This is a genomic window from Streptomyces sp. NPDC060049 (assembly GCF_042736715.1).
Lineage (GTDB): Bacteria > Actinomycetota > Actinomycetes > Streptomycetales > Streptomycetaceae > Streptomyces.
The window spans coordinates 350,424-406,891 of record NZ_JBHWVV010000003.1; the positions used below are offsets into that span (position 1 = coordinate 350,424).

A 56,468-nucleotide genomic window follows, 5' to 3' on the forward strand; every position below is an offset into this window, starting at 1 on the left:
CCTGCGCTCCGGCGACGTCCTGATGCTCTTCACCGACGGCCTCGTCGAGACCGCCGAACGCGACATCAGCGAAGGCATGGACCGCCTCACCGGCGAAGCCGACCGCTACGTCGCCGCCGGCTGGGACGGCGCGGCCTGGCACCTGATCGAGAAGGTCGCCAAGGACGTCAACGACGACCGCGCCCTGCTGCTCATCCGCCGGTCGGGCTGACCCACCGGACAGCCCCACCGGCCGGAGCCGCAGGTCCGGCGGGGTAGGGGAAACCCCACCAACCATCCGCCGGGTCACGTCATGGTCCCGGCCGCCCCGCCCTCCGTAGCGTCGGGACCGTCACCACACAGTCAACGGCGCACAACAGAAGGCGGCACACCATGGGGTTCCGGCGGACCAGACGACAGGCCGAGCAGCAGCCCGAGCAGCAGAGCGGGCAGTGGGCGGGGCAGGCCGCGCGGTCCTACGGGTCCACCCCCGCCCCCGCCGTCGAACTGCGCGGGGTCCGCCGGCAGTACGGGCGCGGCTCCGCGGCCGTCCACGCCCTGCGCGGCATCGACCTCAGCCTCCCCCGCGGCACCTTCACGGCCGTGATGGGCCCCTCCGGCTCCGGCAAGTCCACCTTCCTCCAGTGCGCCGCCGGACTCGACCGCCCCACCGAGGGCTCCGTCCGCCTCGGCGGCACCGAGATCACCGGCATGAACGAGAACCAGCTCACCGAGCTCCGCCGCAGCCGCCTGGGCTTCGTCTTCCAGGCCTTCAACCTGCTGCCCTCCCTCACCGTCGAGCAGAACGTCCTGCTCCCCATGCGCCTCGCCGGCGGCCGGGCATCCGCCCGGGGCCAGGGACGCGCCGCCGACCTGCTCGCCCGCGTCGGTCTGGAGGGCAAGGGCAAGCGGCGCCCCGCCGAGCTCTCCGGCGGCCAGCAGCAGCGCGTCGCCATCGCCCGGGCGCTGGTCACCCGGCCCGACGTGGTCTTCGCCGACGAGCCCACCGGCGCCCTCGACACCACCACCGCGGCCGAGGTCCTCGACCTGCTGCGCAGCGCCGTCGACTCCCTCGGAGCCACGGTCGTCATGGTCACCCACGACCCGGGCGCCGCCGCCCACGCCGACCAGGTGCTCTTCCTCGCCGACGGCCTCATCGCCGACCGGCTCCCGCGCAGCTCCACCGAGACCATCGCCGCCCGGATGACCACCCTCACCGCCCCCGCCCCGGCCTACGCGGGAGCGGCCGCCTGATGCGCGCCCGCACCAACGGCCTGGCCCGCGCCGCGCTGCGCTTCCGCCCGGCCGCCTTCGCCGGCACCTTCATCGCCGTCCTGATGACCGTCGCCATCGTCTCCGCCTGCGGGATCCTGCTGGAGACCGGACTGCGGGCGAGCGCCCCGCCGACCCGGTACGCCGAAGTCCCCGTCGTCGTCGCCGCGGACCAGAAGGTCCGCCTCCAGGTCGGCAGCGGGGAAGGCGCCTACGAAGCCTCCGCGCAGGTCCCGGAACACGCCCGGGTGGACGCCGAGCTGCTGGCCCGGCTGGCGCCGGTGGGCCGGGCCGTGCCCGACGTGGTGTTCCCCGTACGGGACGACGCGGGCCGCACGGTCGAGGCCTCCGGCTGGGGCGCCACCGCCTTCAGCCCCGCGAAGCTGAGCTCCGGCCGCGCCCCCGCCGGCCCGGGCGAAGTCGTGCTCGGGAGCGCCGGCCCCGACCGGGTCGCGCTCGACACCCCCGCCGGCGAGCGGCAGTTCCGGGTCGTCGGGCGCACCGACCGGCCCGGAGCCTGGTTCGCCGACGCCGAGGCGCGCACCCTGTCCGGACACCCCGACGCGCTCGACGCCATCGCCGTCTTCGGGGCCGACGCCGAACGGGTCCGCGCCGCCGTGGACGGCCGCGCCCAGGTCCTGACCGGCGAGGACCGGGCCCTGGACCCGCGCCTGGCGAGCGCCAAGGAACTCCTCACCGGCATCGGCGGCTCCTTCGGCGGAACCGCCACCCTCGTCGCGATCTTCACCGCCGCCGCCACCGTCGCGCTCTCCGTCGGCCAGCGCTCCCGCCAGTTCGCCCTGCTGCGCGCCGTCGGAGCCACCCCGCGCCAGATCCGCCGCACGGTCGCCGCCGAAGCCGTCCTCATCGCGCCCGCCGCGGGCACGCTGGGCCTCGTACCCGGCATCGCGCTCGCCTCCTGGTGGATCGGCCAGCTCAAGGACAAGGGCGCCGTCCCGGCCGCCGTCGAGCTGACCATCGGCTGGATCCCCCTGCTCGGCGCCGTCGTCGCCGGCCTCGCCACCGCCCTGCTCGCCGGCTGGGCCGCGTCCCGCCGCCCCGCCCGGATCCGCCCCGGCCAGGCCCTCGCGGCCGCCGCCGTGGAACGCCTGCGCCCCGGGTGGATCCGCACCCCGCTGGGGATCGCCGCACTCGCCGGCGGCACCGCCTGCGCGTCCCTGGCCGCCACCAGCAGCGGCCCGGACGCCGCCAACGCCGCGCTCGGCGTCGTCATGCTCTTCATGGTCGCCGTCGCCCTGCTCGGCCCTCTGATCGCCCGCGCCTGCGCCGCCCTCTTCGGACTCCCGCTGCGCGCCGCCGGCGCACCCGGCTCCCTTGCCGCCGCCAACTCCCGTACCAACGCACGCCGCCTCGCCTCCGCGATCACCCCGATCGTGCTCGCCATGGCCTTCTCCTCCACCCTGGTCTTCCTCCACACCAGTTCGGAGCGTGCCGTGGTCCAGCAGCAGAAGGCCGGGATGCTCGCCGACCACGTCGTCACCGACCCGCACGACCCGGACCGGGCGGTCGCCGCCGGGGCGGTCGCGCTCACCCGCACCTCCGTCCTCGCCGTCGTCGGCTCCGGCCCGGAGCGCCTGATCCACAGCGCCTCCGCCCAGGGGGTGACGGGCGACATCACCACCGTCGAGGACCTGGGCGTGCTCTCGGGTGACCTCGCCCGGCTGGCCCCCGGCAAGATCGCCGTCGACCGGACCCTGGCCGACGCCGACCACGCCGCCGTCGGCGACCGCCTCGAGCTGCGCCTCCCCGACGGCACCCGGACCGACCCCGAGATCGTCGCCGTCTACTCCCGCGGCCTCGGCCTCGGCGAAGTCACCCTGCCCGCCACCGACCTGGCCGGCCACACCACCGCCGGCCGCCCCACGGAACTCCTGATCCGCGGTCCGCTCCCCGCCGGCCTCGGCCCGGCGCAGTCCGCCTCCGCCTGGACCAGCGCCCAGAGCCTGGACCGCGAGGTCAACGCCTGGGCCAACACCACCATGGCGGCCGTCCTCGGCGGCTTCGCGGCCGTCACCGCCGCCAACACCCTGGTCATGACCGTCCTCGACCGCCGCCGCGAGCTGGGGATGCTGCGCCTGGTCGGCTCCACCCGCCGCCAGGTGCTGCGGATGCTCCGCTGGGAAGCCCTCCTCGTCAGCGGCACCGGCATCACCCTCGGCTCGGCGATCGCCCTGGCCACGCTGATCCCGCTGACCAAGACCGTGACGGGCACCGGCCCCTACGTCCCGCCCCTCGTCTACGGCTCCTTCGTGGCCGCCGCCGTGGTCCTGACCCTCGCGGCCACCGCGCTCCCCGCCCGCGGCGCACTCCGGCTCAGTCGAGCCTGATGTGCCGTACGCCGACCAGCGCGCGCCGGGCCCACCCCCGGAGCGCGCTGTCGGTGTCCGCAGTCAGTTCCAGCCCGGACCGGGCGGCGACCCGCTCGGCGACCCGGGCGACGGAGATCCGGTCCGTGCGCAGGTGCTCCGCGAACTCCGGCGCGCGCAGGGCCTCCAGGCACCCGTCCAGCCGGGCCACCGCGAAGCTCTCCCGGTTCAGCCCCCGCCCCCAGCCCCGCTCGCGCAGCCGCCGCAGTACGGTCTCGCGCTCGGCCAGCAGCGCGAAGTGGCGTACGTCGTGCCCGCGTTCGCGCAACCGCCCCACCGTTTCGGCGAAGTAGTCGGCGTCGGTGACGGTCATGGGCACGATCACCGCCCCGGGGTGCTCCCGAGCTGCCAGGTCCAGCACGTCGAACACGCCCTGCCGCCACGCCGGAAGGTCCTGGAAGTCCCCGCGCAGCGCCGGCGGCAGCATCCGGTGCAAGCCGAAGCCGACGTGCTCCGGATCGCACACCACGCTGCCGGGCAGCCGCCGGTGGAGGGCGTACGCCGTCTGGGTCTTGCCGCCCCCGAAGGGCCCGTTGAGCCACACGATCACCGCGGCACCTCCTGCCACGGACCGGTCCCGAGCAGCCCGGTGTTGCCCAGGTCGACCGGCCGGGTCAGCCGCAGCCGCTGCTTGGGAGCGCCGGGCCGGGGCGTGATCTCGAGCACCCAGGCGTCCGTCGCGACCACCGTCGGGTCCGTGACGAGGTTGCGCCACACCATCGGCATGTACGCGGCCTGCCCAGGCCCCACCACCACCGGCCGCGGGGTCGCCTCCACGTTCGGAACCCCGGTGGTGATGCCCGCGGCCCCGTGCGCGACGGTCACCTCCACGGGCGCCCCGGCCTTGTCGAGCAGCCTCAGGACCGGATACCCCTCCAGCGCGTAGGGCTCCGTCCCGCAGTTGACCAGCTGCACGGACTCCGCCCGGAGCCCCATCGCGGCGCTCCCGTCCCCTTCGAGCAGCCGCACCCCGCCTTCGGGACACTCCGCCCCGGCTTCCGCCCCGGCCGAGGACCCGGAGCCGGCCGTGGACCCAGGCCCCGCCGCGGATCCCGCCGTCGCCCCCGGGCGTGAGCTCCCCGAAGGCCTTCCCGCTGCCGGCCCCGTGGGCCCCGGCGCGGCCGGCGGCGCGGGCGGAGTCCCGCACGCCGCCAACACCCCCGCCAGCGCGCCGGCACCGACCACACCCCGCACCCACCGCTTCGCGATCATCCCCCGACCCTACGGCCGGCCCATGGTGACCGCCCCGGGCGTCCGCGGGCCAATCGCCCCCGATTGGCCGGTCCACCGCCGCCCGGCGTCGCCTAGCGTGCCCCCATGGACCGCACCCTCGCCGCCGACCTCGCACGCCTCCCCGCACTCCTCGACGCCACCCGCGACGCCGCCGCCGCGACCCTCGCGGCCCTGGACGCACGTCCCGTCGTACCTCCCCGCCCGGAAGGCGCCTCGGTTCCGGAGCCGCTCCCCGCGCACGGCACCGGCACCGAAGCGGCGCTGGCCGCCTTCGCCGACCGCTGGGCCCCGCGCCTGTCCGCCTCCGCCGGCCCCCGCTACCTCGGCTTCGTCACCGGCGGCGCCACCCCCGCCGCCCTGGCGGGCGACTGGCTCACCGCGGCGCACGACCAGAACTCCAACTCCGCCCTGGACGGCGGCGGCCAGGACCTCGAGCGCGAGACCGTCGACTGGCTCCGTGACCTCTTCCACCTCTCCGACGCCCACACCGGCACCTTCGTCAGCGGCGCCACCATGTCCAACACCACGGGCCTCGCCATCGCACGCGAATGGCTCGGCGAGCGCCTCGGCGTCTCCCCGTCCGAGGACGGCGCGGCCGCGCTCGGCCCCGTCCGGGTCCTCTCCGGCGCCCCGCACTCCTCCATCGCCAAGGCCCTCTCCGTCCTCGGCCTCGGGCGCAGCGCCCTGGTCCCCGTACCGACCCTTCCGGGCCGCGAGGCCGTCGACCCCGCCGCCCTGGAACGCGCCCTCGCCGACGCGCCCGGCCGCCCCGCCGTCGTCGTCGCCAACGCGGGCACCGTCAACACGGTCGACTTCGACGACCTGCGGGCCGTCGCGGCCCTGCGCGAACGCCACGACTTCTGGCTGCACACGGACGCCGCTTTCGGCGCGTTCGCCGCGCTCTCCCCGGAACACGCCCACCTCACCGCGGGCCTCGACGCCTCCGACTCCGTCTGCGTCGACCTGCACAAGTGGCTCAACGTCCCCTACGACAGCGCCGTCCAGTTCACCCGCCGCCGCGACCTGCAGGCCCGCGTCTTCCAGAACGCCGCCGCCTACCTCGGTCCCCTCGGGGACCAGCCCGACCTCGTCCACCTCACCCCGGAGAACTCCCACCGGCTGCGCGCCCTGGCCGCCTGGTTCACGCTCCGCGCCTACGGCCGCGAGGGCCACCGGGAGATCGTCGAACGCGACATCGCCTGCGCCCGCGCGCTGGGCGCGGCGCTCGCCGAGGACCCGTACTTCATCGTCCTCGCACCGGTCCGCCTGAACGTCGTCTGCTTCACCCTCGCCGCGGAGCCCACCCCCGCCCGCCTCACGGCCCTGCGCGAGGCGGCCGCGTCCGAAGCCTTCGTCACCCCCACGACGTACGCGGGAACCCCCGCCCTGCGCGCCGCGTTCTCCAACTGGCGTACCACGCAGGCGGATGTGCGCCGGATCGCGCAGGCCCTCCACACGGCGGCAAGGGAGCTCGGATGACCGACCACCACCCCCTCACCCTCATCGAGGTCGAGGCCCTGGCCCGCGCCGCGCACGAGGGCCAGACCGACAAGGCGGGCCGGCCGTACGCGGAGCACCTCGCGGCCGTGGCCGAGGGCGTCCGCGTCCGCGGCGGCACCGCCGAACAACAGGCGGCCGCCTGGCTGCACGACGCGATCGAGGACGACGCCCTCAGCCCCGCCTGGCTGGAGTCCGCCGCCCTTCCGCCGCCCGTCAAGGCCATGGTCCTGGCGCTCACCAAACGCCCCGGCGAGCCGGTCGAGGAGTACGCGGCCCGCATCCTCGCCACGCCGGGCGCCCGCCTGGTCAAGGAAGCGGACCTCGCGCACAACGCGGATCCGGCCCGCCTCGCGGTCCTCGACGCGCCCACGCGCGACCGGCTGTCCGCGAAGTACGCGTATGTCCGTTCGCTGCTCGGTCTCGCCGCGCCCTGACACGAACGCGCCACTGCCGATTCGTCACGGGGCGGATAGCCGGGGCCCGTTGGTGGGAGGATGGTCCATGTGGGGGTGGGCGCGGCCGACCCCCGGGCCGACCAGGGGACGACCGAAGGTGTGATCAGAAGTGGCCATTTCGCTGTCAGTAGTGGTTCTGTTGGCGATCATCCTCGTGGTACTCGTTCGCGGGAACCACCTCAAGGCCGGCCCCGCGGTCGTCGCGGTCCTCTTCGGCTTCTTCCTCGCGTCCAGCTCCATCGCCCCGGACGTCAACCGCTTCCTGAACTCCCTCGCGGACACGATCGCCGGCATCAAACTCTGAGACACCGAAGCCGGAGCGAACACCGGCGGGGCCGCGCCGACCCGATCCCACCGATCGGCGCACGCCGGCCCCGCAGCCCGGGAAACGCAACAGGGCCAGGCAGAGAAAACATCCTCTGACCTGGCCCTGAGCCGTCTGGAGCGGGTGACGGGAATCGAACCCGCGTAGCTAGTTTGGAAGATCGCGTACCGGCCCCTGGCTCGACCAGCCAAGACGCTGACCAGCAACTTCCCAGCCCCCACACCGTCGTTCCCCGCGACTCCCCGCGCATCACTCCGTCATCAGACACGCAGGAGACACGGCTCCGAAGCCCGAAGGGGCCGCTTCGCTACAGAGAACCCTCGGACCGCTGTGGCCGTGGTGGTGACTGTGCCTGGCCGCTCTTTGCCTGCCACTTCACCGACTCGCGCCCGTAGCGAACCGCCCCCACCAGGATTGCGGTGGCCAGCAAGGCGCGCATGATCGGATCTTCCTCTGTGATCACGTAGATCAGCAGAGGGGCCAAGAACACCAGGTGCCAACGCGGGTGGTTCCGCCAGTCGCTCTTGCCTGCCATTCGACCTCCCAACGGGACCCTAAGGCGCGAGTAGCCCGGAGATCTAAGGTTTGCCACTCTCCGCCGGGTCGGCGAGACGCTGTCCCTCACGGAAGCCAGCAGCGTGGCTGGCGGCCTGAATGGGCGTCTGGCGGCCCGACGGGCGCCTACCCCCAGTGGGACGTCGACCGGCGGGGCTAGACGTCGCTCTGAGACCGCTCAAGGCCTTCCATGAACGCGTTATGGAAGGCGAGCTCGGCGGCCCGGCAGGGCGCGGTGATGAGCATCTGCTGAGCCTCGCCGAGGCTGCACCCGACCACCTGCCTGGTCACCATGACCGCGTCCACGCCGTCACAGCCGATCTCCTTCAGGAACTCCTGTAGAGCCCCACCGTCGTGGCTCTCGTCCCAGACAGACTGCGCCACCACGGCCAGGGCGGCTATCCGGGCCTTCCGCTCCGCGTCCACAGTGGGTTGCCCTCTCTTGCGCTCGCCAGGTACTCGGGGTGGTGCTGGGGCGGGCTAGCGACCGACAGGGATCTCGTAGACGATCTCGCACGACGCAGCAGGGATGACGATGTCCGCGGTCTCCACGGGCTGCCCCTGGTCGCTGTAGTACGTCCGCCGGATGTGCGTGACCAGAGCGGCCTTCTGAATCCCGAGGAACGATGCTTCCTCGGCGGTCGCCTGCCGCGGCTCCGGCTGCTCTACGGCGTGGCTGACCGTGATCCCAATGACGGCCATCCGGTTCACAACACCAACGCCGGCGTGCGGCCCACCCTCCGGCAGGACAACGAGCGTGCCGGCGGTGAGCTCGTACGGCTCCCAACTCGTCGACAACTGCACCGGCCTGCCATCGGCAAGGAACTCGTACACCGTGCGCACGCACAGCTCCCCAACCGGGATCCCGAGACGCGAGGCGATCTCGACCGGCGCGGGAACCTTCGCCTCGGTCCGACTCTCCCAGTTCCCCTGCCTGCCCAAGGCCTGCATGTCCGCACGGAAGGGAGAACCGCCGGGCTGCTCACGAGCCGACGAGCGGACAACCCGCACGCGCTGCCGTGGCTCCGCGACGTAGGTACCCGAGCCCGCTCGCCCCTCCAGCACACCCTGGGAGATCAAGAGCTCCTGCGCGCGACGGACGACGTTCTCGCCAACCCCGCACTCCTCGGCAATCTGTGCTCGCGAGGGGAGCCGGTCACCAACGTTCCAGTCATGCTCCGCGATCCGCTGCCGCAGTACGTCGGCGATACGGAGATAAGGCGGCTGCTCAGGCATGTAGAAAATCTAGTCCACTAGCTCTAATCTAGTTAACTAGCTTCACTCAACGTGTTCACTCGGCGACGGAGGCCCTCGGTGCCAGCTTCGGAATCAAGAGCCGAGAGCATCGCCGCCCAACTGTCCGCCCTGGGTCTGACCACGCGAGTGGAGGAGCACGCCCGATACACGTCGATCGAAGCGGAGGTACCGGAAGCGCTGCCCGCCCCCACATGGCGGGAGGTCCTGGAAGTGGTGGCGGAGGCCGACAGATTCGGGCTCCTAGCCAGCAGCTTGACCGGCCGCACCCTCTGGGCCGCCGTACGCAAAGCGGTCCCCGCGACGGGCGACGTCCGGGGACCTGGCCGTCAGCAGTAGGAGCTGATCAGCATGTCGAACCGTATGGTCCCCACAACCGCCCACACCAGGGGGCGCCCCCTCCGGCCGGCATTACCGCCCGCCGCGGACCCCACCCCCTACCGGTCGAGCTCGTGCACGATCGGCACCCACCACGAGTGCGCGCAGTCGTCCCCCACCACGGCGCCGGTAGGCGTCCCCGTGATCTACGAGGCCTGCGACTGCCCCTGCCACACCCCCAGTGACCGGCCCGAACCGCGGCAGGTGGCCCAGTGAACGGATGGACACCAAGCGGCGCCATCGCCACAAACGTCGAGATCACCTCGACCACCGTCCAACGCGGCGACGTAATCCAGATCGGCGGCCAACCATGCCGCGTGATCGACCTGATCCAACTCCCCGCCAGCGCGAAGCGACTCTGCTTCGAGTCGGGCGAACTCCTGACCATGCACGCCCGAACCCGCTTCATCGCCCTCCGGATGCGGAGGAACTGGTGACCCCACCCGCCCCGTCCCGCCGCTACGCCATCGCGGACGACCTCCGGAACCAGATCTCGAAGGGCCACCTGAAGGCCGGCGAACGCCTCCCTTCCGAAGCCCGCCTGGCCGCCCACTACGCAGTCAGCACACCCACGCTCCGGAACGCCCTCGCGCTCCTCCAGGCCGAAGGCCTAGTGGAGAAGATCCACGGCAGCGGCAACTTCGTCCGCCACCCACTCCGCAGGACCACGTACTTCGGCGGCGGGCACACACCGACCCCGGCCGATGGGGCCCTCCACACGACCATCCGCGCCACCAACCTCGGAGCGCACGGCCATCTGACCGCCCTCCTCAAGGTCTCGCCCCGCAGCCCCCTAACGGAGTTCCTCTGCGTCAGCCACGAGGGGAAGACACCGCACAGCCTGGCCCGCATCTACGTCCCCCGAGACCTGGCGCCGGCCAACGTCCCAGAAGGACTGCTAGCCGCACGAGTGTCAGACCAGCGCCCCCCACTGTCCGTGGTTCAGGAAACGGTCAGCACCCGCCTCCCGACTCCAGACGAAGCAACGACCCTGCGTATCAGCTCGACCTTGGCCCTTCTCTCCATAACACGCGTGGCGACTGATGCCACGGGCCGTGTGGTTGAAGCGGCTCTCTTGGTGCTTCCCGGCGATCGCGCCGATGCCGTCTTCACGACCCTCCACGCGACAGAAGCCAGGAGGGCGGAAGCGTGACATCCCCCAACGAACTACGACTCCTGCCATGGTCGGGCCCAGACGGCAAGCCCTGTTTCCTGAGCTCGGATGGCAATGCCAGCTACCTCTCCCGCCTCGCCGACAGCGCTGAGGCGATACAGATCGGCTTGGGGGTCGAACTCCTAAACCACGCCGTTGACGTCCTCGCCGACCAAGAAGTGGATCCGGATGAACTCCGCCTCCTGGCAACGGACCTGGCCGGATCCTTGACGGACTTGGTCCGAGTAGCAACGAGCCGCGGCCACCGCCTAGCCATACCAACACCCTCCACTCGCGAAGAGCGCACCGAAGCTCCTTGCCGGTCAGCGGCCACCGACTAGCAGTGGCATCCACATCAACGACAGTGAAGCCTCCCAGCCGATTGCTGGGGGGCTTCACCGCAGATGTCAGCGGTGGATGACATCCTGCCCGGTGAGAAGTGTATGAGCCGACTTCTGGGCACTGGTCTGCTTTCCTGACCATCTGTCGGACAGCCGCTTCATGAAATCGCAAGGCCAGGTCTCACCCGGAGCGGGGGAGACTGGCCCGGAAGAACGACAGCAGCGGGGGCGGCATCACGGCGGGGGATTCGAGAAGCTCCCATTGGCAGCCGGGCACCTTCTCGTCGAGATCGCGGAGTGCCTGCCGCACCATCAACAGGCCTACGGAAGCCGACGCTTGGTCCACCGGGGACCAGTACCGATTACTCACGTTGGCCATCAGCAGCATTCCCGGCGCGAGGGTTCTGCCCATCACCCATGCGTAGGCCGCGTCATCCAACACGTTGGCCTCGATCTCCGCCTCGACCCGTACGCACAGGTCCAGAGCCCATTCCTGAGTCGCTCCGCTCGCTTCCCAGGCGTCCCGCAGATCGCGCAGGTCCGCTGTCTCCACCAGACGTAGCAGGGTGTCGAGAACGGGGCGGTCGGGGAGAGTGCTCATACCGCCATCGGGGAGAAAAACCTCCTGAGCAAGATCCGGGACGTCCTCGACCGTGTATTCAGCCATGGACGCCCATGGGTTGTACCACCCCTCAGGCTGCATGGCCCGGAGCACATCACCGATTCCCTGCGGCGTGATGGCGGCGCCCCCACGCAACACCGTGGTCACTGCCGCAGCCGTGACCTCCCCGTCGGACAGATTCGGAGGCTCTGGATTCCGGTCCAGCTCAGCGAGCTCCGGCGGAGGCCACACCACACCCCGGCTATGCATGCACCGGGTGATCCCCTCATCGATCCGGCGGGCCCGAGCGGGAACGAGCCTGACCCGCTGCCCGGAGGCGACCACCTCGTCGGCGACACGCTCCGCCCATTCCTCCTCGTCCTCCAGGGCTCTCGGACCCTCCTCACCGAGACCGGTCCCCAGACCCCGGACGGCTTGCCCGAAGGCTCCCCGCACGGCATCCTCCGGCACCGGATGTCCCTCGCCGAACAAGGCCAGTGCCAGATGAAACGGTCGAGCACCACGCCGGGCCAACCGGGCGAGCGCCACGACCAAGCCGAATGCCTCGGCAACCGGAACCGACGCACTTCCGCGCCCCCGGCCCAGCGCCCGCGCTGTGTGCCCGGGCAACAAACCCGCCCGCCGCCAGGACGCGAGCTGCTTCACCGACACCGCATAGCCGTGCCGGTGCGCATGGTCAATGAGCTGCTGATCAGCGGATACCGGACCGTCCGTAGAAGACATGGCGCGAACCTACCGACTCCCATCTCAAGAGGGCGTGGCTTTGGAACATATAGAGCCCCCCCACCTTCACCAAGGGAGGATGCGCAGCACCTGGTGTTCTTGGGGAACCGCCGGACCACACGGCCGGCAACGAACCAGGAGAACCTATGCTGATCACCTCTATCCACCTCCTCCCGACGACCGGCCCCCTGCCCTGGGCACTGATCACGGTCCTGTACATCTGGATCACCGTGTACGTCGTCATCGTCGGCGTCGCCCTGATCCACCCCCGCCGCTTTCGCCGGAAGGAAGCTCGCGAGATCCTGGGTTGCCATCTTCTCGCCCCCTGGACCCTGTGACCTTCCCGTAGGAGTGACTAGCCTCGATCCTTCATGAGGTCCGCCGACGATGTCGGTGCACCCTTTGCCTTCCGGAGCTGATGGTGGGCGGGCCGTCGTGTCGGGTGGGGCAGGTTCCACTGTCCGGGGTAGGCGATGTTGCCGTCGGGGCGATGGACAGTCCCTGGTCAGCCAGGATTGGGCAGGAGCGCGAGCCGTTCGAGGAAGGTAGTGAGCTCGCCGGTCCAAGGCCAGTGGAGGGCGAGGTGAAGAATCCTGCGCCGCCCGATGGTGATGAGCGGGGCGGCTACGGAGAACCAGTCGGCCCTTGGCGGCGAGGTTCCCAGGAAGCCCCGACAGCTGTCGAGGGCTTCCTCTCACACGGCTCCGGAGGCCTCCTGCGTCCTACGTGTTGCTGCAGGTCCTGAGGCGGCCCGATCGCACATCGCTTAGCCCCGTCCACGAGTAGTCCACGAGAAGCGCGCCTTAGACACCATCTAGAGGCGCGTCTGTTTAGTCCTATTGATCCGCGTCTATGGCGACTTTTTGCGCGCATTCGGGTGCCTGCAAGGCCATGCGGCGGGATGGTGCGCCCCGTAAGGACGAGTCGGCCTCCCCAGGCAGTGAGCTGGAGACTACGCTGTGTTGAGCGATCGTGGAGTTGTCGGGGAGGAAAAACGTGGCACAGGGTGAGTCTCAACTGCAGGCAGCGATTGATCAGTATGGAGTATCGCTTCATGCGAAGCTCAATTCTGTAGCCGTCCAGGGGCAACCTGAAGATCAACTCCGTGCTCCGGTTGAGTCTTTGGCGACTTCCCTGGCGGCGATTTGCGGGCTAGCCCCTTCACGATTTGCTCTCATCGGCGAGTCATCTCTAAAAGACCTAAAGACGAGGCCGGACTACGCCGTCACGTATGAAAACCTCCTCTTGGGCTTTATCGAAATTAAGGCGCCGGGTAAGGGGTCCGATCCCCGCAAATTCAAGGATGCTCACGACAAGGATCAATGGAAGAAGCTCAAGGCGCTTCCGAACTTGATCTACACCGATGGCGCATCTTTCAGCTTGTGGCGTGACGGTAACCTGGTCGGTAAACTTGTGAAGTTCAGTGAGGGGATTGGTCCAGGCGCGCCAGCATCTCAAATCGACATTCCCGCTGGATTGCTTTCCCTTTTTGAGTCCTTCTTCTCTTGGGAGCCAATTGCACCCACCAGCCCGCAGGGGCTGGCTGATGTGTCAGCCCGACTGTGTCGCATTCTGCGCGATGAGGTAAGGGAGCAGGTGGAGTCTGGGGATCCCACATTGGTGGGACTCCTCAGAGACTGGCGACAGCTTCTCTTCCCGGAAGCCACACCTGCGCAGTTCGCGGATAGCTATGCGCAGGCCGTCACTTTCGGCCTCCTTCTGGCTCGCTCGCAGAATATCGGGCTTGAGCAGGGAGTTGGTTTCGCGGCTAAGAAGCTTGCTGCGAGCACTCACTCGCTGATCGGGGCGGCTTTGAGGGTTCTCACTGATGCCGTGGTAGAGACAGACGTATTGGCTACTTCCGTTTCCACCATAAGCAGGGTGTTCGCGGTTGTTGACTGGCAATTGATCGCCAAAGAGAATCCGGACGCCTGGCTCTATTTCTATGAGCACTTCCTTGAGGAATATGATAATGACTTGAGGAAGCGTACAGGTTCGTATTACACGCCAGTAGAAGTCGTAACCGCAATGACTCGAATTGTGCATGAGGCACTCCAGGGCCGGCTTGCAATGGAGAGCGGCCTCGCGGATCCCAGGGTGACGGTGGTCGATCCGGCAATGGGAACGGGCACGTTCCTGCTGGAAGTGATTCGGCGGATCTCCGCTCAGGTAACTGAGGAACAAGGAGAGGGCGCCGTTCCGGCAGCCATAGCTGACGCGATGGATCGGCTAATAGGGTTTGAATTGCAGCTAGGCCCATTTGCTGTGGCGCAACTCCGGGTTTTGGCTGAGCTCCGTGAGGCCGGTGCCCAAGTGGAGAACCCGAAGAATATTAGAATGTATGTAACCAACACGATTGACAATCCATACGTAGAGGAGCAGACACTCGGAACGTGGTACGAACCTATCGCTGAAAGCCGACGCGAGGCTAACAAGATTAAACGGGATGTTCCTGTACTAGTCGTTCTGGGAAATCCTCCCTATAAGGATAAGTCTCGCGGTAAGGGTGGGTGGATTGAGAAGGGGAGTCCCGGTGCCCTTGATGCCGCGCCCTTGAATGACTTCATTCCGCCGCGACTGTGGGGTGTGGGGGCGCACAGTAAGCACTTGTACAATCCCTACGTCTACTTCTGGCGCTGGGCCACTTGGAAGGTTTTTGATGCCCACGCGGAAGCGGATCAAGGTGTCGTGTGCTTCATTACTCCAGCGGGCTTTGTTGATGGTCTCGGATTCCAGCGAATGCGCGAATATCTGAGACAAAAAGCTGACGCCATCTGGGTGGTTGACTGTTCTCCTGAAGGCTTCCTGCCTCCTACGAGCACTCGTATCTTTGAAGACGTCAAGCATCAGGTCTGTATTACTATTGCAGTCCGTGATGGTAGTACTGGAGATGCCGTGGCCGCCCCAGTGCGCTATCGGTCTTTGGCGGCCGGAGCGCGCCAATCTAAGTTCGCGGAGCTTGCAACAATCGGACTGGCTGATGATGGCTGGAAGCTCTGCCGTCAAGGTTGGCGTGATCCTTTTATTCCGCCGAGTGATGAGAAATGGGTGGAATTTCCTCACCTTGACGATCTTCTCCGGAGATCTCGTGCGGGTACGCTAACTGGTCGTACGTGGGTCATTGATCCCGATCCTGAGACGCTACGTGATCGATGGGGTGTGCTCGTGAGCGCAAGTAGCGACGCGAAGCCGCTGCTTCTCTCCGAGCATAAAAGCGACCGCCTCGTTGACACGGTACTCACCACAGGTCTTGATGGCGCGAAGGAGAGTGCGCCGAGAGGGAGCATTGGGGAAGAGTCCGGCCCATGCCCGGAACCGATCAGAATCGGGTATAGGACGCTTGATCAACAGTGGATCATCCCTGATAAGCGTCTGATCAATCGGCCGAGTCCGGAACTTTGGGCCGCCCACTCCGAGAAGCAGGTCTATCTCACTGCCCTAGACACTGAGTCGCCGACGGCTGGACCTGCGGTGAGCTTCACCGATGGTATTCCAGACCACCATCACTACAAGGGCAGCTTTGCGGGTCGTGCTTATCCCTTGTGGCAGGATTCTGAAGCGTTGCATTCAAACACCGTGCCGAGCCTGCTCGCAAAACTAAGCGCTCTGTATGATTTCAGTGTCTCAGCGGCAGACTTGTACGCCTACATTGCCTGCGTGGCAGCTCACCCCGACTACACGGATCGCTTCCGGGAGCAATTGAAGAACCCGGGCGTACGTATTCCGCTGACAGTGAATGGTGACGTTTTCAGTCGAGCCAAGAATGTCGGAGGAAGGGTAATCTGGCTCCACACCTATGGCCGTCGGTTTATCGACCCATCTGCCAGCATGTCGGGGAAGAAGCCGAGATTGCCGGCCGAAGAGGCTCCGAAGGTGCTTGCAGGTTACCCAATTCCTGCAAGCAGTGAAGAAATGCCCGACGCCTTGAATTACAGCGCAAGTGAGCGAGTGCTAAGCGTTGGAGCAGGGAAAATCGGTAACGTTCCACCTGAGGTTGTCAGCTATGAAGCTTCGGGGATGAACGTACTATCACGCTGGTTCAGTTACCGCAAGAAATCTCGAGAACACCCAGTCATGGGGGATCGCCGCACCTCGGAGCTGCTTCGTATTCATTCAAGGAGCTGGACGGCGCGATACACGGCGGAGTTGCTTGATCTGCTGCACATTATTGGGCTGCTAGTGAAGATTGAGCCGGAGCAGCAAATGTTGCTGGATGAGATCCTGTCGGGTGAGCTCCTCAATGTTTCACAGTTGACCGATATGGGCATTCTCCCGGTTCCTGAAAACGCTCGTAAAGCGGTTAAATTTGAAACCGAGCCCAGCGAAGGTCAGCTGCCGTTCTCGTTGTGAAAAGCGTGATTGTGGCCATTCGGCTGTAAGGGGCGCGCTCAACCCTTTTGGTTCTTCTGATCCTGGGAATCGTCGCGTTGTCTCGCTTCTGCAAGAAGACATTCCTGTCATCTTGCGGGAGCGTCTGCGGCACAAGAGGTAGGGACTTAAGAGGTCGGCGGAAGCTGCTCGGCCAGCGTCTTGCCCGGGGCAGGCTGCGGCTACCTTAGCCACAGCCTGCCCCGGCTCCCATCCCGTCTGCCGTCGACCCACACGTATGTGGAGCGGGCGCGGGTCCTGGCGTCCAGGTGGAGCGCGCCACTGTACGAACGACCTGGACGCCAGGACCCGCGCCCGCTCGGCTTGCCGGGGTTGACGGCAGACGGGATGGGAGCATCCCCACGCTCACTACGACGTACCGGAACCCGCGCACGGCTCCGCCGCCATCCCGGAGTCAGAGCGCCCCTGCCGGAGGCATGAGTCCTGACAGTCAGCCGACCGAATAGGCCCGGTTCACCCCATCAAGCCCTTAGCCAATTGGCGCGTGGCCGGCGTCCCGGGCTGGAGCGGGGCGCAGACAGGAGCGCAGGCCCGGGCGACGGGCGCGCGACGCCGCCTTGGCGGCGGAAGCGCCCTTGATGAAGTAGGGAAACTCTTACCGCATGGCCTCGGGATCAGAGAGCGATCGGGCGGTAGGCCAAGGCTCGTTCGACGACCTGCTCGGCGGAAGGGTGCTGTCCGCGGCCGGGGTAGAAGATGTAGTCGCTGACGTGCGGGCACCGTAGGCCCAGTTCCAGGGCTTCGACGATCGTGCTGCCCTCGTCCTCGGTGGCTATGTCGCCATCCATGAGTTGCTGGACCAGTCGCACGGCCTCCTCGTGGGTCATGAGGTGACGAGCTGGCGGCCGTCGTGGCTGCGGACGTGGGGGCCTGCAGCGTCTAGGGCGTCCAGGAGGCGGATCGCGTAGACCTCGGACATCTGAGCAGTGACCTCTTCTGGGGTGAGCCATGCGACCGCGGTCGATTCCTCCGAGGTGCGCTCGGTGCCGCCAGATGGCTTGCAGCGGAAGACCAGGGCGACGATGCCTCGGGTGGTGTTCTTGTAGACCCCGGTGAGCTCGTCCACCTCGACCTTGATGCCCGTCTCCTCCAGGACCTCGCGGCGGACGCCGGCCTCTGGGGATTCGGTGAGTTCGAGGACTCCGCCCGGCAGTTCCCAATTCCCGTTGTCCGCTCGACGGATCGCCAAGAGTCGGCCGTCCTCGCGCAGCACTGCCCCGGCTACGGACACGGAGTGCAGTGGCGTTGACTTGGCCTGAGGGGAACCCGTACTCATGTACAGGAGCATAGGAGGAAGAGAAGGACTATGGGAACCGCAGCAGGAGGTGGCAGGGCTGCCGTGCCTCGGTACGTGCAGATCGCCGAGGACATCGTTCAGCAGATCCGGGCCGGGGTGCTGAGTGCCGGCGACATGGTGCCGAGTGAGTCGGAGCTCGTGGAGCGCTATGGCGTCGCGGGCGGGACCATTCGCAAGGCCATGGTGGAGGTTCGGGCGAGCGGGCTCGTGGAGACTCGACACGGCAAGGGCTCGCTCGTGAAGGCCCGTCCACCCGTGCGGCACCGGTCCTCCGATCGCTTCCGGCGTACGCACCGGCAGGAGGGTCGGGCGGCGTATCTCGCCGAGTCCGCGCAGTCCGGGGCTGAAGCCAAGGTGAGCGTGCTGTTCATCGGGCCCATGGAGGCGCCGGAGGAGATCGCGACGCGGCTCGGGGTCACCGCGGGGACACAGGTGCTGGCCCGGCGTCGGCTCTACTTCCGGAACGGGACGCCCGTGGAGACGGCCACCTCGTACCTGCCCTGGGACGTCGTGAAGGACATCCCCGAGCTCTTCGCCGAGAATCCGGGGCCCGGCGGCATCTACGCGCGGCTGGAGGATCACGGCCACGTCTTCGCCGAGTACGTGGAGACGCTCCAGGCCCGGCCGGCGGCCAAGGCTGAGGCGACCGAGCTGTCGCTGACTCCCGGCGCACCCGTGGTGCATCTGCTCCGCGATGCGGTCACGGAGGAAGGCCGTGTGGTCGAGGTCTGCGACACCCTCATGGCCGCTGACCAGTTCGTCTTTGAGTACCGGATCCCCGCGCGCGACTGACGCTCGCTCAACTCCCCACAGCCCGCTACGAGTTTCTCTTCGTAGCGGGTTGACTCATGTATAGGAGTCGGGCACTCTTCTTCATGTCACTCCTATACATGAGTGACGGAGTTCGGCATCTATAGAGGAGTGATCCACTGTGCGTCAGATTCCCGTCGACACCTCGGCCGCTATGGTGATGGTCGCCCAGCCCCCGGCCGTGAAGATCAAGGACCGTCGGACCGGCGAGATCGCAACCGACCCCGAGACCGGGTCCCAGATGATGACCGTGGACGTGCTGTTCGCCTCGTACGGCGAGGCGGAGGTCCTCTCGGTCGTCGTACCGGCGCCCGGCATCTCGGGCGATCTGGTCATGGGTACCCCCGTCGCACTGACCGGCCTCGTCGCCCGCCCGTGGGAGAACGAGTTCAACGGCCAGAAGCGCCACGGCATCAGCTTCCGCGCCGTCGCCGTCACCTCGCTTACGGCCAAGGCGGGCTGAGTATGAACGCCTTATGGATCACGCTGCTAGTGGCATTCGTCCTGGCGCTCGTACTGCGCTGGCAGCGGCCCACCTGGTACTGGATGACTCTCGGGGTCACCTTCGCGACGATCCGCGTCCTGATCCGCTACCGCTCGGTGATGGACGCCTGCGGGCTTACCGTCCCGCCCTCCCGCTGGCGACTAGCACTCGCTCGGGTTGCTAACAGGCCTGCTCCTGAGGCTCGTTCGCCGCGCATCCTGCGGCTGCGGCCCACCTCGACCGGCCTGGTCTTACGGCTGAAACTCCGGCCCGGACAAGACGCGTTCGACTTCTCCGCCTCGTCGGACCGGCTCCGACACTCCTTCGCCCTCCACAACGTCGTGTCGCGCGAGATCCGCTCCAGCGTCGTCGAGCTGAGGATGACGGGGTACGACGTACTCAAGCGGGTACGCATGCCGGCGGTGGTCGCGCCCGATGAACCGCTCCGCGTGCCGGTGGCCCTACGGGAGGACGGGCAGGTTCATCACCGGGACTACCGGCAGGTCCCGCACGCCCTGAACGTCGGCGCGACCAAGTCCGGGAAGTCCGTCTACCAACGCACGCTCGTCTCCGGCCTGGCCTCGCAGAACGTCGCCCTCGTCGGCATCGACTGCAAGAACGGCGTGGAACTCTCCCCGATGGCCCGGCGGTTCACCGCCCTCGCCGACAACCCGGACGATGCAGCGGAGCTGCTCGCCGCGCTCGTCCAATACATGGGCCGCGTCTACCAGGTCATCCGGGCCGAGCAGCGGATCAGCATCGACCTGCCGGATGCGGAGATCACCGCCGACATCTGGGATCTGCCCGCGCACCTTCGCCCCGTACCCGTCGTGCTGCTGGTGGATGAGGTTGCGGAGCTCGCCCTCGCCGCGGGTAAGGCAGAGGAGGCTCGACGGGACCAGATCGTCACCGACCTGGTCCGCCTCGCCCAGCTCGGCCGCGCCGCCGGCATCCACCTGGAGATCTGCGGCCAGCGCTTCGGCTCCGAACTCGGCAAGGGCATCACCATGCTCCGTGCCCAGCTCACCGGCCGTACCGCCCACCGCGTCAACGACGAGACCTCGGCGAACATGGCCTTCGGAGACATCTCCCCGGACGCCGTCCTCGCCGCCGTACAGATCGACAAGGACCGCCCCGGCACAGCCGTAGCCGGCGACTCCTCCGGCGGCTGGTGCCGCATCCGGGCCCCGCACACCACACTCCGCCAGGCCGTGAACACCTGCAACGCCCAGGCCCACCGCACTCCGAACATCCCGGAGCTGGAGCCCTTCCGGCCCGCGCTGCCGGTACGCGTCCTCGTCGGCAAGGTCCAGCCGAAGGCCGCCTCGGCACCTGCGTTCTGATCACTCGCCTCACCCGGTCGGCGCGGCCTCATCGCGCCAAGTCCCTACTCCACCCATGCCTGAAACGAGGTGGACACCATGACCCGCCTGGTCCGCCCGGATGCCGTCCTCGTCCAGGCCGTCATCGCCGGAGCCCTCTCCTTCGCCCACCTCCACGACCTCGCCGAAGCCGCCGGACAGGACGGCTGGAAGGCCTGGGCCTACCCGGTCAGCGTGGACCTGCTCCTCGTCGCCGCCTGGCACCGCCTCCGGTCCCTCCGGGATGCGGGGGAGCCCTCGCGGTCGGCCTGGTCCTGGTTCGCCGTAGCCCTCGCGGCCTCGCTCGGCGCGAACGTCGCGACAGCAGGTCTCCTCGACCTACGCGACGTCCCGGACTGGCTCCGCATTCTCGTCGCCGGATGGCCGGCACTCGCCTTCCTCGGCGGCACGCTCCTGGTCCACCGGCCTACGACGCCCAGCGCACCGGAACCCGACCCTGAGCCGACGCCCCTGCCCGTGGTCGGGCGGGAGACAGAACTCGGCGCACCGGCCGACGAGCTCCCCGCCTTGCCCGCCCCCCTCCCGGCGCCCACGACGGTCACCGCTCCGCCCGCACTCGTCGCGCACGCCCAGAAGATCGCCGCCGACCACCGCACCCGTACCGGCTCGGACATCGACACCGAGACCCTGCGCGCCCGGCTCGGCGTCCCGCCCGCGATGGCCGAAGCCATCGCCGCCCAGCTCGCCTGAGGAGATCCTATGCCCGCCCGGATCAACTTCCGATCGCTCATGAAGATCGGCCCCGTCCAGATAGGCACCTACCGCGACAACCGCGGCCGCAACAAGGACACCGCCGTCTGCACCACCGACGGCTGCGGCTGGTCCTCGGACTACAACTCCTCGACCGCCGCCCAGCTCGCCGCCCGCTCCCACCGCTGCCGCGTCGCCTGACCCGAAAGGCCAACGCCATGGACGTCCCGCTCTGGTTCGCCCTGCTGGTCGTCGGTGTCCTCGGCTACAAGCTCGTCCGCCCGCCGCTCTGGCTCGTCGCCGTGATCCTCATCGGCGGCTTCCTCCTCGCGGACAGCTTCCTCGCCCCGGCCATCGACACCGCAATCAACAAGTAACCCGCCCTGGAAGGACATCGGCCATGTTCAAGCCCAAGTACCCCAGCCCCGACACCTACACCCCGGCAACCATCCGCCCGACCCCTGCACCCGTCGAGCACTCGGAGCCCGGTCCGGCCCCCGTTCCCGTGAGGTCCCCGAGCGCCTTCGGCGGCGTGGTCCAGAGCTCGCCCGGTACCGCACTCGCCCTCGCCGCTGGCGGAGTCGCCGGAGTCCTCGCGCTGGCCTCCGTCGCCGTCTCGCTGCTCCTGGCCGTCGCGGTCACCGCCGTCGCCCTGTCCGTCAGCGCCGTCGTCATGCTCTTCCTCGTCCGCGCCCTGCGCCAGGAGTTCAAGAGCCGTTGACCGGCCCCGGTACGGCTCAACCGCCAAGTCTCCGCCGTCCCGGCGCCGCATTCCTGCCCGATCCAACGAACCGGACGGAACCACCATCATGAACCAGAACGCCCCGGGAGAGCTCTGCCCGAACTGCGACGGCCACGCCTCCGTCGCCGTCACCCTCTGCGGCCGAGACCACAACGGCCACCTCCGCACGATCACCGCCCACTGCTTCACCTGCCACGGCACCGGGACCCGCCGCTCCACCTGCCGTCCCCACCGGACGGTGACCGCGTGACCAACACCGCGACCCTCGCGGGCCTGGACCGGGCCACCCTCGGCGACATGCTGAAGGTGGCTGGGGCTCCCGGGTACGCACGCTGGGAGGACCAAGTCCGCCGTACGGGCGGCTGCTCCGACCCGATCCACATCACCGGTTGGACCGTCGCCAAGGACAAGACCTCGGGCGAGATCCTGCACCGCTACTCCACGGAGAACGAGCCCGGCGCCCGCCTCCGCATCGCGTGCGGCAACCGCCGCGCCTCCCGCTGCCCGGCCTGCGCCTGGACCTACGCCGGAGACACCTACCACCTGATCCGGGCAGGCCTGGCGGGCGACGACCGCCGCGACATCCCCGCGACGGTCCGCGAACACCCCCGTGTCTTCGCCACGCTCACTGCCCCGTCCTTCGGCCCGGTTCACAACCGCCCCACCGGCCGCCCGTGCCGCTGCGGCACGCACCACCAGGAGGACGCGCCCGAACTCGGCACCGCCCTCGACCCGACCACCTACGACTACGCCGCCGCCGTCCTCTTCAACAACCACGCGGGACAGCTCTGGCAGCGCTTCACCACTCGCCTGCGCCGTGAGATCGCCGCGTCCGCCGGCCTCACCCAACGCGAGCTAAAGGAGGAAGCCCGGATCTCCTACGGGAAGGTCGCCGAGTTCCAGAAGCGCGGCGCCATCCACTTCCACGCCGTGATCCGGATCGACGGACCCACAGGCCCGCTCAGCCCTCCGCCGTCCTGGGCCACCACGGAGCTCCTCGACCGCTCGATCCGGGCCGCCGTCGCCCACGCGTACACCTCGATCACCGTCTCGGCCGCTGCTGACCAACCCGCCCGCACCTTCCGGTGGGGAACCCAGCTCGACGTACGCCCGATCAAGGCCTTCGGGGACGGCTCCGACATCACCGAACAGGCGGTCGCCTCCTACGTCGCCAAGTACGCAACCAAGGCTGCCGAGAACACCGGCACCCTCGACCGTCGCATCGGCAACCGCGAGGCCTTGGTCCTCCTGGACGTCCCCGACCACACCGCACGCCTGGTCGAGGCCTGCCTCGACCTCGACCCGCTCTACCCGGACCGCCGCCTCGCCGCCTGGTCCCACATGCTCGGCTTCCGGGGCCACTTCTCCACCAAGTCCCGCCAGTACTCAACCACCCTCGGCGCCCTCCGCCAGACCCGCGCCGACTACCGCGCCACGCAAGAACGCGAAGCCCGCGGCCTGGACAACATCGAGCCGGACACGGTGCTCGTCCTCGCCTCCTGGCAGTACGCCGGCCACGGCCACAGCCCAGGGGAGTCGGTGCTCGCCGCCACCATCGCCCGTGACATTCAGCTCAACCGTCAGACCGCCCGCGAAGCCCTGCAAGGAGAGCAGCATGAATGAGCGTTTCCTCAGCGTCGTCCAGGTCGCCGAACTGCTCGGCACCACCGTGCGGTTCCCCCGGCGGCTCGTCGAGGAACGACGGATCACCTACGTGAAGGTGGGCCGACACGTCCGTATCCCTGAGAGCGCAGTGCGGGCCTACATCGACGCCCACACCGTCGAGCCGCGCCGGAGCCGTCTGGGGGTGGCTGCCTGATGGCTGGGAAGCGCCGCCCGTTCGGCCGGGTCCGCAAGCTGCCCTCCGGTCGGTACCAGGCTCGTTACCTCGGCCCGGACGGACAGCTCCGCCCCGCGCCCGAGACCTTCCGTACCAAGAAGGACGCGGACGACTGGCTCGCCGACACGCAGACCGAGATGCGGCGGGGTGACTGGCGCGATCCCGACGCCGGGAAGGTCGCCTTCGGGCCGTATGCCGTTGCCTGGATCAAAGAGCGCGAGCTGAGCAGCACCACGCGGCAGCTCTACGGCTCGCTCCTCAAGCACCACCTGGACCCGGTCCTAGGCGGGGTCAACCTGGGGGAGATCTCGCCACCCCTCGTACGGCGTTGGCGTGCCGACAAGTTGGCTGCCGGCACCGGGCCCACCACCGTGGCCAAGGCCTACGCGCTGCTCCGAGCCATCCTGGGGACGGCCGTGTCCGACGAGCTGATCCGGCGGAACCCCTGCCAGGTCAAGGGCGCCAGCACTGTGCACACCCCGGAGCGGCCGACGGCCACGGTCAAGGAGGTCTACGCGCTGGCTGAGGCCGTCCAGCCGCGCTTCCGAGCCCTCGTGCTCATGGCCGGATTCCTCGGGTTGCGCTGGGGTGAGCTGATCGGGCTCCACCGGCGGGACGTGGACCTGGAGCACCGCACCGTGCGCGTACGGCGGGCCGTCGCTGAGCTGAGCAACGGGCAGCGGGAGATCAAGGCGCCGAAGAGTGCTGCGGGCAAGAGGACGGTCTCCATCCCCGGCGTGATCCTCGCGGATCTCCACGAGCACTTGAAGCGGTACGCGGAGGCCGGTGCAGATGGGCGTGTCTTCATCGGGGCCAAGGGAGCCACCCCGCGCCGGAATCACTTCAACCGGCTCTGGCACAAGGCGTGTCGGGAAGCTGGGATCAAGGGGCTGCACTTCCACGATCTCCGGCACACGGGCAACACACTGGCCGCCTCAACGGGTGCCAGCACGCGGGAGTTGATGACGCGCATGGGCCACAGCACCGCCCGCGCCGCGCTCATTTATCAGCACGCCAGCGCCGACCGAGATCGATTGATCGCCGACGCGCTGAGCGGGCTCGTCAAGAAGGGCAGGAAGGCAGCCAAGGGCACGAAGGAAGATCCAAAGCGCAAGGGGCACGCAGGGGGCACGAAGACCTGATCGCAGCCCCTGGGAACGACGAAGGGCCAGGTCGAGAAAATGTCCTCTGACCTGGCCCTTTCGGTCTCTGAGCGGGTGACGGGAATCGAACCCGCGTAGCTAGTTTGGAAGACTAGTGCTCTACCATTGAGCTACACCCGCACTACGTGCTCCGCAGGTCCGGGGACCGCGGCACGGACAGCATCCTAGCGGGTCGGGGCGGCGGATCGCACACCGCATTTCGGACCCGGGTGCGCGAGTGCCGGCGCTTTCGTGAAAACTCCGCACGGCGGAGGGTCTTCGGGCATGTACCCTACGTGTCGCACCGACGGGGTGTGGCGCAGCTTGGTAGCGCGTCCGCTTTGGGAGCGGAAGGTCGTCGGTTCGAATCCGGCCACCCCGACCAGCAGGAAAGCGCCCAGAGGGAGATCCGTCTCCCGCCGGCGTCTCCATGTCTGCACCCTCTCCGCCCTCTCCGCGCGTCTGCCCGCGAACCTTCGCGGAGACCGCGTCGATGATCGCGTTGTGGGCTGATTGCCGCTTGCGGCTACTATGCAAGCTGCGTGCCCGTGTGTCTGATGTACCGGGCCCGATCCGCTGAGAACCGCTGAGTCGCGGCGACAGCAGAGCCCCCCAGCAGTCAGCCACAAGGAGACCGAACCGTGAAGAGCGCCGTGGAGACCCTGAACCCGACTCGGGTTCGGCTCACTGTTGAGGTGCCCTTCGAGGAGCTCAAGGACAGCCTCGACGCGGCCTACAAGAAGATCAACCAGCAGGTCACGGTGAAGGGCTTCCGCAAGGGCAAGATCCCGGCCCGCGTCATCGACCAGCGCTTCGGCCGCGGTGCGGTGCTGGAGGAGGCCGTCAACGACGCCCTCCCGAAGTTCTACACCGAGGCGGTCAACGAGGCCGACCTGAACCCGCTGGGCCAGCCCGAGGTCGACATCACGGAGCTGAAGGACGGCGAGCTGCTGGCCTTCACCGCCGAGGTCGACATCCGTCCCGCGATCGAGATCCCGGACTACTCCGGCATCGAGGTCACCGTGGACGCCATCGAGGTCTCCGACGAGGAGGTCGAGAAGTCGGTCGAGCAGCTGCGCGGCCGTTTCGCGTCCACCAAGGACGTCGAGCGCGCCGCCCAGGACGGCGACGTCGTCACGATCGACCTCGAGGCCAAGGTCGACGGGGAGGTGCTGGAGGACGGTGTCGCCCAGGACGTCTCCTACACCATCGGCTCGGGCGAGCTGCTCGAAGGCATCGACGAGGCCGTCAAGGGCCTGGAGGCCGGTGGCGAGGCCACCTTCACCTCCCAGCTGAAGGGCGGCTCCGCCGAGGGCAAGGACGCCGAGGTCACCGTCAAGGTCTCCAAGGTCTCCGCCCGCGAGCTCCCGGAGCTGGACGACGAGTTCGCCGGCATGGCGAGCGAGTTCGACACCCTGGAGGAGCTGAAGGCGGACAGCCGCAAGCGCCTCGAGAACATGAAGCAGTACGACCAGGCCACGCAGGCCCAGGAGCGCGTGCTGGAGAAGCTCCTCGAGCTCGTCGAGGTCCCGATCCCCGAGAAGCTCCTCGCGGACGAGGTCCAGACCCGCAAGCACAACCTCGAGCACCACCAGCTCGGCCAGATGGGTCTTTCCATCGAGAAGTACCTCGAGATCCAGGGCAAGACGGTCGAGGAGTTCGACGCCGAGACCGCCGAGCAGGCGATCAAGGGCATCAAGACCCAGTTCGTCCTCGACGAGCTGGTCAACAAGGAGAAGCTGAACGTCAACCAGGAGGAGCTCACCGAGCACCTCATGCGGCGCGCTGCCTCCTCCGGCATGTCCCCCGACCAGTTCGCCCAGGCCGTCGTCGAGGGCGGTCAGGTTCCGATGCTCGTCGGCGAGGTCGCCCGCGGCAAGGCCCTCGCGGCCGTCGTCGAGGTCGCCAAGGTGACCGACACCAACGGTGAGGTCGTCGACCTCTCCGACGACGAGGACGAGGTCGAGGCGTCCGCCGAGACCGTCGAGGCCGACGGCGAGACCGCGGCCGACGAAGCCAAGTAACACCCGGGGTCACCCCCACTGAGCAGTACCCGAGCATGGTCCGGAGGGCCCGTACGCAGTCGCGTCCGGGCCCTTCGGCTTGCCCGTCGCAGGCCCTCCGGGACCGGCTCCGGACCTTGCGCTCCGAGCGAACAGTTCGGGAAGCGGGATGGCGTTGTCCTACCTGCGCGTTAGGGTCCATGAATACGAGGGCACGGGAGTACCCGACACCGGCGGACATCGTCCGCACCGGTTGGTCCGAGCCCCAGAACGAGACGCTGAGACGGCACATGGCCGTCGGAGACGAGCAGGTGGATACGTGACGAATCTGAAGCCTTACGCCGCGGGTGAGCCGTCCATCGGTGGCGGCCTCGGCGACCATGTCTACAACCGGCTGCTCGGCGAGCGCATCATCTTCCTCGGCCAGCAGGTCGACGACGACATCGCCAACAAGATCACGGCGCAGCTCCTCCTCCTGGCCGCCGAGCCGGAGAAGGACATCTACCTGTACATCAACAGCCCCGGTGGCTCGGTGACGGCGGGCATGGCGGTCTACGACACCATGCAGTACATCCCGAACGACGTCGTCACCATCGGTATGGGCATGGCGGCCTCCATGGGCCAGTTCCTGCTCACCGGCGGCACCGCGGGCAAGCGCTTTTCGCTCCCGAACACCGACATCCTGATGCACCAGGGCTCCGCCGGCATCGGCGGCACCGCCTCGGACATCAAGATCCAGGCCCAGTACCTGCTGCGCACGAAGCAGCGCATGGCTGAGATCACCGCCCACCACTCCGGCCAGACCGTGGAGACGATCATCCGCGACGGCGACCGCGACCGCTGGTACACGGCGGAAGAGGCCAAGGCTTACGGCCTCATCGACGAGATCATCTCCGCCGCGTCGCTGGTCCCGGGTGGCGGCGGCACCGGGGCCTGATCCCGGCCCCGGCGCGCGGGCTCCCGTACGGGAGCCCCCGCGCCCGCCCGCACCAGGCAAGCCTCAGCCCGCAGAACGCCACCAGGATGGTGAACACCCAGATGCACATGAACAACCTTTCTCCCGCGAGCGGCCTCTACACCGGCGCGCCGGTGGACAACCGTTACGTCGTGCCGCGCTTCGTGGAGCGCACCTCGCAGGGCGTGCGCGAGTACGACCCGTACGCGAAGCTCTTCGAGGAGCGCATCATCTTCCTCGGCGTGCAGATCGACGACGCCTCCGCCAACGACGTCATGGCGCAGCTGCTGTGCCTGGAGTCGATGGACCCGGACCGCGACATCTACCTGTACATCAACAGCCCCGGCGGCTCCTTCACCGCGCTGACGGCCATCTACGACACGATGCAGTTCGTGAAGCCGGACATCTCGACGGTCTGCATGGGCCAGGCGGCCTCCGCCGCTGCCGTCCTGCTCGCCGCGGGCGCCCCCGGCAAGCGCATGGCGCTGCCGAACGCCCGTGTGCTCATCCACCAGCCCTCCGGTGGCACCGGCCGCGAGCAGCTCTCCGACCTGGAGATCGCGGCCAACGAGATCCTGCGCATGCGCGACCAGCTGGAGAACATGCTGGCCAAGCACTCCTCGACGCCGCTCGAGAAGATCCGCGACGACATCGAGCGCGACAAGATCCTCACTGCCGAGGACGCGCTGGCCTACGGCCTGATCGACCAGGTCGTCGCCACGCGCAAGACCTCGCACTGATCCTTGCCTCCAGTTGGCGTGGGCACGTCGCCGGATTGGGCGATGTGAACCACGTCAAGGGGGCCCCGCACGGGGCCCCCGGCAAGGTACCGTCGGATATGAGGCACCAGGAGCGCTGAACCAGGCGTCTCCCAGGCGAAGGGGAAGTACCTCGTGGCACGCATCGGTGACGGCGGCGACCTGCTCAAGTGCTCGTTCTGCGGAAAGAGCCAGAAGCAGGTGAAGAAGCTCATCGCGGGACCCGGTGTGTACATCTGCGACGAGTGCATCGACCTCTGCAACGAGATCATCGAAGAGGAACTCGCGGAGACCTCCGAGGTCCGGTGGGAGGAACTCCCCAAGCCCCGTGAGATCTACGAGTTCCTCGAGAGCTACGTCGTCGGCCAGGAGCCGGCGAAGAAGGCGCTCTCGGTCGCGGTGTACAACCACTACAAGCGCGTCCAGGCCGGTGAGAACGGCGGCGCGCAGGGCAAGGACGACGCGATCGAGCTCGCGAAGTCCAACATCCTGCTGCTGGGCCCCACGGGCTCCGGCAAGACGCTGTTGGCGCAGACGCTCGCCCGCATGCTCAACGTCCCGTTCGCCATCGCGGACGCGACGGCGCTGACGGAGGCCGGGTACGTCGGCGAGGACGTCGAGAACATCCTGCTCAAGCTGATCCAGGCGGCCGACTACGACGTCAAGAAGGCCGAGACCGGGATCATCTACATCGACGAGATCGACAAGGTCGCCCGCAAGAGCGAGAACCCGTCGATCACGCGCGACGTGAGCGGCGAGGGCGTGCAGCAGGCCCTCCTGAAGATCCTGGAAGGCACGACCGCTTCCGTACCGCCGCAGGGCGGACGCAAGCACCCGCACCAGGAGTTCATCCAGATCGACACGACGAACGTCCTGTTCATCGTGGGCGGCGCCTTCTCGGGCCTGGAGCGGATCATCGAATCGCGCGCCGGCGCGAAGGGGATCGGCTTCGGGGCGACGATCCGGTCGAAGCGCGAGATCGAGGCGAGCAACCAGTTCCAGGAGGTCATGCCGGAGGACCTGGTGAAGTTCGGGATGATTCCCGAGTTCATCGGCCGCCTGCCCGTCATCACCTCCGTGCACAACCTGGACCGGGAGGCCCTGCTCCAGATCCTCATCGAGCCGCGCAACGCCCTGGTGAAGCAGTACCAGCGGCTGTTCGAACTCGACGGTGTGGAGCTTGACTTCGAGCGCGAGGCGCTGGAAGCCATCGCGGACCAGGCGATCCTGCGCCAGACCGGCGCGCGCGGCCTGCGCGCCATCATGGAAGAGGTCCTGATGTCGGTGATGTACGAGGTCCCGTCCCGCAAGGACGTGGCCCGCGTGGTCATCACCTCGGACGTGGTCCGCTCCAACGTCAACCCGACGCTGGTCCCGCGCATCGTCCCGAAGGACCAGGGCCCGCACGAGAAGTCGGCGTAGCCGGCACGCACACATGAGGAAGGGCGCCCCCGGACCGGGGGCGCCCTTCCTCATGTCGCACGGGCGGGCGCGGTTACTTCTTCGCGCGGCCGGTGTTGTAGAGCGTCGCGCTCAGCTCGGCGTTCTGGGCCAGGGTGTAGCCCTTGGCCCCGGTCGCCATCTTGCCGATGTCGATGCTGATCGTCATGCCCATGGTGCTGTAGTCGGTCCAGATGCACATCGGCATCGTGATCTCCTTGGGCTGCAGCGGGTTGGTGGAGGGCTTCTTGGAGACGAGCTTCACCTCCTGGCACTTCATCAGGGCCCCGCTGAACCCGGCCGGCTTGAAGGTCTCGGGGGAGCCGATGAACTGGATGTCGGCGTCCTTGTCCTGCTTGCTCAGGCTGGAGGTCTTCATCAGTTGGAAGGAGGCGTCGAGGGTCTTCGCGGGGTCCGCGATCTCGCCGTAGAAGCCGGAGAAGTTGAGGGACTTGCCCTCGAGGGGCTTGGCCGCGTTCTTGATCTCGTAGCCCGCCCCGACCTTGGTCGGATTCTTGATCCCGATCGCCTCGGTCTCCTTCTTCTCCTGGGCGTCCATGGTGCTGTCGCCGTCCTTGGCGCTCTTCTTGAAGTCGTTCACCGTCGCCGGCGGCACGATCTTGTAGCCCTTGGTGGAGGCGGAGACGTCGCCGTTGCCCGCGCCCTTGGTCATGAACCAGTACCCGCCGCCCGCGATCACGGCGACCGCCAGGACCACGGCGACGATCACGCCGGCCTTCGACTTCTTCGGGGGCGTCGCGCCGTACGGAGGCTGCTGGTAGCCGCCGCCGTACGGGGGCTGCTGCGGCTGCTGCTGCGGGTAGCCGGGCTGCTGGGGGTAGCCCTGCTGCGGTACTCCCTGAGGGGCCTGCTGCGGGTACCCGTATCCGGGCTGCGCGCCGGGCTGCTGCCCGTAGGGCCCGGGCTGTCCGTAGGGCCCCGGCTGCTGCGGCTGTTGCCCGTAAGGCCCGGGCTGCTGCGGCTGCTGGCCCCCGTACGGTCCCGGCTGGTTGTAGCTCATCCCGCGTCCCCCCATGAGGTTGCTTATGCGTCCCACACATCCTGGCGGAAGCCCGGGCGGTGCTGGGCGCCGGGCCCCGCTAAAGCCGGTTTCATGACTGGACTGTTACGGCTCTAAACTGTGCCCCGTGACCGAGAACACGCAGACACCCAGCAGCCCCGACTCCGAACTGCCGACCCAGTACGCGCCGGCCGATGTAGAGGGGAAGCTCTACGAGCGCTGGGTAGAGCGTGGGTACTTCGAGGCGGACGAGAAGAGCGAGAAGCCTCCGTACGCCATCGTCATTCCGCCGCCGAACGTCACCGGAAGCCTCCACCTCGGGCACGCGTTCGAGCACACGCTCATCGACGCGCTGACCCGCCGCAAGCGCATGCAGGGCTACGAGACCCTGTGGCAGCCCGGCATGGACCACGCCGGCATCGCGACCCAGAACGTCGTCGAGCGCGAGCTCGCCAAGGAGGGCAAGTCCCGCCACGACCTGGGCCGTGAGGCGTTCGTCGAGCGCGTCTGGCAGTGGAAGGGCGAGTCCGGCGGTCAGATCTCCGGTCAGATGCGCCGTCTCGGCGACGGCGTCGACTGGTCGCGCGAGCGCTTCACCATGGACGAGGGCCTCTCCGAGGCCGTCCAGACCATCTTCAAGAAGCTGTACGACGACGAACTGATCTACCGCGCCGAGCGCATCATCAACTGGTGCCCGCGGTGCCTCACCGCGATCTCCGACATCGAGGTCGAGTACCAGGACGACGACGGTGAGCTCGTCTCCATCCGGTACGGCGACGGGGAGAACTCCATCGTCGTCGCGACCACCCGCGCCGAGACGATGCTGGGCGACACCGCCGTTGCCGTCCACCCCGAGGACGAGCGCTACAAGCACATGGTCGGCACCGAGATCGAGCTGCCGCTGACCGGCCGCCGCATCCCGATCGTCGCCGACGAGCACGTCGACCCCGAGTTCGGTACCGGCGCCGTCAAGGTGACCCCGGCGCACGACCCCAACGACTTCGAGATCGGTCAGCGCCACGGCCTGCCCAACCTCGCCGTCATGGACGAGCACGCCATCATCACCGCCCACGGCCCCTTCCAGGGCCTGGACCGGCTCGAGGCCCGCTCCGCCATCGTCGCCGCGCTGCGCGCCGACGGCCGGATCGTCGCCGAGAAGCGCCCGTACACCCACTCCGTCGGCCACTGCTCGCGCTGCAAGACCACCATCGAGCCCCGTCTGTCGCTCCAGTGGTGGGTCAAGGTCGGCCCGCTCGCCAAGGCCGCCGGTGACGCGGTCCGCGACGGCAAGGTCAAGATCCACCCGCAGGAGATGGAGAAGCGCTACTTCGACTGGGTCGACAACCTCCACGACTGGTGCATCTCGCGCCAGCTGTGGTGGGGCCACCGGATCCCCGTCTGGTACGGCCCGAACGGCGAGATCGTCTGCGTCGGCCCCGACGAGCAGCCGCCGGCCGGCGAGGGCTGGACCCAGGACACGGACGTCCTGGACACCTGGTTCTCCTCCGGCCTGTGGCCGTTCTCCACGCTCGGCTGGCCGCGGCAGACCGACAGCCTGGCGAAGTTCTACCCGAACGCCGTGCTGGTCACGGGCTACGACATCCTCTTCTTCTGGGTCGCCCGGATGATGATGTTCGGCCTGTACGCGATGGACGGCACCCCGCCGTTCCACACCATCGCCCTGCACGGCATGGTCCGCGACGAGCGCGGCAAGAAGATGTCGAAGTCCTTCGGCAACGCGGTCAACCCGCTGGACTGGATGGACAAGTACGGTTCCGACGCCGTCCGCTTCACGCTGGCCCGCGGCGCCAACCCGGGTGTCGACGTCCCGATCGGCGAGGACTGGGTCCAGGCCTCCAGCAAGTTCGCCAACAAGATCTGGAACGCCACGCGCTTCGCGCTGATGAACGGCGCCACGATCGAGGGCGAGCTGCCGACCGCCGAGCAGATGTCGGCGACCGACCGCTGGATCCTGTCGCGGCTGGGCAAGACCGTGGCCGAGGTCGACGCGTACTACGAGGACTACCAGTTCTCGAAGCTGTCGGACGCCCTCTACCACTTCGCGTGGGACGAGGTCTTCGACTGGTACGTCGAGCTGTCGAAGACGACGTTCTTCGCGGGCGGCGAGCAGGCCAAGGTCTCCGGGCGGGTCCTGGGCGAGGTCATCGACGTCATGCTGCGGCTGCTGCACCCGGTGGTCCCCTTCGTCACCGAGACGCTGTGGACCACGCTGACCGGGCGCGAGTCGCTGGTGATCGCCGACTGGCCGAAGGACAGCGGTTTCCGCGACGAGGCCGCCGAAGCCGAGATCGGGAGCGTCCGGTCGGTCGTCACCGAGGTCCGCCGGTTCCGCAAGGAGCAGGGGCTGCAGGACGGCCAGAAGGTCCCGGCCCGCCTGGACCTGGCGGGTACGCAGCTCGCCGCGCACGAGGGTGCCATCCGCCAGCTCCTGCGCCTCCAGCCGGAGGGCGAGGAGTTCCACGCCACCGCGACCCTGCCAGTGGCCGGCGCCACCGTCGCCCTCGACCTGTCGGGCACCATCGACGTCCCGGCGGAGCGCAAGCGGCTGAGCAAGGACCTGGCCGCCGCCGAGAAGGAGAAGCAGCAGGCGGAGGGCAAGCTCGGCAACGAGGCGTTCATCGCCAAGGCGCCCGACAACGTCGTGGACAAGATCAAGGGCCGCCTCGCCAAGGCCGACGCGGACATCGCGCGGCTCCAGGCCCAGCTGGCCGCCCTGCCCGACGCGTAGGGTCCGTCAGGCTCGCGGAGCCCGGGCACAGGCACAGGCGAAGGCCCCCACGCCGTCGGTCGGCGGCGTGGGGGCCTTCGCGTCATCCGTACCTGCTATGTCATGAAACATCCGACGTGCCGCATGTCACGCCCCGGGGGACGGCAGCGGACCGGATCCGCGCCGGCGACCACGGATGATGGAGGGCATGCCCCCCAAGCCCGTTGCCTCGGCGCTCCACTGGGCCGCGGCCTCCGGCCGCCGGCTCAGCGAGGGCTGGGCAGGGTCACCGCGGGCGATAGACGTGCTCACGGCCGCCGGCTGCTTCGCCCTGATGGCGCTGGACCTGCCGGGCCTGGCCGCCGCCGACAACTCCCTGAGCGGACCGCTCGCCGCCGTCGTGCTCGCCCTGGGCTGCCTCGGCCTGCTGGTGCGGCGGCGCGCGCCCTGGGTCGCGTACCTGACCGCGCTGCTCTTCATCGGCTGGCTCCACGAGCTCACGCTGATCCAGTTCGCCCTGTACTCCGTCGGCCGCTACCGGGGGCGCCGCGCCGGAATCCTCGCCACCGTCGGGTACCTGGTCTTCGCGCTGATCCTTTTCTGGGTGCCCGGGTGGCCCGAGCCGCGGGTCGAGACCCTCAGCGCCTTCCTGAGCCTCGTCGTGCCCATCGGTGTCCTCGCCTCGGCCGTCGGCATCGCCGCCTACCGCCAGGACCTCGTGCACGAGCTCGACGCCCGGCGCGCCGAGTCCGCAGTCCTGCAGGCCGTCCAGCAGGAGCGGACCTCCGTCGCCCGCGACGTCCACGATTTCGTCGGGCGCGAGCTGACCCTGCTCACGGTCCGCTCCGAGGTGCTGTCGATGCGGGCGCGCGAGACGGCGTACGCCAAGGACTTCGAAGAGCTCGCGGACACCGCCCGCCGGGCCCACCTGGTGCTCAACGAGATCATCGTGCAGCGCGGGGAGCGGGCGGCGACCCCGGGCGTGGAGGGGCTGGCGGCCCTGGCCCAGGAGAGCGGGCGCGCGGGTTCCCCCGTACGGCTCGCCCTGGATCCGGAGGTGCACGGGCTGTCGCCGCTGCGGCAGGCGGCGGTCTACCGGGTGGTCCAGGAGTGCCTGACCAATGCCGCCAAGCACGCCCGCGGCCAGACCATCGACGTGTCCATCGCGGCGGACGGCCCACAGCTGCGGATCGCCGTCAGCAACGGGCTCGCGGAGCGCGGTCCGACCCGGGCCCCGGTGTCGGCGGGGTCGGGCACCGCGAGCATGTCCGAGCGCGTGCGCAGCCTGGGCGGCACCCTGACGGCGAGGCGCACGGAGGGCTCGTACCAGGTAGTGGCCACCCTCCCGAAGGGATAGGGGGACGGCCCTGCGGGCGGCCGTACAGGTAGGCCGTCTAGGCCTTCGCCGGGGCGAGCAGGCCGCTGAGCGCGTCCATGTCCTCCACGCACCGACCCGATCCCAGGGCCACGCAGTCCAGGGGCGCGTCCGCCACGAAGACCGGGATCCCGGTCGAGGAGGCCATCCGCAGGTCGAGGCCGGGCAGCAGCGCGCCGCCGCCGGTCAGGACGATGCCGTGCTCCATGACGTCGCCGGACAGTTCGGGCGGGCATTCCTCCAGGGTGCTGCGCACCGCGGCGATGATCGCCTCGAGGGGCTCGCCGAGGGCCGTCCGCACGTCGCCGGCGCCGAGCTGGAGCGTCAGGGGCATGCCGCCGACCTTCTCCCGGCCCCGCACGGTGAACGTGCGCGTCTCCAGCTCCGGCAGGCCGGGCACCGGCCACGCGGAGCCGATGGCGATCTTGACGTTCTCGGCGGTGCGCTCGCCGATGAGCAGGCCGTGCTCCTTGCGGACGTAGTCCATGATCGCGGCGTCCAGCCGGTCACCGCCGACCCGCAGCGACCGGGAGGTGACGATGCCGCCCAGCGAGATGACGGCGACCTCCGAGGTGCCGCCGCCGATGTCGACGACCATCGAGCCGCGCGGCTCGGACACGGGCAGCCCTGCCCCGATCGCGGCGGCCATCGGTTCCTCGATGAGGTGCACGGTCTTGGCTCCGGCCCGGGTGGAGGCGTGGATGATGGCCCGCCGCTCCACCTGGGTGACTCCGGACGGTACGCAGATCACCATGCGGGTGCGCACCCGGCGTCCGGGGACGGCCTTGCGGACGAAGTGCCGGATCATCTCCTCGGCGGCCTCGTAGTCGCAGATCACGCCGTCCTTGAGCGGGCGGACGGCGGTGATGGAGCCGGGGGTGCGGCCGATGGTCTCCTTGGCCTCGATGCCGACGGCCAGGGCGGTGGTCGTGCCGGCCCTGACCGCCACCACGGACGGCTCATTGAGGACGATGCCGTGTCCGCGTGCGTAGACGAGGGTGTTGGCGGTTCCCAGGTCTATCCCTATGTCGCGGCTGGAAGCTGTCTTGTTGGTGCTGGCCTGCGGCATTTATTCCCCTATCTCCTGCTCGCAAGGCTTGCACGGGGATCCGGTCGCCTCCGCCGCCGAAGGTCTCGAAGGGACCAGGCCGAAAGTCCCCCCGGCCCTCGTCCGTAGACTGGTCCCGTGAGTGAGCAGCAGCCCGAGAGCCACGATGACAGCTTCGACGAGTTCGACCAGATCGTGGCGGAAGAGTCCGACCGCGATCCCGACCTGGCGGTGATCGCTGCGGGCAGCCGCACCCTGCGCGCGCAGGCCGGTCCACCTCAGGGCGAACCGGTACCCGACGTGCCCGCCGATCCCGAGGTGGCCGATGCGCTGCGGGAGGTGGAGCAGGAGCTGGCGGGCCGCTGGGGCGAGACCAAGCTGGAGCCGTCCGTCACGCGGATCGCCGCGCTGATGGACGTCCTGGGCGAGCCGCAGCGCGCGTACCCCACCATCCACGTCACCGGCACCAACGGCAAGACGAGCACCGCCCGCATGATCGAGGCGCTGCTGAACGCCTTCGAGCTGCGCACCGGGCGCTACACCAGCCCGCACGTGCAGTCGGTCACCGAGCGGATCAGCCTGGACGGGGCGCCGATCACGGCCGAGCGGTTCGTCGAGACGTACCACGACATCAAGCCGTACGTGGAGATGGTGGACGCGGCCGAGGAGTTCCGGCTGTCGTTCTTCGAGGTCCTCACCGGCATGGCCTACGCGGCGTTCGCGGACGCTCCGGTCGACGCGGCCGTGATCGAGGTCGGCATGGGCGGCACCTGGGACGCGACCAACGTGATCGACGCGGCGGTCGCCGTGGTCACCCCGATCAGCCTGGACCACACGGACCGGCTCGGCTCCACGCCCGGTGAGATCGCCGTGGAGAAGGGCGGGGTCATCAAGCAGGGCGCCACCGTGATCCTGGCGCAGCAGCCGGTGGACGCGGCGCAGGTGCTGCTCAAGAAGGCCGTCGAGGTCGACGCGACGGTGGCCCGAGAAGGCATGGAGTTCGGTGTCGTCACGCGCGAGGTCGCGGTGGGCGGACAGCAGCTGACGCTGCGCGGCCTGGGCGGCGAGTACGACGGGATCTTCCTGCCGCTGTACGGCGCCCACATGGCGCACAACGCGGCGGTGGCCCTGGCGGCGGTCGAAGCCTTCTTCGGGATCGGCGCGGACCACGCGCGGGTGCTGGACGCGGACACGGTGCGCAAGGCCTTCGCCTCGGTGACCTCGCCCGGCCGCATGGAGGTCGTGCGGCGCAGCCCGACGGTGGTCCTGGACGCCGCGCACAACCCGGCCGGGGCGCTGGTCACGGCCGAGGCGGTGACCGAGGCCTTCGGCTTCAGCCGGCTCATCGGCGTCGTGGGCGCGAGCGAGGGCAAGGATGTGCGGGGGCTCTTCGAGGCCTTCGAGCCGATCTTCGCCGAGGTCGTGATCACGGAGAACACCAGCCACCGGGCGATGTCCGCCGACGCCCTGGCGGCGGTGGCGGTCGAGGTCTTCGGGCCGGACCGGGTCCAGGTGGAGCCGCGGCTGGACGACGCCCTGGAGGCGGCGATCACGCTGGCGGAGGAAGAGGCGGAGTACGGAGGGGCCGGGGTCCTGGTGACCGGGTCCGTGATCACGGTGGGCGAGGCCCGCCTGCTGCTGAAGAGGGGCTGAGGGAATGCGCACGCTGTGTGCTTCGACGCTGATCGGCGAATTCTTCGTGGTCGGGTTCGCGGGCCTCGTGGCCATGAAGGACCCGGACCTGACCCAGGCCGCGGTCTGGTCGGTGTGCGGGGTCGTGATGCTGCTGTCGGTCCTGCTCTGCGGGATGCTGTCGCGGCCCGGCGCCGTGCAGATCGGCTGGGCCCTGCAGATCGGCCTGATCCTGAGCGGCTTCGTGGTCCCGACGATGTTCTTCCTGGGCGCGGTGTTCGCGGGCCTGTGGTGGTGCTCGGTCCACTACGGCCGCAAGATCGACACGATCAAGGCGGGCTGGGCGGCCCAGGCGGAGGCCCAGCCCGAGGCGTAGGCGCGGGCCGCGGGCGGGGGAGCGGCCCGGGAAGGCCCCGCACGCCGGGGTCCCGGCCCCCTGTAGCCTCGTCGGACCGCACCCGTTTGCCGCAAGGAGTTACCCACATGACCCAGCGCACGCTCGTCCTCCTCAAGCCCGACGCCGTCCGTCGCGGCCTGATCGGCGAGATCGTCGGCCGCATCGAGCGGAAGGCCGGCTGGACCATTGCCGCGCTGGAGCTGCGCACGCTGGACCAGGACACCCTGGAGGCGCACTACGGCGAGCACAAGGGCAAGGTGTTCTACGAACCGCTCATGGGCTTCATGGCGAGCGGTCCGGTCGTCGCCCTGGTCGTCGAAGGGGAACGCGTGATCGAGGGTGTCCGCCAGCTGGCCGGACCCACCGACCCGATCGCCGCGGCACCCGGTTCCATTCGCGGCGATTTCGGCACCGTCACCCGGGAGAACCTGATCCACGCCTCGGATTCCGAGGAGTCCGCCGAACGCGAGCTGAAGCTGTTCTTCCCCGCGCTCTGATCACTCCTCACTGACGCAACATCAGCCATATAGCGCTCATGACCTGGGGCGACCGAAGTAATTTCGGTCGCCCTTTGGTATTACCGGGCACTTCCGGGAACGCATGGACAGGACACGACGTCACCACTATGGGGGCGGGTATCCATTCCGGCGGGATTACCGGAGTCCCGTCGCGCGGTGTCCGTACCTGCGGCACTACGATGGGGCCTCCACCCACACACCCACCTCGCCGACCTGACAGCAGCCGCTATCAACTGGAAGGCCAGACGCTCCTCATGGGGAACAAGGGGAACAACATGTCGTTCATCGGCCGTGACATGGCGATCGACCTCGGGACCGCCAACACGCTGGTGTACGTGAGGGGCCGGGGAATCGTCCTGAACGAGCCGTCCGTGGTCGCCATCAACACGAACACCGGCGGCATCCTGGCGGTCGGCACCGAGGCGAAGAAGATGATCGGGCGCACGCCCGGCAACATCGTCGCGGTTCGGCCCCTCAAAGACGGCGTGATCGCCGACTTCGAGATCACCGAGCGAATGCTCCGGTACTTCATCCTCAAGATCCACAAGCGCCGCTACCTGGCCCGGCCGCGCGTCGTGGTCTGCGTACCCTCCGGCATCACGGGAGTGGAGCGCCGCGCCGTCATCGAGGCGTCCACGCAGGCAGGTGCTCGCCAGGTGCACATCATCGAAGAGCCCATGGCCGCCGCCATCGGCGCCGGCCTGCCCGTCCACGAGGCCACCGGCAACATGGTCGTGGACATCGGCGGCGGCACCACCGAGGTCGCCGTCATCAGCCTCGGCGGAATCGTCACGGCACAGTCCATCCGGGTGGCCGGCGACGAGCTGGACAACGCGATCATCCAGCACATCAAGAAGGAGTACTCGCTCCTCCTCGGTGAGCGCACCGCCGAACAGATCAAGATCACCATCGGGTCGGCGTACGACCTCGACAAGGACGAGCACACCGAGATCCGCGGCCGCGACCTGGTCTCCGGCCTGCCCAAGACCGTGGTCATCTCGGCCGCCGAGGTCCGCAAGGCGATCGAGGAGCCGGTCAACGCGATCGTCGACGCGGTCAAGACCACCCTCGACAAGTGCCCGCCGGAGCTCTCCGGCGACATCATGGACCGCGGCATCGTCCTCACCGGAGGCGGAGCCCTGCTGCGCGGCCTCGACGAGCGGCTGCGCCGCGAGACGGGCATGCCCATCCACATCGCCGAGGACCCGCTCGACTCCGTCGCGCTGGGATCCGGCAAGTGCGTCGAGGAGTTCGAGGCGCTCCAGCAGGTCCTGGACGCCCAGCCCCGCCGCTAGTCGGGCCGCCGCCGGCCGGTGGAACACAAATGATCCGCCGTACGGGTGCTACCGGGCCCGTGCGGCGGATCGTTGATATACAGGCAAGGTCCGGTGCGAGCCCCGGCTCCACCGGAGCGGCTTCGCCGCACGAGTATCTATGAGGAAGGCACGGCCGCCGCACGTGAGGGACACACGAGAAAGCCGGCTGCTCCTGGTGCTTCTGATCGCCATCGCGTTCGCGTTGATCACGGTGGACATCAGGACGGGCGAGGACTCGCCGGTCGACGGTGCCCGACAGGCCGCCGCAGCGGTCTTCGGGCCGGTCGAGAAGGGCGTGGCGAAGGGGGTCGACCCGGTCGCCAACGCCATAGGGGCGGTACGGGACTCCGGCGAGCGGCACAACCGGATCGCCACGCTGGAGCGCGAGAACGCGGCGCTTAAGGCAAAGCTGGGCAGCGACGACCAGACCCGCAGCCGGATCCGCGAGCTCGACGAGATGCTCAAGCGGGCCGGCGCCGGGCAGTACGGAATCAAGGGCGCCGAGGTCATCGCCATAGGAGCGGCCCAGGGCTTCTCCTGGACCGTCACCATCGACGCCGGCAGCAAGGACGGCATCGAGCGCGACATGACCGTCCTCAACGGGGACGGACTCGTCGGCCGGGTCGCGACCGTCGGCCCCGACACCGCCACCGTGGTCCTCGCCAACGACCCCGACTTCACCGTCGGCACCCGGCTGGAGAAGACCGGCGAACTCGGCTTCGCCACCGGCCAGGGAGACCGCGCGCTGTCGGTGCAGATGCTCAACGGCAAGGCCAAGATCAACCCGGGCGACCGCCTCGTCACCTTCGGCTCGCGCGGCAACAAGCCGTTCGTCCCCGGCGTCCCGATCGGCGAGGTGGTCAAGGTGGACCCCTCGCGCGGCGATCTGACCCGTACCGTCTGGATCCGGCCCTTCGTCGGCTTCTCGCGCCTGGACATCGTCGGCGTCGTCGTGATGCCCCCGCGCGAGGACCCGCGCGACGCCGTACTGCCGCCCAAGCCCGAGGCGCCCCAACCCACCCCGACGGTCACCGTCACGGTCACGCCGTCGGCCAGCGCGCCCGGCAAGCCGGCCGACGAGTAGGAGCCGACCACCATGCGCTTCAACCGGATCCTGCTCGCGGGCACGCTCGTCGTGGTCGCCCTCGTCATCCAGGTCTCCATCCTCGGCCGGCTCCAACTCCCCGGAGCCGTCCCCGACCTGGTTCTCCTCACCGTCGTCGCCCTCGCACTCGTGTACGGGTGCGTCAGCGGCGCCCTCATCGGCTTCTCCGCCGGCCTGCTCGCCGACCTGGCCCCGCCCGCCGACCACGCGGCCGGACGCTACGCGCTCGTGCTGTGCGTCATCGGCTACGTCGCCGGCCTGGTCCGCCCCGACACCGGACGCTTCCGCTCCGCCTGGGGCCCGATGCTCACCGTCGTCGGCGCGGCCTTCGCCTCCACCCTGCTCTCCGCGGGAGTCGGCGCCCTGGTCGGCGACACCGCCGCCCGCCACGTGGGCCTGACCGGACTGCTCTTCACCGCGGTCCTCTACGACCTGCTGCTCGCGCCCTTCACCGTGCCGTTCATCATGGCCCTGGCCCGCCGCGCGGAGAACGACCCGATGGCCGTCGACGCCAACGGCGGCCCCCCGGTGGGCAAGGACATCGCCTCCGGCTGGCTGGCCGGCGGCACCGGCCTGCGGATCGGCAGCCAGCGCGGCGGCCTGCGGATGAAGACCGCCCGCAGCCGCGCCAACCGGGCCGGCCGGATAAAGGGCGTCAAGGGAATCAAGGGTGTGAAGAGCGTCAAGAAGCTGTGAGGGAGGAGCAGGCGTGACCAACGTTCCGGAGACCGGCCGCACTTCCCGGGTGCAGATCAGGCTCATCATCATCCAGGTGCTCGTCTTCTCGATGTTCCTCACCCTCGGCGGGCGCCTCTGGTACCTCCAGATCCGCAACGGCGAGGAATACCACCTCGAAGCGAAGAGCAACCACGTCCAGCGCGTCGTCCGGCCCGCCGTGCGCGGCCCGGTCCTCGACGCCCGGGGCGTCCCGCTCGCCGACAACGAGACGCGCCTGGTCGTCTCCGCCAGCCGCACGGCCCTGATGAAGATGAAGGACCGGGGCAAGGCCGTCATGACCCGTCTCGCCGACGTGCTGGACATGACCCCCAAGGAGGTCATGGAGAAGGTCCGCCTCTGTGACTCCCAAACCCCCGCGCCCTGCTGGAACGGCTCCCCGTACCAGCCGATCCCGATCACCCTCGGAGCCAGCACGCAGCAGGCGCTCCAGCTCCGCGAACGCCCGGAGGACTTCCCCGGCATCACCGCGGAGCCCACCGCCGTCCGCCGCTACCCGGCGCCCGGCGGCGCCCGTACCGCCCAGGTGCTCGGCTACCTCTCGCCGGTCACCGACGAGGAGATCCAGAAGGCCAAGGACACCGACTCGCCGCACCTGCGGTCCGATCAGGTCGGGCGCTCCGGGATCGAGCGCACCTTCGACAAGCAGTTGCGCGGCAAGGCGATGGTCACCTCCTACGAGGTCGACAACCTCGGCCGGGTCATGCACCAGACCGAGTCCGACCCGGGCGTACCCGGTTCCACCCTCATCACCAGCATCGACGCCCGGGTCCAGTCGGTCGCCGAGTTCGAGCTCCAGCAGGCGATGAAGACCGTCCGTCAGGAGACCGACAAGATCACCGGCCGCAAGTACGAGGCCGACTCGGGCGCCGTCGTCGTCATGGAGGCCAAGACCGGCCGCGTCGTCGCGATGGCCTCCCAGCCCGACTACGACCCCAACGCCTGGGTCGGCGGCATCTCCGCCAAGGACTACGCCAACCTCACGAGCAAGAACTCCAACTACCCGCTGCTCAACCGGGCCATCCAGGGCCAGGCCCCCGCCGGCTCCATCTTCAAGGTGGTCTCGGCGAGCGCGGCCGTGCGGGCCGGATACGGCTTCGACGACAAGTACAACTGCAGCGCTTCCTACAGCATGGGCAACCGGAGCTTCGCGAACTTCGAGTCCAAGGGGCACGGCCCCATCACCCTCGGCGAAGCCCTCAAGTTCTCCTGCAACACCGTCTTCTACGCCCTCGGGCACAAGGAATGGCAGCGCGACGGCGGCCTCAAGCCCAAGAAGGACGCCCACGACTGGTTCTACCGGACCGCCCGCGAGTTCGGCCTCGGCTCCGAGACCGGGATCGACCTGCCGAACGAGGTCACCGGCCGCATCCCCGACCGCCGGTGGAAGAAGAGCTTCTGGGCCGCCAACAAGGACTCCTGGTGCAAGCAGGGCAAGAAGGGCGGCACCTACGTCGAGCAGATCGCCTACGAGAGCTGCCTCGAAGGCAACCAGCTGAAGGCGTTCGACAGCATCAACTTCGCCATCGGGCAGGGCGACGTCCTCGTCACGCCCATCCAGATGGCCACCGCCTACGCCGCCATCAGCAACGGGGGCACCCTCTACGACCCCACCGTCGGCAAAGCCGTGATCAGCCCCGACGGCAAGCGCGTCGAAATGATCAAGCCCAGGCCCCACGGCAGGCTGCCCATCGACGCCAAGACCGTCAGCGACCTCGACAGGGGCCTGCGCATGGTCGTCGAGCCCGGCGGCACCGCCGCGTGGCGGTTCGGCGGCTGGCCGCTCGACAAGATCCCGATGCGGGCCAAGACCGGCACCGCCCAGGTCTACGGCAAGCAGACCACCTCGTGGCTGGCGACCTACACCGACGACTTCACGATCGTCATGACGATCTCCCAGGGAGGCACCGGCTCCGGGGCCGCCGGCCCCGCCGTCCGCAACATCTACAACGCCATCTACGGCCTCGACATGGCCGGCAAGCAGGACGTGAAGAAGGCCCTGCTGCTGGAGCCCGAGACCAAACTGCCCAGGATCCGCCCCGACGGCTCCATCGACTCCCCCGAGATCCGGCCGTACGTGCCGCCGTCCCCGGAAGAGCTGGCGCCGCCCGCGCTCGCCGGCCCGCCCGCCCAGCGCCCCGCGCAGCACGACTGAGGACCGAAACCGATATGCACACCGCCAACAAGTTCTCCGTCTCCCGGTACGCACCCGAGCGCGGGGCGATGGCCAAGCTGACCGCCCGCGACTCCGTCGTGCGGCGGCTCGACTGGCCGATACTCCTCTCCTCGCTCGCCCTCTCCCTCCTCGGCTCCCTGCTGGTGTGGTCGGCGACCCGCAACCGGACCTCGCTCAACAACGGGGACCCGTACTACTTCCTCTTCCGGCACGCCATGAACACCGGCATCGGCCTCGTGCTGATGATCGGCACCATCTGGCTCGGGCACCGCACCCTGCGCGGCGCGGTCCCGGTCCTGTACGGGCTCTCCCTGGTGCTGATCCTCGCCGTGCTCACCCCGCTCGGCGCCACCATCAACGGCGCCCACGCCTGGATCGTGATCGGCGGCGGCTTCTCGCTGCAGCCCTCGGAATTCGTGAAGGTCACGATCATCCTCGGCATGGCGATGCTCCTCGCGACCCGCGTGGACGCGGGCGACCTCGCCCACCCCGACCACCGCACCGTCGTCAAGGCGCTGTGCCTGGCGGCAGCCCCGATGGGCATCGTCATGCTGATGCCCGACCTCGGCTCCGTCATGGTCATGGTCGTCATCGTGCTCGGCGTCCTCCTGGCCTCCGGCGCCTCCAACCGCTGGGTGGTGGGCCTGCTCGGCTCGGGCGCCGCCGGCGCCATCCTGATCTGGCAGCTCGGCATCCTCGACGAGTACCAGATCAACCGCTTCGCGGCCTTCGCCAACCCGGAGCTCGACCCCGCCGGCGTCGGCTACAACACCAACCAGGCGCGGATCGCGATCGGCTCCGGCGGACTGACCGGATCCGGGCTCTTCCGCGGATCGCAGACCACCGGCCAGTTCGTGCCGGAACAGCAGACCGACTTCGTCTTCACCGTGGCGGGGGAGGAGCTGGGCTTCCTCGGAGCCGGGCTCATCCTGGTACTGCTGGGCGTCATCCTGTGGCGGGCCTGCGTCATCGCCCGGGAGACCACCGAGCTGTACGGGACGATCGTGTGCGCCGGGATCATCGCCTGGTTCGCCTTCCAGTCCTTCGAGAACATCGGAATGACCCTGGGGATCATGCCGGTGGCCGGGCTCCCACTGCCGTTCGTCTCGTACGGAGGATCGTCGATGTTCGCCGTATGGGTGGCCGTCGGGCTGCTCCAGTCGATCAAGGTGCAACGGCCCCTGTCGGCCTAGGCCGCAGTCGCCCCGCCCGCCCGTCTTGTCTTCGCCTTCACACAGCACTTCGTTCAGGACTAGGTTCGGTTCATGGCGGACACGAAGCGCGAGATCGAGCGCAAATTCGAGTTCAAGAACGACAAGGCCGGACGGCGCGGGGTCCCGGACCTGACCGGCACGGCGGCCATCGCGGCCGTCACCGACCAGGGCACCGTAGACCTCGACGCCGTCTACTACGACACCGCCGACCAGCGGCTCGCCTCAGACGGCCTCACCCTGCGCCGCCGCACCGGCGGCAAGGACGCGGGATGGCACCTCAAACTGCCCGTCGCCCCCGGAGTCCGCGACGAGATCACCACCCCGCTCAGCGACACCGTGCCGCCCTCACTGACCGGGCTGCTGCGCTCCCGCCTGCGCGACGCCCCGCTGGAACCCCAGGTCAGGCTCCTGTCCTCGCGCAAGGTCAGCCACCTCCTCGACGCCGACGGCGCCCTCCTCGCGGAGCTCTCCACCGACGCCGTGCGCGCCGAGCGCCTCGGCGCCACCGCCGCCTGGACCGAGGTCGAGGTGGAACTCGCCGACGGCATCGACCCGGAGCTGCTCGACGCCGTCGAGAAGGCGTTCCACGCATCCGGACTGCGCGTCTCGGACTCGCCCTCGAAGCTCGCCCGCGCGCTGACCGAGACCGGCGCCCAGCCGCCCGCACGGCCCGCGCCCGGCCCCGACGACGGCACCACGGGCGCGCACGTCCTGTCCTACCTGCGCGAACAGCGCGACACCCTGATCGCCCAGGACCCCGCCGTACGCCGGGACCTGCCCGACTCCGTCCACCGGATGCGGGTCGCCACCCGGCGGCTGCGCAGCGCCTTCAAGACCTACCGCCGGATCCTGGACCCCGAGGAGACCGGCCCCCTCGGCGAGGAACTGCGCTGGCTCGCCGCGGAGCTCGGCGTCGACCGCGACCAGGAAGTCCTGATGGAACGGATCCGGACCCGCCTGGGGGACGTCCCGCGCACCCTGCGGCTCGGCCCGCTCGGAGCCCGCCTGAAGATCTGGAACACCACCCGCCGCACCGCGACCCGGCGGGCGGCCCTGGCCGCCCTCGACAGCCGGCGCTACGTAGCCCTGCTGAACGGCCTCGACGCCCTGCTGGCCGACCCGCCCCTGCTCGAAGCCGCCGGCCGGCCCGCCGAAACCGCCCTGCCCAAGGCGGTCCTCGCCGACTACGGACGCCTCGCCGACCGTGTGGAAACCGCGCTGGCCATGGAACCCGGACCGGACCGGGACGTGGCCCTGCACGAAGCCCGCAAGAAGGCCAAGCGCGCCCGCTACGCGGCCGAGGCGGCGGCTCCGGCCCTCGGCAAGCCCGCGCGGCGCCTGGCCAAGTCCGTGAAGGCGGTCCAGAGCCTGCTCGGCGACCACCAGGACAGCGTGGTCGCGCGCCAGGCCCTGCGCGGCCTCGCCGTCCAGGCGGCGGGCGCCGGCGAGTCGGCCTTCACGTGGGGGGTGCTCTACGCCCGCGAGGAGGAGACCGCGGCCCGCCGGGAGCGGGAGCTGCCGCAGGCGTGGGAGGCCACAGCGGCCCGGGCGGCGGCGCTGCGGGGATGACCGGCCGGACGCCCGGCCGGGAGGTCGAGCGGGCGGGAGGCCGGCGGGCACCGGGGTACGCTTGAGAGTCGCCCCCTGCCCGCTTCACGAAAGTCGCGTGATGTCCGAGTCGGTCTTCCCACAGCTCGAAGCTCTGCTCCCGCATGTGCAGAAGCCCATCCAGTACGTCGGTGGTGAGCTGAACTCCACCGTCAAGGAGTGGGACTCCGCCGATGTCCGCTGGGCGCTGATGTACCCGGACGCGTACGAGGTCGGGCTGCCCAACCAGGGCGTCATGATCCTTTACGAGGTGCTGAACGAACGCGAGGGCGTGCTCGCGGAGCGCACGTACAGCGTGTGGCCGGACCTCGAAGAGCTGATGCGCGAGCACGGCGTGCCGCAGTTCACCGTCGACTCGCACCGCCCGGTCGGGGACTTCGACGTCTTCGGGCTCTCCTTCTCCACCGAGCTCGGCTACACCAACATGCTGACGGCGCTGGACCTTGCGGGCATCCCCCTCGAGGCCAGGAACCGTACGGTCGACCACCCCATCGTCCTCGCGGGCGGCCACGCGGCCTTCAACCCCGAGCCGATCGCGGAGTTCATCGACTGCGCGATCATCGGCGACGGCGAGCAGGCCGTCCTCGACATGACCGAGATCATCCGCGCGTGGAAGGCAGAGGGCCGTCCGGGCGGGCGCGAAGAGGTCCTGCTGCGCCTCGCGAAGACCGGCGGGGTCTACGTGCCGGGCTTCTACGACGTGGAGTACCTGCCGGACGGCCGCATCGCCCGCGTGGTCCCGAACCGCTCCGGCGTGCCGTGGCGCGTGTCCAAGCACACGGTCATGGACCTCGACGAGTGGCCCTACCCCAAGCAGCCCCTGGTCCCGCTCGCCGAGACCGTCCACGAGCGCATGTCCGTGGAGATCTTCCGCGGCTGCACCCGCGGCTGCCGTTTCTGCCAGGCCGGCATGATCACGCGCCCCGTGCGGGAGCGAAGCATCACCGGCATCGGCGAGATGGTGGAGCGCGGCCTCAAGGCGACGGGCTTCGAAGAGGTCGGGCTGCTGTCCCTGTCGTCGGCGGACCACACCGAGATCGCGGACATCGCCAAGGGCCTGGCCGACCGCTACAGCGACGACAAGGTGGGCCTGTCCCTCCCGTCGACCCGCGTGGACGCCTTCAACGTCGACCTGGCCAACGAGCTGACCCGCAACGGCCGCCGCTCCGGTCTGACCTTCGCCCCCGAGGGCGGCTCGGAGCGCATGCGCAAGGTCATCAACAAGATGGTCTCGGAAGAGGACCTGATCCGGACGGTCTCCACGGCGTACGGCAACGGCTGGCGCCAGGTGAAGCTGTACTTCATGTGCGGCCTGCCGACCGAGACCGACGACGACGTCCTGCAGATCGGCGACATGGCGGTCAACGTCATCGCCAAGGGCCGCGAGGTCTCCGGCCAGAACGACATCCGCTGCACCGTGTCGATCGGCGGGTTCGTGCCGAAGCCGCACACCCCCTTCCAGTGGGCGCCGCAGCTGTCGGCCGAGGAGACGGACGCCCGTCTCGGCAAGCTCCGCGACAAGATCCGCGCCGACAAGAAGTACGGCCGCTCCATCGGTTTCCGCTACCACGACGGCAAGCCCGGCATCGTCGAGGGCCTGCTGTCGCGCGGCGACCGCCGCATCGGCGACGTCATCCGCGCCGTGTACGAGTCGGGCGGCCGCTTCGACGGCTGGCGCGAGCACTTCTCGTACGACCGCTGGATGCAGGCGGCGGAGAAGACGCTGCCGGCCTACGGCGTGGACGTGGCCTGGTACACGACGCGCGAGCGCACCTACGAGGAGGTCCTGCCCTGGGACCACCTGGACTCCGGTCTGGACAAGGACTGGCTCTGGGAGGACTGGCAGGACGCCCTCGACGAGACCGAGGTCGAAGACTGCCGCTGGACCCCGTGCTTCGATTGCGGCGTGTGTCCTCAGCTCCAGACCAGTATTCAAATCGGACCGACAGGGAAGAAGCTGCTTCCGCTGAGCGTGGTGGGTGAATCCCCGAAGTCCTGAGATTGTGTGAGTGCCCCCTTGTCGAGAGACAAGGGGGCATTCGCATTTCTAGAGGGTGGACGCGAATTCATCTCTGGTGATCACGAGCCGCCGACGTGCGTCCTCGGGTATGACGAGCTGCGTGCGAACCTGAGGGGCGCGGACCTTCCGAACCTTGGTCCTTGTGACCTTGCATGTGATGCCCGCGCGGAGAAGGTCCTTGGTCATCTCCTCGATTCCGCCGTCCGTCCAGGACTGGCGGAAGGTCTTGCCCGTCTGAGTCAGAACCCACCGGTCCCTCGCATGCTCTCGGATGCACACGGGTTCGTCTCCGAGTGCGGACAGGGCGTCATCCATGAGTCCGGCGTAAATCGTATGCGGGTTGGGGGCCCCCTGCCCACCTCCCGGGCAAGCGCGGCATCGGAGGTACTCGTAGCTCCTGGAGTTTGTCGTCGTCTTGTGCGCGAGCATGTTGGTGCCGCACTCGGCACAGACGAGGATTCCGAGGAATTTGGTCGCCCCGCCCGATTGGCGTGTGGGCTGACGTTTGGCGCGCCGATCGAGGGCTGTCTGAAGTTCTTGGAACTGCTCTGCCGTGAAGATCTCTTCAGCGACGCGGATCGGATTTCCATCCTTTCCGAGTACCGGCTTCGAACGACGAACGCCGCCCTGCTTGTCTTCTTCTACGCGGAATCCTACGAGGGCCGGATTCCGGAGCCTGCGCAGCAGCGTGGCGGTGGTGAGCCCCCGGCCGCAGACGCCGGCGCGTACCAGCACGCCGGCCAGGCGCTTGGCTGACGCGCCCTGCAGGATTCTGTCCCGACACCAGTGCAGGACGCGCCGCGCTTCCTCGTCGATGGTGAGGACGCTCCTGCCCTTTGCGTCTCGGGTCGTGGTGTAGCCGTACGCGGGCTTGCCGACCAACCACGCACTTTGTGTCTTCGTGTAGTTCCAGAGGCTCGCCACTCGAGTGCCGGTGTTGGCCGCTTCGATCTCGGCGACGCTGCTGACGAGCGCAGCAAGTGCCTTCCCGGCTTCTGTGGTCAGGTCTACGGGGTCGTGTTTGGAGATCAGGTTCTTTCCATGCTTCAAGCACCAGGTGACCATGGTGGTCAAGTCGGCCACTCGTCGTACCAGGCGGTCCATCTTCCAGAAGAGAAGTACGTCGAATTCCGGAGCCCTGTCCCTGAGCCAGGGGCCGAGTTGCGGCCGCCGCCACGGCGGCACCTTTGTCGCGGAGACGTTCAGGTCGCGTGCTACGCCGACGGCCCGGTATCCGTGCTCCCTGGCGAGCATGCGAAGGTCGAGTTCCTGGCGTACGGGCGAGGTGGTGCTTTCTGTGAGCACTGACAGCCGTACGGACAGGAGTGCCCGCGGAGCATCAGCCCGCAACGAGCTCTCGGATCTCTCCAGCTCGGCAAGGAGTTCCCTATCGGCTGCGGTCCATGAGTCGTCCGTGAGATTACTTTGGCGTGTTTTCATATCGAGAGGCTAATGGGGCGGGTGGGGTATTTTAGGCAGTTGAAAACAGTTGGTCGAATCTGGCGATCTCTGGCGGGTTTATTTGGGTGTCTTATGGCCGCCCAGTGAAATGTCAAATATAGACTCCGCACCCACGCGGTCGAGGAGACCGTGAATGCCACACCGATGGCGATCGCGGTGGTGTGGCGGCTCAAGGGGTCTGTCGACTGAAGGCAGCCCCTGTGCAACGGAGCGGGCCCGCAGTGTGTCCTTAGCCGCATGGAACTCGAGAAGGCGCGGCCACCGCGGGGCGAAGGCTGTCTGGTGGGTGTCGTCCGGCTGCCCGTGAAGATCGTCGCGATGCTGGTCGTGCTGCCCGTGCGGGTGCTGTGGGACTTGGCCGCCGCCTTCGCGCGGACGCTGCACCGGACCGTCCTCGGACCGCTGGGACAGGCGCTGGCCCGGTGCTACGAGCGGGCCGTGCTGCCGGTGCTGCGCGGGCTCGGGTGGCTGGTCGTGGCCCTGTTGAAGCTTGTCTTCTACTGGCCCTGGGCCGGTCTCCGGCGGTACGTCGTGGTCCCGGCGGGGCAGGTGATCGGCCTGCTGGGGCGGGCCGTGTTCACCTACCTGCTGAGCCCGGTGGCCCAGGGGCTGCGGTGGGCGGCCCGGGCACTGGGGACGGTCCTCGTCGTCCGGCCGGCGGCCGGACTGTGGCGGTTCCTGCTGGTCCCCGCCTGGGAGTACGTCGTGGCGCCGCTCGGGCGGGGCTTCGGGTGGCTGGTCGCGGGCGGGGCGCGGTACCTGCTGGTCCTGCCGGCGCGGGCGCTGTACCGCTACGTCCTCGTCCCCGTCGGCCACGGACTGCTCCGGCTGGCCCGGGGGTTCGGTCTCTGCGCGACCTGGCTGGCCATGGCGCTGTTCGTCTGGCCCTGGGTCGGGTTGTGGCGGTACGTGCTCGCGCCCGTCGGCCGTGGGCTGTACGCGTATCTGCTCGCCCCCTTCGGCCGGCTGCTGGCCGGGACCTGGCACCTCGCCGGGCGGGTGAGCCGCTCGCTGTGGCGGGGGTTCGTGCGGCTGTGGCGGCTGCTCGTCGTGCGGCCCGTCGCCTGGGCGTACCGGCGGATCGCCACGCCCGTCGGGCACGCCGTGCGCGCGGGGTGGACCGCCGCCCGCCGCGCCGCCCGCTCGGTACACCGCCGGGCGGTCGCTCCCGTCGGCCGTGCCGTCCGCGAGGTGTGGAACACCTCCCGCCTCGCGGTGCGCGAGGCGCGGGCCGAGGTGCGGCGGTCACTGTTCGGGGGGCCGGCCCGGGAACCGGCGAGGTCACAGGCGCGTACTCTGGGTAGTAACAGAGCCGCAGACGACGCGCCCGCCACGCCGATCCCGACGAGCCCCCTGCACAAGCCGCAGGGGTGAGCCGGGCGGGCAGACGGCGTGGCCCGCAGGCTCCATGGACCTCAGGGCGACGCGCGAGCCGCGGAGCCCCGCACAAGGAGAAGAACCACTGGGCAAGCGACAGCCCGAAGGCCCGCCTCCCGCACCGGTGGTGCAGCGCATTCGACTGCGCTACACCAAGCGCGGCCGCCTCCGGTTCACCAGCCACCGGGACTTCCAGCGCGCCTTCGAGCGGGCCCTGCGCCGCTCCGAGGTGCCCATGGCGTACTCGGCGGGCTTCACCCCGCACCCGCGCGTCTCGTACGCGAACGCCGCCCCGACCGGGACCGGCAGCGAGGCCGAGTACCTGGAGATCGCCCTCGCGGAGCGCCGCGACCCCGCGAAGCTCCGCGAACTGCTCGACGAGTCGATGCCGCTGGGCCTCGACATCATCGACGCCGTGGAGGCCCACACCTCCGGTCTCGCCGACCGGTTGACGGCCTCCGTGTGGGAGCTGCGCCTCGACGGCGTGGAGCCCTCGGACACCGAGCGGGCCGTCGGGGCCTTCCTCGCGGCCGAGACCGTGGAGGTCCAGCGCCGCACCAAGAACGGAATGCGGACATTCGACACGCGCGGCGCGGTGGTCAGTCTGGAAGTGGTTCCCGTTTCGGTTGCCGCGGCGGCTGATAGGCCCCTGGACAATGCTTGTGCGATACTGCGGCTGGTTGTTCGGCATTTGACACCTGCCGTGCGACCCGACGACGTCCTGTCCGGTCTCCGAACCGTGGCCGACCTAACGCCGCCGGTCCCCGCAGCGGTGACCAGGCTGGCGCAGGGGCTCTTCGACGAGGAGTCCGGCACGGTGACCGACCCGCTCGCGCCCGACCGCGAGGCTGCGACGACGGCCCCACCCACGGCCGCCGTAGCCGCCGACGCGAAGGCGCCGGAAGGTCCCGCCGCGTAGGGATCGTCGTCGTCGCGCAGCCCTGGCACTCGGGAGCCACCTGGGTCGGGCCGCGCAAAGACCTGAAGACTTCCGCCAGGCCGTACGGACAAACACGTACGGAACCGGCGGCCATGAACTGAGCTCCCGTGTGGCGAACGCGCCCCGGAGGCCGGCTCCCCGCTCATCGCGCGGAGCCGTGCCGGACCGGAAGTCAGCCGCGGCGCCCGGGAGCGTGACGGGAGAAACCCCGCATGCTCAACAACGAAAACGACAACAACACCGCCGGCGACACTGGTAGCCCCAGTGACAACCTGCCTCCGCGCAGGCGTCGGCGCGCCGCGTCCCGGCCCGCCGGTCCGCCCGGCGGGGCCGTGACGCCCGCCGCCGAGGCCGCTGCCCCGGTGGCTGCGGCCGTTCCCGCCGAGGAGGCCGCTCCGGCCGCCGCCCCGGCTCGTGCCCGTCGTCGTGCCACTCGCGCCGTCGCGGCTCCTGAGGCGCCCGCCGCCGAGGCCGCGCCGGTCGTGGCCGAGGCTCCGGTCGTGGAGGCGGCTCCGGTCGTCGAGGAGTCCGCCGCCCCCGCGCCGCGTGCCCGTCGCCGTGCGACCCGCGCCGTCACCGCCTCCGAGGCGCCCGCCGCCGAAGCGGTCGTGGAGGAGGCCGCCGCTCCGGCGCCCGCCGCCGCGAGCAAGGCCACCGTCACCGTCGCCGACGCCGTGGACTCCCCGAAGCGCGGCGGCCGCCGCCGCGCCACCCGTACCTCCACGGCTCCGGCCGCCGCCGCGCCGCAGCCCGCGCCCGCCGCCGAGGCCGAGGCGCCCGCACGTGGCCGTCGCGCCGCGCGTCCCGCCGTCGCCGTGTTCCAGGCCCCGGTCTTCGCCGAGCCGATGTTCCAGACCCCGGAGACCGCTGCCATGGCCGCGGCCGCCGCCGCGGCCGCCACCCCGGCCGAGGAGGTCGAGGAGGAGGAGCTCGAGTTCGAGGCGGAGGTCGAGGCGCCCGCTGCCTCCGTCGCGCAGCCCGCCGGCCGTCGCCGCCGCCGTGGCCGCGGCGCCGCCGCCGAGGCCGCACCGGAGGCTCCGGCCGCGGCTCAGGCCCCGGCCGCGCCGTCCGGCCCGGTCACGCTGGCCGACGTAGAGCTGGTGGAGGAAGAGGCCGAGGCCGCCGAGCTGGACGAGGACGACGAGTCGGGCGACCGCCCGTCGCGCCGCCGCCGTCGCGGTGGCCGTCGCCGCCGTCGCGGTGAGGCCGCCGACCTCGACGAGTCCGCCGAGGAAGAGCCCGAGTCCGCCGAGGCCGGCGAGGAAGAGGACGCCGCCGAGGAGGACGACGAGGAGGGCGGGGCCCTCGGCTCCAGCTCCAGCCGTCGTCGCCGTCGTCGTCGCCGCCGTAGCGGTGACGGTACGGACGCCGAGGCGGGCGAGGACGACGGTGTCCGCACGGTCGTCAAGGTCCGTGAGCCGCGTCCCGCGCGCGAGCGCTCCGAGGCCCTGTCCACCTCCTCCGACGAGGTCCAGTCCATCAAGGGCTCGACCCGCCTGGAGGCGAAGAAGCAGCGCCGCCGCGAGGGCCGCGAGCAGGGCCGCCGCCGCGTCCCGATCATCACGGAGGCCGAGTTCCTGGCCCGCCGCGAGGCCGTCGAGCGCGTCATGGTCGTCCGCCAGTCCGGTGAGCGCACCCAGATCGGCGTCCTCGAGGACAACGTGCTCGTCGAGCACTACGTCAACAAGGAAGAAGCCACCTCGTACGTCGGCAACGTCTACCTGGGCAAGGTCCAGAACGTGCTGCCGTCGATGGAGGCCGCCTTCATCGACATCGGCAAGGGCCGCAACGCCGTCCTGTACGCCGGTGAGGTCAACTTCGAGGCGCTCGGCATGGCCAACGGGCCGCGCCGCATCGAGTCCGCCCTCAAGTCGGGCCAGTCGGTCCTGGTGCAGGTCACCAAGGACCCGATCGGCCACAAGGGTGCCCGCCTGACCAGCCAGGTCTCGCTGCCCGGCCGCTACCTGGTCTACGTGCCCGAGGGCTCGATGACCGGCATCAGCCGCAAGCTGCCCGACACCGAGCGCGCGCGCCTGAAGACCATCCTCAAGAAGATCGTCCCCGAGGACGCGGGCGTCATCGTCCGCACCGCCGCCGAAGGCGCGAGCGAGGACGAGCTGCGCCGCGACGTCGAGCGCCTGCAGGCCCAGTGGGAGGACATCCAGAAGAAGTCGAAGCAGATCTCGACCTCTTCGCCGAGCCTGCTGTACGGCGAGCCGGACATGACCGTCCGCGTCGTGCGCGACATCTTCAACGAGGACTTCTCGAAGGTCATCGTCAGCGGCGACAGCGCCTGGGAGACGATCCACGGCTACGTGAACCACGTGGCCCCGGACCTGGCCGACCGGCTGTCCCGCTGGACCTCCGAGGTCGACGTCTTCGCGACCTACCGGATCGACGAGCAGCTCGCCAAGGCGCTCGACCGCAAGGTGTGGCTGCCCTCGGGCGGCTCGCTTGTGATCGACAAGACCGAGGCGATGATCGTCATCGACGTCAACACCGGCAAGTTCACCGGTCAGGGCGGCAACCTCGAGGAGACCGTCACCAGGAACAACCTGGAGGCGGCCGAGGAGATCGTGCGCCAGCTGCGGCTGCGCGACCTCGGCGGCATCGTCGTCATCGACTTCATCGACATGGTCCTGGAGTCCAACCGCGACCTGGTCCTGCGGCGCATGCTGGAGTGCCTGGGCCGCGACCGCACCAAGCACCAGGTCGCCGAGGTCACCTCGCTGGGCCTCGTGCAGATGACCCGCAAGCGGGTGGGCCAGGGTCTGCTGGAGTCCTTCTCCGAGACCTGCGTCCACTGCAACGGCCGCGGTGTGATCGTGCACATGGAGACCCCGACCGTGGTCGGCGGCGGTGGCGGCGGCAAGCGCTCCAAGCGCCGCGGCGGCCGCGCCGACGAGCACGACCACGAGATCGAGGCCGTCGAGAGCGTCGAGGGCGACGTCTACGAGGTCGAGACCGAGGAGGAGGTGGCTGCCGAGGCCGCCGCTCCCGTGGCCCTGCCCGAGCCGTCCTTCATCGCCGACGAGGAGCTCTACAGCAGCCCCGCCGAGGCCGAGGCCGCGGCGGGCCTGAGCGGCCGTCGCAACCGCCGCCGTGCCACCCGCAAGGCGACCGCACCGGCGGGCGCCCCGCGCGGTGCGGCCGTCCCGGCGCCCGCCCCCGTGGCCGGGCCCGAGCCGGAGACCGAGGTCGCCGAGGTACTCGACGTCGTCGAGGCCGAGGTCGAGGCCGTCGTGGTGGAGCCGGTCGTGGAGGAGGCCCCCAAGGGCCGCACCCGCCGCCGTGCCACCCGCAAGGCGACCGCTTCGGCGGGCGCCCCGGCCGAGGCGGTCCAGGCCGCGGAGCCGGCCGCCCCGGCGGCCGAGCCCGAGGTCGTCGCGCCCGAGGCCGAGGCCGAGCCCGAGGTCGCGCAGGTCGCCGTGGAGGCGCCCGCCGAGCCCGTGGCCGAGGCCGCGCCGGTCCGTACGCGCCGCCGTGCCACCCGTAAGGCCACCGCACCCGCCGGTTCCCCGGTGGGCGCGGAGGCGGCCGTGGTGGTCGTCGAGACGCCCGTCGAGGCGCCGGTGGAGACCCTGGCCGAGGACGTCGTGGAGGAGGCCGCCCCGGCGGCCCCCGCCAAGAAGGCGGTCCGCAAGACGGCTGCCAAGAAGGCAACGACGACCGCGGCGAAGAAGGCCCC

General features: G+C 69.4%; 52 protein-coding genes, 2 tRNA genes and 1 pseudogene (2 of these 55 cut by a window edge). 42 read left to right on the plus strand and 13 right to left on the minus strand.

Annotated features, from left to right (window positions below; translation table 11 throughout):
• The 3 genes from ACFWBY_RS06800 to ACFWBY_RS06810 form a co-directional block, all read left to right on the plus strand.
• A protein-coding gene (locus ACFWBY_RS06800) for a PP2C family protein-serine/threonine phosphatase (RefSeq protein ID WP_385340821.1) crosses the window boundary here: on the plus strand, positions 1-211 show its final stretch. 932 nt of this gene lie to the left of the window's left edge; only the last 211 of its 1,143 coding nucleotides appear in the window; the start codon falls outside the window, past its left edge; the stop codon is at positions 209-211.
• A gap of 161 nt (positions 212-372) precedes the next feature.
• A complete protein-coding gene (locus tag ACFWBY_RS06805; RefSeq protein ID WP_385340823.1) occupies positions 373-1,233 on the plus strand; it encodes an ABC transporter ATP-binding protein in 861 nt (286 codons plus the stop codon).
• Positions 1,233-3,599, plus strand: a complete 2,367-nt coding sequence (locus ACFWBY_RS06810) for an FtsX-like permease family protein (RefSeq protein WP_385340824.1) — start codon at positions 1,233-1,235, stop codon at positions 3,597-3,599. Before ACFWBY_RS06805 ends, ACFWBY_RS06810 begins: the two co-directional genes overlap by 1 nt.
• Here the strand turns inward: ACFWBY_RS06810 and ACFWBY_RS06815 are convergent.
• Complete coding sequence (locus ACFWBY_RS06815; RefSeq protein WP_385340848.1) at positions 3,586-4,188, minus strand: AAA family ATPase; 603 nt, start codon at positions 4,186-4,188, stop codon at positions 3,586-3,588. The two genes, ACFWBY_RS06810 and ACFWBY_RS06815, sit on opposite strands and share 14 nt — an antisense overlap.
• On the minus strand, positions 4,185-4,607 hold the full coding sequence (locus ACFWBY_RS06820) for a DUF4232 domain-containing protein (protein ID WP_385340826.1): 423 nt from the start codon (positions 4,605-4,607) through the stop codon (positions 4,185-4,187). The genes ACFWBY_RS06815 and ACFWBY_RS06820 overlap by 4 nt, the downstream gene beginning before the upstream one ends.
• Before the next feature lie 348 nt (positions 4,608-4,955).
• Between ACFWBY_RS06820 and ACFWBY_RS06825 the strand changes: the two genes are divergently transcribed.
• The 3 genes from ACFWBY_RS06825 to ACFWBY_RS06835 all read left to right on the plus strand — a co-directional run bounded on the left by ACFWBY_RS06825 (position 4,956) and on the right by ACFWBY_RS06835 (position 7,130).
• On the plus strand, positions 4,956-6,350 hold the full coding sequence (locus ACFWBY_RS06825) for a pyridoxal phosphate-dependent decarboxylase family protein (protein WP_385340828.1): 1,395 nt from the start codon (positions 4,956-4,958) through the stop codon (positions 6,348-6,350).
• Entirely contained in the window at positions 6,347-6,805 is a 459-nt protein-coding gene (locus ACFWBY_RS06830; RefSeq protein ID WP_385340830.1) for an HD domain-containing protein, read from the plus strand. The genes ACFWBY_RS06825 and ACFWBY_RS06830 overlap by 4 nt, the downstream gene beginning before the upstream one ends.
• A gap of 130 nt (positions 6,806-6,935) precedes the next feature.
• Entirely contained in the window at positions 6,936-7,130 is a 195-nt protein-coding gene (locus ACFWBY_RS06835) for a hypothetical protein (protein ID WP_112446551.1), read from the plus strand.
• Positions 7,131-7,458: 328 nt separating this feature from the next.
• Here ACFWBY_RS06835 and ACFWBY_RS06840 read toward each other — a convergent pair whose 3' ends face one another.
• The 3 genes from ACFWBY_RS06840 to ACFWBY_RS06850 all read right to left on the minus strand — a co-directional run bounded on the left by ACFWBY_RS06840 (position 7,459) and on the right by ACFWBY_RS06850 (position 8,942).
• Positions 7,459-7,686, minus strand: coding sequence for a hypothetical protein (locus tag ACFWBY_RS06840; protein WP_385340832.1), 228 nt, complete (start codon positions 7,684-7,686; stop codon positions 7,459-7,461).
• 176 nt (positions 7,687-7,862) lie between these two features.
• On the minus strand, positions 7,863-8,132 hold the full coding sequence (locus tag ACFWBY_RS06845) for a hypothetical protein (protein ID WP_385340834.1): 270 nt from the start codon (positions 8,130-8,132) through the stop codon (positions 7,863-7,865).
• 54 nt (positions 8,133-8,186) lie between these two features.
• A complete protein-coding gene (locus ACFWBY_RS06850) occupies positions 8,187-8,942 on the minus strand; it encodes a GntR family transcriptional regulator (RefSeq protein WP_385340836.1) in 756 nt (251 codons plus the stop codon).
• Between the two features lie 78 nt (positions 8,943-9,020).
• On the opposite strand from ACFWBY_RS06850, the gene ACFWBY_RS06855 reads away from it, so the two are divergent.
• The 3 genes from ACFWBY_RS06855 (at position 9,021) to ACFWBY_RS06865 (ending at position 10,491) form a co-directional block, all read left to right on the plus strand.
• Positions 9,021-9,299 carry a hypothetical protein gene (locus ACFWBY_RS06855; RefSeq protein ID WP_385340838.1) on the plus strand — a complete coding sequence of 93 codons (279 nt, stop codon included), beginning with the start codon at positions 9,021-9,023 and terminating at the stop codon, positions 9,297-9,299.
• Between the two features lie 251 nt (positions 9,300-9,550).
• Positions 9,551-9,775 carry a hypothetical protein gene (locus ACFWBY_RS06860; RefSeq protein WP_385340839.1) on the plus strand — a complete coding sequence of 75 codons (225 nt, stop codon included), beginning with the start codon at positions 9,551-9,553 and terminating at the stop codon, positions 9,773-9,775.
• Entirely contained in the window at positions 9,772-10,491 is a 720-nt protein-coding gene (locus ACFWBY_RS06865) for a GntR family transcriptional regulator (protein WP_385340841.1), read from the plus strand. The genes ACFWBY_RS06860 and ACFWBY_RS06865 overlap by 4 nt, the downstream gene beginning before the upstream one ends.
• 522 nt (positions 10,492-11,013) lie before the next feature.
• On the opposite strand, the gene ACFWBY_RS06870 is transcribed toward ACFWBY_RS06865, so the two are convergent.
• Complete coding sequence (locus tag ACFWBY_RS06870; protein ID WP_385340843.1) at positions 11,014-12,177, minus strand: hypothetical protein; 1,164 nt, start codon at positions 12,175-12,177, stop codon at positions 11,014-11,016.
• 146 nt (positions 12,178-12,323) lie between these two features.
• On the opposite strand from ACFWBY_RS06870, the gene ACFWBY_RS06875 reads away from it, so the two are divergent.
• Complete coding sequence (locus ACFWBY_RS06875) at positions 12,324-12,515, plus strand: hypothetical protein (protein ID WP_385340845.1); 192 nt, start codon at positions 12,324-12,326, stop codon at positions 12,513-12,515.
• A gap of 167 nt (positions 12,516-12,682) precedes the next feature.
• Here ACFWBY_RS06875 and ACFWBY_RS06880 read toward each other — a convergent pair.
• Positions 12,683-12,840: pseudogene (locus ACFWBY_RS06880) on the minus strand (IS1380 family transposase); the annotation flags it as partial.
• Between the two features lie 333 nt (positions 12,841-13,173).
• Between ACFWBY_RS06880 and ACFWBY_RS06885 the strand changes: the two are divergent.
• On the plus strand, positions 13,174-16,527 hold the full coding sequence (locus tag ACFWBY_RS06885; protein ID WP_385340847.1) for a type ISP restriction/modification enzyme: 3,354 nt from the start codon (positions 13,174-13,176) through the stop codon (positions 16,525-16,527).
• 653 nt (positions 16,528-17,180) lie between these two features.
• Here ACFWBY_RS06885 and ACFWBY_RS06890 read toward each other — a convergent pair.
• Positions 17,181-17,393, minus strand: coding sequence for a bacteriocin immunity protein (locus tag ACFWBY_RS06890; RefSeq protein WP_385337451.1), 213 nt, complete (start codon positions 17,391-17,393; stop codon positions 17,181-17,183).
• Positions 17,390-17,854, minus strand: a complete 465-nt coding sequence (locus ACFWBY_RS06895) for an NUDIX hydrolase (RefSeq protein ID WP_385337448.1) — start codon at positions 17,852-17,854, stop codon at positions 17,390-17,392. Before ACFWBY_RS06895 ends, ACFWBY_RS06890 begins: the two co-directional genes overlap by 4 nt.
• 18 nt (positions 17,855-17,872) lie before the next feature.
• Between ACFWBY_RS06895 and ACFWBY_RS06900 the strand changes: the two genes are divergently transcribed.
• From ACFWBY_RS06900 to ACFWBY_RS06950, 11 genes are all read left to right on the plus strand, one after another.
• Positions 17,873-18,655, plus strand: coding sequence for a GntR family transcriptional regulator (locus ACFWBY_RS06900; protein ID WP_052871648.1), 783 nt, complete (start codon positions 17,873-17,875; stop codon positions 18,653-18,655).
• Between the two features lie 139 nt (positions 18,656-18,794).
• The gene (locus ACFWBY_RS06905) at positions 18,795-19,136 is read left to right on the plus strand and encodes a hypothetical protein (RefSeq protein WP_385337445.1); all 342 of its coding nucleotides are present in this window, start codon (positions 18,795-18,797) and stop codon (positions 19,134-19,136) included.
• 2 nt (positions 19,137-19,138) lie between these two features.
• The gene (locus ACFWBY_RS06910; protein ID WP_385337442.1) at positions 19,139-20,500 is read left to right on the plus strand and encodes an FtsK/SpoIIIE domain-containing protein; all 1,362 of its coding nucleotides are present in this window, start codon (positions 19,139-19,141) and stop codon (positions 20,498-20,500) included.
• 78 nt (positions 20,501-20,578) lie between these two features.
• The gene (locus ACFWBY_RS06915) at positions 20,579-21,229 is read left to right on the plus strand and encodes a DUF2637 domain-containing protein (protein ID WP_385337439.1); all 651 of its coding nucleotides are present in this window, start codon (positions 20,579-20,581) and stop codon (positions 21,227-21,229) included.
• Between the two features lie 9 nt (positions 21,230-21,238).
• Positions 21,239-21,430: a mobile element transfer protein gene (locus ACFWBY_RS06920; RefSeq protein WP_266908902.1), complete on the plus strand. Its 192-nt coding sequence runs from the start codon at positions 21,239-21,241 to the stop codon at positions 21,428-21,430.
• Positions 21,431-21,447: 17 nt separating this feature from the next.
• Complete coding sequence (locus ACFWBY_RS06925) at positions 21,448-21,606, plus strand: hypothetical protein (protein ID WP_106983073.1); 159 nt, start codon at positions 21,448-21,450, stop codon at positions 21,604-21,606.
• 23 nt (positions 21,607-21,629) lie between these two features.
• Positions 21,630-21,950 carry a SpdD protein gene (locus ACFWBY_RS06930; RefSeq protein ID WP_385337434.1) on the plus strand — a complete coding sequence of 107 codons (321 nt, stop codon included), beginning with the start codon at positions 21,630-21,632 and terminating at the stop codon, positions 21,948-21,950.
• Between the two features lie 88 nt (positions 21,951-22,038).
• The gene (locus ACFWBY_RS06935; protein WP_385337431.1) at positions 22,039-22,221 is read left to right on the plus strand and encodes a hypothetical protein; all 183 of its coding nucleotides are present in this window, start codon (positions 22,039-22,041) and stop codon (positions 22,219-22,221) included.
• A gap of 47 nt (positions 22,222-22,268) precedes the next feature.
• A complete protein-coding gene (repSA, locus tag ACFWBY_RS06940) occupies positions 22,269-23,594 on the plus strand; it encodes a replication initiator protein RepSA (RefSeq protein WP_385337457.1) in 1,326 nt (441 codons plus the stop codon).
• Positions 23,587-23,790: an excisionase family DNA-binding protein gene (locus ACFWBY_RS06945; protein ID WP_385337428.1), complete on the plus strand. Its 204-nt coding sequence runs from the start codon at positions 23,587-23,589 to the stop codon at positions 23,788-23,790. The genes repSA and ACFWBY_RS06945 overlap by 8 nt, the downstream gene beginning before the upstream one ends.
• Positions 23,790-24,953, plus strand: a complete 1,164-nt coding sequence (locus tag ACFWBY_RS06950) for a tyrosine-type recombinase/integrase (protein WP_385337425.1) — start codon at positions 23,790-23,792, stop codon at positions 24,951-24,953. The genes ACFWBY_RS06945 and ACFWBY_RS06950 overlap by 1 nt, the downstream gene beginning before the upstream one ends.
• 70 nt (positions 24,954-25,023) lie before the next feature.
• On the opposite strand, the gene ACFWBY_RS06955 is transcribed toward ACFWBY_RS06950, so the two are convergent.
• Positions 25,024-25,094: transfer RNA gene (locus tag ACFWBY_RS06955), tRNA-Gly, on the minus strand.
• Between the two features lie 167 nt (positions 25,095-25,261).
• On the opposite strand from ACFWBY_RS06955, the gene ACFWBY_RS06960 reads away from it, so the two are divergent.
• From ACFWBY_RS06960 to clpX, 5 genes are all read left to right on the plus strand, one after another.
• Positions 25,262-25,338 (plus strand) — tRNA-Pro (locus ACFWBY_RS06960).
• 256 nt (positions 25,339-25,594) lie between these two features.
• Complete coding sequence (tig, locus tag ACFWBY_RS06965; protein WP_385337422.1) at positions 25,595-26,977, plus strand: trigger factor; 1,383 nt, start codon at positions 25,595-25,597, stop codon at positions 26,975-26,977.
• 298 nt (positions 26,978-27,275) lie between these two features.
• Positions 27,276-27,893, plus strand: coding sequence for an ATP-dependent Clp protease proteolytic subunit (locus tag ACFWBY_RS06970; protein WP_385337419.1), 618 nt, complete (start codon positions 27,276-27,278; stop codon positions 27,891-27,893).
• An 86-nt stretch (positions 27,894-27,979) separates the two neighbouring features.
• Positions 27,980-28,651, plus strand: coding sequence for an ATP-dependent Clp protease proteolytic subunit (locus tag ACFWBY_RS06975; protein WP_385337416.1), 672 nt, complete (start codon positions 27,980-27,982; stop codon positions 28,649-28,651).
• Positions 28,652-28,804: 153 nt separating this feature from the next.
• The gene (clpX, locus tag ACFWBY_RS06980; RefSeq protein WP_327252747.1) at positions 28,805-30,091 is read left to right on the plus strand and encodes an ATP-dependent Clp protease ATP-binding subunit ClpX; all 1,287 of its coding nucleotides are present in this window, start codon (positions 28,805-28,807) and stop codon (positions 30,089-30,091) included.
• 73 nt (positions 30,092-30,164) lie between these two features.
• Here clpX and ACFWBY_RS06985 read toward each other — a convergent pair whose 3' ends face one another.
• Positions 30,165-31,130 (minus strand): hypothetical protein, encoded by a 966-nt coding sequence (locus ACFWBY_RS06985; RefSeq protein WP_385337413.1) that lies wholly within the window; start codon positions 31,128-31,130, stop codon positions 30,165-30,167.
• A gap of 127 nt (positions 31,131-31,257) precedes the next feature.
• Between ACFWBY_RS06985 and ACFWBY_RS06990 the strand changes: the two genes are divergently transcribed.
• A complete protein-coding gene (locus ACFWBY_RS06990; RefSeq protein WP_385337410.1) occupies positions 31,258-33,879 on the plus strand; it encodes a valine--tRNA ligase in 2,622 nt (873 codons plus the stop codon).
• Between the two features lie 187 nt (positions 33,880-34,066).
• A complete protein-coding gene (locus ACFWBY_RS06995; protein WP_385337407.1) occupies positions 34,067-35,215 on the plus strand; it encodes a sensor histidine kinase in 1,149 nt (382 codons plus the stop codon).
• Between the two features lie 37 nt (positions 35,216-35,252).
• Here ACFWBY_RS06995 and ACFWBY_RS07000 read toward each other — a convergent pair whose 3' ends face one another.
• On the minus strand, positions 35,253-36,302 hold the full coding sequence (locus ACFWBY_RS07000) for a rod shape-determining protein (protein ID WP_385337404.1): 1,050 nt from the start codon (positions 36,300-36,302) through the stop codon (positions 35,253-35,255).
• 117 nt (positions 36,303-36,419) lie between these two features.
• Between ACFWBY_RS07000 and ACFWBY_RS07005 the strand changes: the two genes are divergently transcribed.
• From ACFWBY_RS07005 to ACFWBY_RS07050, 10 genes are all read left to right on the plus strand, one after another.
• Complete coding sequence (locus ACFWBY_RS07005; RefSeq protein ID WP_385337401.1) at positions 36,420-37,934, plus strand: bifunctional folylpolyglutamate synthase/dihydrofolate synthase; 1,515 nt, start codon at positions 36,420-36,422, stop codon at positions 37,932-37,934.
• Positions 37,935-37,938: 4 nt separating this feature from the next.
• On the plus strand, positions 37,939-38,289 hold the full coding sequence (locus ACFWBY_RS07010) for a DUF4233 domain-containing protein (protein ID WP_385337398.1): 351 nt from the start codon (positions 37,939-37,941) through the stop codon (positions 38,287-38,289).
• A gap of 107 nt (positions 38,290-38,396) precedes the next feature.
• On the plus strand, positions 38,397-38,807 hold the full coding sequence (ndk, locus tag ACFWBY_RS07015; RefSeq protein ID WP_385337395.1) for a nucleoside-diphosphate kinase: 411 nt from the start codon (positions 38,397-38,399) through the stop codon (positions 38,805-38,807).
• A 296-nt stretch (positions 38,808-39,103) separates the two neighbouring features.
• The gene (locus tag ACFWBY_RS07020; RefSeq protein ID WP_112453164.1) at positions 39,104-40,123 is read left to right on the plus strand and encodes a rod shape-determining protein; all 1,020 of its coding nucleotides are present in this window, start codon (positions 39,104-39,106) and stop codon (positions 40,121-40,123) included.
• A gap of 163 nt (positions 40,124-40,286) precedes the next feature.
• The gene (gene mreC, locus ACFWBY_RS07025; protein ID WP_385337392.1) at positions 40,287-41,228 is read left to right on the plus strand and encodes a rod shape-determining protein MreC; all 942 of its coding nucleotides are present in this window, start codon (positions 40,287-40,289) and stop codon (positions 41,226-41,228) included.
• Positions 41,229-41,240: 12 nt separating this feature from the next.
• Entirely contained in the window at positions 41,241-41,945 is a 705-nt protein-coding gene (mreD, locus tag ACFWBY_RS07030; protein ID WP_385337389.1) for a rod shape-determining protein MreD, read from the plus strand.
• Between the two features lie 13 nt (positions 41,946-41,958).
• Complete coding sequence (gene mrdA, locus ACFWBY_RS07035; RefSeq protein WP_385337386.1) at positions 41,959-44,139, plus strand: penicillin-binding protein 2; 2,181 nt, start codon at positions 41,959-41,961, stop codon at positions 44,137-44,139.
• Positions 44,140-44,153: 14 nt separating this feature from the next.
• The gene (rodA, locus tag ACFWBY_RS07040) at positions 44,154-45,353 is read left to right on the plus strand and encodes a rod shape-determining protein RodA (protein WP_385337383.1); all 1,200 of its coding nucleotides are present in this window, start codon (positions 44,154-44,156) and stop codon (positions 45,351-45,353) included.
• Between the two features lie 72 nt (positions 45,354-45,425).
• Positions 45,426-46,943: a CHAD domain-containing protein gene (locus tag ACFWBY_RS07045; protein ID WP_385337380.1), complete on the plus strand. Its 1,518-nt coding sequence runs from the start codon at positions 45,426-45,428 to the stop codon at positions 46,941-46,943.
• A 97-nt stretch (positions 46,944-47,040) separates the two neighbouring features.
• The gene (locus tag ACFWBY_RS07050; protein ID WP_385337377.1) at positions 47,041-48,981 is read left to right on the plus strand and encodes a TIGR03960 family B12-binding radical SAM protein; all 1,941 of its coding nucleotides are present in this window, start codon (positions 47,041-47,043) and stop codon (positions 48,979-48,981) included.
• Between the two features lie 48 nt (positions 48,982-49,029).
• Here ACFWBY_RS07050 and ACFWBY_RS07055 read toward each other — a convergent pair whose 3' ends face one another.
• A complete protein-coding gene (locus tag ACFWBY_RS07055; RefSeq protein WP_385337374.1) occupies positions 49,030-50,442 on the minus strand; it encodes a recombinase family protein in 1,413 nt (470 codons plus the stop codon).
• Positions 50,443-50,700: 258 nt separating this feature from the next.
• On the opposite strand from ACFWBY_RS07055, the gene ACFWBY_RS07060 reads away from it, so the two are divergent.
• From ACFWBY_RS07060 to ACFWBY_RS07070, 3 genes are all read left to right on the plus strand, one after another.
• Positions 50,701-51,837, plus strand: coding sequence for a hypothetical protein (locus ACFWBY_RS07060; protein ID WP_385337371.1), 1,137 nt, complete (start codon positions 50,701-50,703; stop codon positions 51,835-51,837).
• Positions 51,838-51,967: 130 nt separating this feature from the next.
• Positions 51,968-52,759, plus strand: coding sequence for a TIGR03936 family radical SAM-associated protein (locus tag ACFWBY_RS07065; protein WP_385337368.1), 792 nt, complete (start codon positions 51,968-51,970; stop codon positions 52,757-52,759).
• Positions 52,760-52,992: 233 nt separating this feature from the next.
• On the plus strand, positions 52,993-56,468 hold the 5' portion of the coding sequence (locus ACFWBY_RS07070; protein ID WP_385409633.1) for a ribonuclease E/G. 157 nt of this gene lie beyond the right edge of the window; the window shows 3,476 of its 3,633 coding nt (coding positions 1-3,476); its start codon is at positions 52,993-52,995; the stop codon falls past the right edge of the window.

Excerpts from the sequence above, each read along its gene's own strand:
- ACFWBY_RS06805 (WP_385340823.1), top strand. The coding sequence starts at position 373 with ATGGGGTTCCGGCGGACCAGACGACAGGCCGAGCAGCAGCCCGAGCAG.
- ACFWBY_RS06810 (WP_385340824.1), top strand. The coding sequence starts at position 1,233 with ATGCGCGCCCGCACCAACGGCCTGGCCCGCGCCGCGCTGCGCTTCCGC.
- ACFWBY_RS06825 (WP_385340828.1), top strand. The coding sequence starts at position 4,956 with ATGGACCGCACCCTCGCCGCCGACCTCGCACGCCTCCCCGCACTCCTC.
- ACFWBY_RS06830 (WP_385340830.1), top strand. The coding sequence starts at position 6,347 with ATGACCGACCACCACCCCCTCACCCTCATCGAGGTCGAGGCCCTGGCC.
- ACFWBY_RS06840 (WP_385340832.1), bottom strand. The coding sequence starts at position 7,686 with ATGGCAGGCAAGAGCGACTGGCGGAACCACCCGCGTTGGCACCTGGTG.
- ACFWBY_RS06850 (WP_385340836.1), bottom strand. The coding sequence starts at position 8,942 with ATGCCTGAGCAGCCGCCTTATCTCCGTATCGCCGACGTACTGCGGCAG.
- ACFWBY_RS06870 (WP_385340843.1), bottom strand. The coding sequence starts at position 12,177 with ATGTCTTCTACGGACGGTCCGGTATCCGCTGATCAGCAGCTCATTGAC.
- ACFWBY_RS06875 (WP_385340845.1), top strand. The coding sequence starts at position 12,324 with ATGCTGATCACCTCTATCCACCTCCTCCCGACGACCGGCCCCCTGCCC.
- ACFWBY_RS06890 (WP_385337451.1), bottom strand. The coding sequence starts at position 17,393 with ATGACCCACGAGGAGGCCGTGCGACTGGTCCAGCAACTCATGGATGGC.
- ACFWBY_RS06895 (WP_385337448.1), bottom strand. The coding sequence starts at position 17,854 with ATGCTCCTGTACATGAGTACGGGTTCCCCTCAGGCCAAGTCAACGCCA.
- ACFWBY_RS06900 (WP_052871648.1), top strand. The coding sequence starts at position 17,873 with ATGGGAACCGCAGCAGGAGGTGGCAGGGCTGCCGTGCCTCGGTACGTG.
- ACFWBY_RS06910 (WP_385337442.1), top strand. The coding sequence starts at position 19,139 with ATGAACGCCTTATGGATCACGCTGCTAGTGGCATTCGTCCTGGCGCTC.
- ACFWBY_RS06915 (WP_385337439.1), top strand. The coding sequence starts at position 20,579 with ATGACCCGCCTGGTCCGCCCGGATGCCGTCCTCGTCCAGGCCGTCATC.
- ACFWBY_RS06920 (WP_266908902.1), top strand. The coding sequence starts at position 21,239 with ATGCCCGCCCGGATCAACTTCCGATCGCTCATGAAGATCGGCCCCGTC.
- ACFWBY_RS06925 (WP_106983073.1), top strand. The coding sequence starts at position 21,448 with ATGGACGTCCCGCTCTGGTTCGCCCTGCTGGTCGTCGGTGTCCTCGGC.
- ACFWBY_RS06930 (WP_385337434.1), top strand. The coding sequence starts at position 21,630 with ATGTTCAAGCCCAAGTACCCCAGCCCCGACACCTACACCCCGGCAACC.
- ACFWBY_RS06935 (WP_385337431.1), top strand. The coding sequence starts at position 22,039 with ATGAACCAGAACGCCCCGGGAGAGCTCTGCCCGAACTGCGACGGCCAC.
- repSA (WP_385337457.1), top strand. The coding sequence starts at position 22,269 with ATGCTGAAGGTGGCTGGGGCTCCCGGGTACGCACGCTGGGAGGACCAA.
- ACFWBY_RS06945 (WP_385337428.1), top strand. The coding sequence starts at position 23,587 with ATGAATGAGCGTTTCCTCAGCGTCGTCCAGGTCGCCGAACTGCTCGGC.
- ACFWBY_RS06950 (WP_385337425.1), top strand. The coding sequence starts at position 23,790 with ATGGCTGGGAAGCGCCGCCCGTTCGGCCGGGTCCGCAAGCTGCCCTCC.
- ACFWBY_RS06975 (WP_385337416.1), top strand. The coding sequence starts at position 27,980 with ATGGTGAACACCCAGATGCACATGAACAACCTTTCTCCCGCGAGCGGC.
- ACFWBY_RS06985 (WP_385337413.1), bottom strand. The coding sequence starts at position 31,130 with ATGAGCTACAACCAGCCGGGACCGTACGGGGGCCAGCAGCCGCAGCAG.
- ACFWBY_RS06995 (WP_385337407.1), top strand. The coding sequence starts at position 34,067 with ATGCCCCCCAAGCCCGTTGCCTCGGCGCTCCACTGGGCCGCGGCCTCC.
- ACFWBY_RS07000 (WP_385337404.1), bottom strand. The coding sequence starts at position 36,302 with ATGCCGCAGGCCAGCACCAACAAGACAGCTTCCAGCCGCGACATAGGG.
- ACFWBY_RS07010 (WP_385337398.1), top strand. The coding sequence starts at position 37,939 with ATGCGCACGCTGTGTGCTTCGACGCTGATCGGCGAATTCTTCGTGGTC.
- ndk (WP_385337395.1), top strand. The coding sequence starts at position 38,397 with ATGACCCAGCGCACGCTCGTCCTCCTCAAGCCCGACGCCGTCCGTCGC.
- ACFWBY_RS07020 (WP_112453164.1), top strand. The coding sequence starts at position 39,104 with ATGTCGTTCATCGGCCGTGACATGGCGATCGACCTCGGGACCGCCAAC.
- mreD (WP_385337389.1), top strand. The coding sequence starts at position 41,241 with ATGCGCTTCAACCGGATCCTGCTCGCGGGCACGCTCGTCGTGGTCGCC.
- rodA (WP_385337383.1), top strand. The coding sequence starts at position 44,154 with ATGCACACCGCCAACAAGTTCTCCGTCTCCCGGTACGCACCCGAGCGC.
- ACFWBY_RS07045 (WP_385337380.1), top strand. The coding sequence starts at position 45,426 with ATGGCGGACACGAAGCGCGAGATCGAGCGCAAATTCGAGTTCAAGAAC.
- ACFWBY_RS07055 (WP_385337374.1), bottom strand. The coding sequence starts at position 50,442 with ATGAAAACACGCCAAAGTAATCTCACGGACGACTCATGGACCGCAGCC.
- ACFWBY_RS07060 (WP_385337371.1), top strand. The coding sequence starts at position 50,701 with ATGGAACTCGAGAAGGCGCGGCCACCGCGGGGCGAAGGCTGTCTGGTG.